Annotated in this window: 53 protein-coding genes and 1 pseudogene (1 of these 54 running past the window's edge); 20 read left to right on the forward strand and 34 right to left on the reverse strand. The window is 61.3% G+C overall.

The window, feature by feature from the left end; all coding sequences use genetic code 11:
• Positions 1 to 90: 90 nt before the first annotated feature.
• Entirely contained in the window at positions 91 to 936 is an 846-nt protein-coding gene (locus tag HNQ08_RS14785) for a PIG-L family deacetylase (RefSeq protein ID WP_184133654.1), read from the forward strand.
• Complete coding sequence (locus tag HNQ08_RS14790; protein WP_184133656.1) at positions 933 to 1838, forward strand: carbohydrate kinase family protein; 906 nt, start codon at positions 933 to 935, stop codon at positions 1836 to 1838. Before HNQ08_RS14785 ends, HNQ08_RS14790 begins: the two co-directional genes overlap by 4 nt.
• 328 nt (positions 1839 to 2166) lie before the next feature.
• Here the strand turns inward: HNQ08_RS14790 and HNQ08_RS14795 are convergent, their stop codons facing one another.
• Positions 2167 to 2829 carry a hypothetical protein gene (locus tag HNQ08_RS14795; protein ID WP_184133658.1) on the reverse strand — a complete coding sequence of 221 codons (663 nt, stop codon included), beginning with the start codon at positions 2827 to 2829 and terminating at the stop codon, positions 2167 to 2169.
• 605 nt (positions 2830 to 3434) lie between these two features.
• Here HNQ08_RS14795 and HNQ08_RS14800 point away from each other — a divergent pair.
• Positions 3435 to 4469, forward strand: a complete 1035-nt coding sequence (locus tag HNQ08_RS14800) for a chemotaxis protein CheB (RefSeq protein ID WP_184133660.1) — start codon at positions 3435 to 3437, stop codon at positions 4467 to 4469.
• A gap of 157 nt (positions 4470 to 4626) precedes the next feature.
• Here the strand turns inward: HNQ08_RS14800 and HNQ08_RS14805 are convergent, their stop codons facing one another.
• On the reverse strand, positions 4627 to 5196 hold the full coding sequence (locus HNQ08_RS14805; protein WP_184133662.1) for a dihydrofolate reductase family protein: 570 nt from the start codon (positions 5194 to 5196) through the stop codon (positions 4627 to 4629).
• A gap of 373 nt (positions 5197 to 5569) precedes the next feature.
• Positions 5570 to 5959 (reverse strand): DUF899 family protein, encoded by a 390-nt coding sequence (locus HNQ08_RS14810; RefSeq protein ID WP_268240018.1) that lies wholly within the window; start codon positions 5957 to 5959, stop codon positions 5570 to 5572.
• A 568-nt stretch (positions 5960 to 6527) separates the two neighbouring features.
• On the opposite strand from HNQ08_RS14810, the gene HNQ08_RS28265 reads away from it, so the two are divergent.
• The 5 genes from HNQ08_RS28265 to HNQ08_RS14835 all read left to right on the forward strand — a co-directional run bounded on the left by HNQ08_RS28265 (position 6528) and on the right by HNQ08_RS14835 (position 11873).
• Positions 6528 to 6800 carry a hypothetical protein gene (locus HNQ08_RS28265; protein WP_425321354.1) on the forward strand — a complete coding sequence of 91 codons (273 nt, stop codon included), beginning with the start codon at positions 6528 to 6530 and terminating at the stop codon, positions 6798 to 6800.
• A 497-nt stretch (positions 6801 to 7297) separates the two neighbouring features.
• Positions 7298 to 8002, forward strand: a complete 705-nt coding sequence (locus HNQ08_RS14820) for an N-acyl homoserine lactonase family protein (protein ID WP_184133667.1) — start codon at positions 7298 to 7300, stop codon at positions 8000 to 8002.
• Between the two features lie 1395 nt (positions 8003 to 9397).
• Entirely contained in the window at positions 9398 to 10363 is a 966-nt protein-coding gene (locus tag HNQ08_RS14825; RefSeq protein ID WP_184133669.1) for an ABC transporter substrate-binding protein, read from the forward strand.
• Positions 10364 to 10365: 2 nt separating this feature from the next.
• Complete coding sequence (locus tag HNQ08_RS14830) at positions 10366 to 11172, forward strand: ABC transporter permease (protein WP_184133671.1); 807 nt, start codon at positions 10366 to 10368, stop codon at positions 11170 to 11172.
• Positions 11169 to 11873: an ABC transporter ATP-binding protein gene (locus tag HNQ08_RS14835; protein ID WP_184133673.1), complete on the forward strand. Its 705-nt coding sequence runs from the start codon at positions 11169 to 11171 to the stop codon at positions 11871 to 11873. The genes HNQ08_RS14830 and HNQ08_RS14835 overlap by 4 nt, the downstream gene beginning before the upstream one ends.
• Positions 11874 to 12279: 406 nt before the next feature.
• Here HNQ08_RS14835 and HNQ08_RS14840 read toward each other — a convergent pair whose 3' ends face one another.
• The 8 genes and pseudogenes from HNQ08_RS14840 to HNQ08_RS14870 form a co-directional block, all read right to left on the reverse strand.
• A complete protein-coding gene (locus HNQ08_RS14840; protein WP_184133676.1) occupies positions 12280 to 13026 on the reverse strand; it encodes an alpha/beta fold hydrolase in 747 nt (248 codons plus the stop codon).
• 106 nt (positions 13027 to 13132) lie between these two features.
• Positions 13133 to 15928, reverse strand: coding sequence for a GAF domain-containing sensor histidine kinase (locus HNQ08_RS14845; protein ID WP_229790079.1), 2796 nt, complete (start codon positions 15926 to 15928; stop codon positions 13133 to 13135).
• Between the two features lie 220 nt (positions 15929 to 16148).
• Positions 16149 to 16931, reverse strand: a complete 783-nt coding sequence (locus tag HNQ08_RS14850) for an SDR family oxidoreductase (protein ID WP_184133678.1) — start codon at positions 16929 to 16931, stop codon at positions 16149 to 16151.
• A gap of 390 nt (positions 16932 to 17321) precedes the next feature.
• Positions 17322 to 17774, reverse strand: coding sequence for a hypothetical protein (locus tag HNQ08_RS14855; RefSeq protein WP_184133681.1), 453 nt, complete (start codon positions 17772 to 17774; stop codon positions 17322 to 17324).
• 200 nt (positions 17775 to 17974) lie between these two features.
• Complete coding sequence (locus HNQ08_RS14860; protein WP_229790078.1) at positions 17975 to 18469, reverse strand: hypothetical protein; 495 nt, start codon at positions 18467 to 18469, stop codon at positions 17975 to 17977.
• Positions 18424 to 18768, reverse strand: a complete 345-nt coding sequence (locus HNQ08_RS27460; RefSeq protein WP_229790077.1) for a hypothetical protein — start codon at positions 18766 to 18768, stop codon at positions 18424 to 18426. The genes HNQ08_RS14860 and HNQ08_RS27460 overlap by 46 nt, the downstream gene beginning before the upstream one ends.
• 41 nt (positions 18769 to 18809) lie before the next feature.
• Positions 18810 to 18989: pseudogene (locus HNQ08_RS28270) on the reverse strand (terminase small subunit); the annotation flags it as partial.
• Positions 18990 to 19171: 182 nt separating this feature from the next.
• A complete protein-coding gene (locus tag HNQ08_RS14870) occupies positions 19172 to 19711 on the reverse strand; it encodes a putative periplasmic lipoprotein (protein ID WP_184133687.1) in 540 nt (179 codons plus the stop codon).
• A 582-nt stretch (positions 19712 to 20293) separates the two neighbouring features.
• On the opposite strand from HNQ08_RS14870, the gene HNQ08_RS14875 reads away from it, so the two are divergent.
• Positions 20294 to 20671: a hypothetical protein gene (locus HNQ08_RS14875; protein WP_184133689.1), complete on the forward strand. Its 378-nt coding sequence runs from the start codon at positions 20294 to 20296 to the stop codon at positions 20669 to 20671.
• 303 nt (positions 20672 to 20974) lie between these two features.
• Here the strand turns inward: HNQ08_RS14875 and HNQ08_RS14880 are convergent, their stop codons facing one another.
• Complete coding sequence (locus tag HNQ08_RS14880) at positions 20975 to 21133, reverse strand: hypothetical protein (RefSeq protein ID WP_184133691.1); 159 nt, start codon at positions 21131 to 21133, stop codon at positions 20975 to 20977.
• Between the two features lie 142 nt (positions 21134 to 21275).
• Between HNQ08_RS14880 and HNQ08_RS14885 the strand changes: the two genes are divergently transcribed.
• Positions 21276 to 21509 carry a hypothetical protein gene (locus HNQ08_RS14885; protein WP_184133693.1) on the forward strand — a complete coding sequence of 78 codons (234 nt, stop codon included), beginning with the start codon at positions 21276 to 21278 and terminating at the stop codon, positions 21507 to 21509.
• Between the two features lie 74 nt (positions 21510 to 21583).
• Here the strand turns inward: HNQ08_RS14885 and HNQ08_RS14890 are convergent, their stop codons facing one another.
• Positions 21584 to 21862: a hypothetical protein gene (locus tag HNQ08_RS14890; protein WP_184133695.1), complete on the reverse strand. Its 279-nt coding sequence runs from the start codon at positions 21860 to 21862 to the stop codon at positions 21584 to 21586.
• On the opposite strand from HNQ08_RS14890, the gene HNQ08_RS14895 reads away from it, so the two are divergent.
• From HNQ08_RS14895 to HNQ08_RS14905, 3 genes are all read left to right on the forward strand, one after another.
• Positions 21843 to 22016, forward strand: a complete 174-nt coding sequence (locus HNQ08_RS14895; RefSeq protein WP_184133697.1) for a hypothetical protein — start codon at positions 21843 to 21845, stop codon at positions 22014 to 22016. The genes HNQ08_RS14890 and HNQ08_RS14895 overlap by 20 nt on opposite strands.
• Positions 22017 to 22637: 621 nt before the next feature.
• Positions 22638 to 23210, forward strand: a complete 573-nt coding sequence (locus tag HNQ08_RS14900) for a DUF2726 domain-containing protein (RefSeq protein ID WP_184133700.1) — start codon at positions 22638 to 22640, stop codon at positions 23208 to 23210.
• A 539-nt stretch (positions 23211 to 23749) separates the two neighbouring features.
• The gene (locus tag HNQ08_RS14905) at positions 23750 to 24298 is read left to right on the forward strand and encodes a hypothetical protein (protein WP_184133702.1); all 549 of its coding nucleotides are present in this window, start codon (positions 23750 to 23752) and stop codon (positions 24296 to 24298) included.
• On the opposite strand, the gene HNQ08_RS14910 is transcribed toward HNQ08_RS14905, so the two are convergent.
• The gene (locus HNQ08_RS14910) at positions 24295 to 24555 is read right to left on the reverse strand and encodes a hypothetical protein (protein WP_184133704.1); all 261 of its coding nucleotides are present in this window, start codon (positions 24553 to 24555) and stop codon (positions 24295 to 24297) included. The two genes, HNQ08_RS14905 and HNQ08_RS14910, sit on opposite strands and share 4 nt — an antisense overlap.
• A gap of 182 nt (positions 24556 to 24737) precedes the next feature.
• On the opposite strand from HNQ08_RS14910, the gene HNQ08_RS14915 reads away from it, so the two are divergent.
• Both HNQ08_RS14915 and HNQ08_RS14920 read left to right on the forward strand, forming a co-directional pair.
• Positions 24738 to 26147 (forward strand): alginate O-acetyltransferase AlgX-related protein, encoded by a 1410-nt coding sequence (locus HNQ08_RS14915; RefSeq protein ID WP_184133706.1) that lies wholly within the window; start codon positions 24738 to 24740, stop codon positions 26145 to 26147.
• Positions 26148 to 26325: 178 nt separating this feature from the next.
• Complete coding sequence (locus HNQ08_RS14920) at positions 26326 to 26586, forward strand: hypothetical protein (protein WP_184133708.1); 261 nt, start codon at positions 26326 to 26328, stop codon at positions 26584 to 26586.
• A 163-nt stretch (positions 26587 to 26749) separates the two neighbouring features.
• Here HNQ08_RS14920 and HNQ08_RS14925 read toward each other — a convergent pair whose 3' ends face one another.
• Complete coding sequence (locus HNQ08_RS14925; RefSeq protein ID WP_184133710.1) at positions 26750 to 27463, reverse strand: NHL repeat-containing protein; 714 nt, start codon at positions 27461 to 27463, stop codon at positions 26750 to 26752.
• A 298-nt stretch (positions 27464 to 27761) separates the two neighbouring features.
• Here HNQ08_RS14925 and HNQ08_RS14930 point away from each other — a divergent pair, with 298 nt between their 5' ends.
• A complete protein-coding gene (locus HNQ08_RS14930) occupies positions 27762 to 28766 on the forward strand; it encodes a DUF3103 family protein (RefSeq protein WP_184133712.1) in 1005 nt (334 codons plus the stop codon).
• A gap of 289 nt (positions 28767 to 29055) precedes the next feature.
• On the opposite strand, the gene HNQ08_RS14935 is transcribed toward HNQ08_RS14930, so the two are convergent.
• The 8 genes from HNQ08_RS14935 to HNQ08_RS14970 all read right to left on the reverse strand — a co-directional run bounded on the left by HNQ08_RS14935 (position 29056) and on the right by HNQ08_RS14970 (position 35531).
• Positions 29056 to 29421, reverse strand: a complete 366-nt coding sequence (locus HNQ08_RS14935) for a hypothetical protein (RefSeq protein ID WP_184133714.1) — start codon at positions 29419 to 29421, stop codon at positions 29056 to 29058.
• A 491-nt stretch (positions 29422 to 29912) separates the two neighbouring features.
• Positions 29913 to 30389: a hypothetical protein gene (locus tag HNQ08_RS14940; protein WP_184133717.1), complete on the reverse strand. Its 477-nt coding sequence runs from the start codon at positions 30387 to 30389 to the stop codon at positions 29913 to 29915.
• A 58-nt stretch (positions 30390 to 30447) separates the two neighbouring features.
• Positions 30448 to 31155, reverse strand: a complete 708-nt coding sequence (locus HNQ08_RS14945) for a M23 family metallopeptidase (protein WP_184133719.1) — start codon at positions 31153 to 31155, stop codon at positions 30448 to 30450.
• Positions 31152 to 31610 (reverse strand): hypothetical protein, encoded by a 459-nt coding sequence (locus tag HNQ08_RS14950; protein ID WP_184133720.1) that lies wholly within the window; start codon positions 31608 to 31610, stop codon positions 31152 to 31154. Before HNQ08_RS14950 ends, HNQ08_RS14945 begins: the two co-directional genes overlap by 4 nt.
• Positions 31597 to 32031: a hypothetical protein gene (locus HNQ08_RS14955; RefSeq protein WP_184133722.1), complete on the reverse strand. Its 435-nt coding sequence runs from the start codon at positions 32029 to 32031 to the stop codon at positions 31597 to 31599. The genes HNQ08_RS14950 and HNQ08_RS14955 overlap by 14 nt, the downstream gene beginning before the upstream one ends.
• A 12-nt stretch (positions 32032 to 32043) precedes the next feature.
• Complete coding sequence (locus tag HNQ08_RS14960; RefSeq protein WP_184133724.1) at positions 32044 to 32373, reverse strand: hypothetical protein; 330 nt, start codon at positions 32371 to 32373, stop codon at positions 32044 to 32046.
• Positions 32374 to 32408: 35 nt separating this feature from the next.
• Positions 32409 to 34472: an Ig-like domain-containing protein gene (locus tag HNQ08_RS14965; RefSeq protein WP_184133726.1), complete on the reverse strand. Its 2064-nt coding sequence runs from the start codon at positions 34470 to 34472 to the stop codon at positions 32409 to 32411.
• A gap of 312 nt (positions 34473 to 34784) precedes the next feature.
• A complete protein-coding gene (locus HNQ08_RS14970) occupies positions 34785 to 35531 on the reverse strand; it encodes a hypothetical protein (protein WP_184133728.1) in 747 nt (248 codons plus the stop codon).
• A 110-nt stretch (positions 35532 to 35641) separates the two neighbouring features.
• Here HNQ08_RS14970 and HNQ08_RS14975 point away from each other — a divergent pair, with 110 nt between their 5' ends.
• From HNQ08_RS14975 to HNQ08_RS14990, 4 genes are all read left to right on the forward strand, one after another.
• Positions 35642 to 35824 (forward strand): hypothetical protein, encoded by a 183-nt coding sequence (locus HNQ08_RS14975; protein WP_184133730.1) that lies wholly within the window; start codon positions 35642 to 35644, stop codon positions 35822 to 35824.
• A 128-nt stretch (positions 35825 to 35952) separates the two neighbouring features.
• Entirely contained in the window at positions 35953 to 36540 is a 588-nt protein-coding gene (locus tag HNQ08_RS14980) for an alginate O-acetyltransferase AlgF (protein ID WP_229790076.1), read from the forward strand.
• A 14-nt stretch (positions 36541 to 36554) separates the two neighbouring features.
• A complete protein-coding gene (locus tag HNQ08_RS14985; protein ID WP_184133732.1) occupies positions 36555 to 37976 on the forward strand; it encodes an MBOAT family O-acyltransferase in 1422 nt (473 codons plus the stop codon).
• An 11-nt stretch (positions 37977 to 37987) separates the two neighbouring features.
• Positions 37988 to 39097, forward strand: a complete 1110-nt coding sequence (locus HNQ08_RS14990) for an alginate O-acetyltransferase AlgX-related protein (RefSeq protein ID WP_184133734.1) — start codon at positions 37988 to 37990, stop codon at positions 39095 to 39097.
• A gap of 63 nt (positions 39098 to 39160) precedes the next feature.
• Here HNQ08_RS14990 and HNQ08_RS14995 read toward each other — a convergent pair whose 3' ends face one another.
• The 11 genes from HNQ08_RS14995 to HNQ08_RS15045 form a co-directional block, all read right to left on the reverse strand.
• Positions 39161 to 40276, reverse strand: coding sequence for a D-glucuronyl C5-epimerase family protein (locus HNQ08_RS14995; protein ID WP_184133736.1), 1116 nt, complete (start codon positions 40274 to 40276; stop codon positions 39161 to 39163).
• 179 nt (positions 40277 to 40455) lie between these two features.
• On the reverse strand, positions 40456 to 41778 hold the full coding sequence (locus HNQ08_RS15000) for an alginate O-acetyltransferase AlgX-related protein (protein ID WP_184133738.1): 1323 nt from the start codon (positions 41776 to 41778) through the stop codon (positions 40456 to 40458).
• 127 nt (positions 41779 to 41905) lie between these two features.
• Positions 41906 to 44428: a hypothetical protein gene (locus tag HNQ08_RS15005; RefSeq protein WP_184133740.1), complete on the reverse strand. Its 2523-nt coding sequence runs from the start codon at positions 44426 to 44428 to the stop codon at positions 41906 to 41908.
• Positions 44425 to 45177, reverse strand: coding sequence for a phage tail family protein (locus HNQ08_RS15010; protein ID WP_184133742.1), 753 nt, complete (start codon positions 45175 to 45177; stop codon positions 44425 to 44427). The genes HNQ08_RS15005 and HNQ08_RS15010 overlap by 4 nt, the downstream gene beginning before the upstream one ends.
• Positions 45174 to 47492 carry a hypothetical protein gene (locus HNQ08_RS15015; RefSeq protein ID WP_184133744.1) on the reverse strand — a complete coding sequence of 773 codons (2319 nt, stop codon included), beginning with the start codon at positions 47490 to 47492 and terminating at the stop codon, positions 45174 to 45176. The genes HNQ08_RS15010 and HNQ08_RS15015 overlap by 4 nt, the downstream gene beginning before the upstream one ends.
• Positions 47493 to 47902: 410 nt before the next feature.
• The gene (locus HNQ08_RS15020; protein WP_184133746.1) at positions 47903 to 48928 is read right to left on the reverse strand and encodes a hypothetical protein; all 1026 of its coding nucleotides are present in this window, start codon (positions 48926 to 48928) and stop codon (positions 47903 to 47905) included.
• Positions 48929 to 49059: 131 nt separating this feature from the next.
• A complete protein-coding gene (locus HNQ08_RS15025) occupies positions 49060 to 55311 on the reverse strand; it encodes a hypothetical protein (RefSeq protein ID WP_184133748.1) in 6252 nt (2083 codons plus the stop codon).
• 170 nt (positions 55312 to 55481) lie between these two features.
• Positions 55482 to 56006, reverse strand: a complete 525-nt coding sequence (locus HNQ08_RS15030; protein ID WP_184133751.1) for a hypothetical protein — start codon at positions 56004 to 56006, stop codon at positions 55482 to 55484.
• A gap of 77 nt (positions 56007 to 56083) precedes the next feature.
• Positions 56084 to 57049, reverse strand: a complete 966-nt coding sequence (locus HNQ08_RS15035) for a hypothetical protein (protein WP_184133753.1) — start codon at positions 57047 to 57049, stop codon at positions 56084 to 56086.
• Complete coding sequence (locus HNQ08_RS15040; protein WP_184133756.1) at positions 57049 to 57276, reverse strand: hypothetical protein; 228 nt, start codon at positions 57274 to 57276, stop codon at positions 57049 to 57051. Before HNQ08_RS15040 ends, HNQ08_RS15035 begins: the two co-directional genes overlap by 1 nt.
• Positions 57273 to 57671, reverse strand: the 3' portion of a protein-coding gene (locus tag HNQ08_RS15045) for a hypothetical protein (RefSeq protein ID WP_184133759.1). It continues 51 nt past the right edge of the window; 399 of the gene's 450 nt are visible here — the last part of the coding sequence; the start codon falls outside the window, past its right edge — the gene reads right to left on this strand; the stop codon is at positions 57273 to 57275. Before HNQ08_RS15045 ends, HNQ08_RS15040 begins: the two co-directional genes overlap by 4 nt.

Here is a 57671-nt window from a genome sequence, read left to right on the forward strand (position 1 = left end):
CAGCAGCCTGGCGGTGATTCCAGTGCTGATCGTCTTCGCCATCTTCCAGAAACAGATCATCGAGGGCATCGTCCTCACCGGAATGAAAGGATGAGCTCCCCTGCTGCCCTGCTCGCCGTTTTCGCCCATCCGGACGACGAGGCACTGCGCTGCGGCGGAACCCTGGCCCTGTACGCCGCTCGGGGAGCGCAGGTTCATCTGATCTGCCTGACGCGCGGCGAGGCTGGTCGCAACACAGATCCTGAGCTGGGGGACATTGACATGCCCACCCAGCGTGAACAGGAACTCAGGAACGCCTGCGCCGCACTGGGCATCCATCCACCGATTTTCCTCGATTACCATGACAGTGGGCGGGGTGACCGGCTGCGCCGCGACGATCCTCTGGCGACCATCAATGCTGACCCCGGACAGATGGAACGCCAGATTCTGGAGGTGATCGAGACCACCCGTCCCCAGATTATGGTGACTTTCGATCCACATGGCATCTATGGGCATCCAGACCACCTGACTGCCCACCGTGCCGCCACCGCCGCATATGCCAGCAGCGGCTTCCGGCAGGTGCGCGTTCAGCGGCTCTTCTATACCGTCCAGAGCCGCGAGGAGATGCTGCGCCTCCAGAGCGGACGCTCTCTAGGCGTGCTAAAAGGATTGGATCCGGAAACCTACGCAGTCTGCGACAGCACCATTGCTGCTCGTATCGATATCCGCGTCCACGCGGCACGGAAACGGGCCGCGCTGTTCTCTCACCGCACTCAGACCGGCCCACTCAGCACTCTGGGCACCCTGAGCAACGAGCAACTGTCCCCATTGATGGCCACCGAAACTTTCAGCCTGGGTGGAATTCGCTCACCCGTGCTCCAGTACCCCATGGACGATCTCTTCGCGGGCCTGGACGTCGAATTTAGTCCTCCCACCCTGCAGGAGCAGTCTGCGTGACGTCCCGCGACCTGACTATCCTGGGCAACGTCAACGTGGACCTGATCATCGGTCCCCTTGGCGACTGGCCCGAACGGGGTACCGAGGCCCTGGTCAATGAGATGCAGTGGCGCGTCGGCGGAAATGCTGGAAACGCCGCCGTTGCAAGCATGGCACTCGGTACAGACTGTGCCGTGGTCAGCACCATTGGCCATGATCTGGCTGGAGAATGGCTGCAGCAACAGCTTGCTGCTGAACAGGTCACGTGGCTGCCCCACGCCGGGCCAACTTCGGTTACGGTTGCCGTGAATCACTCGGACGGCGAACGCACCTTTCTGACCCATCTGGGGCATCTGGCGACCCTGGAGTGGGAGGACCTGAGTCCTCACATTCCGGCCAGCAGATTCGCCCTGCTGGCCGGAGCTTTCCTTACCCCGGCCCTGCGCCGCCAGTATCCTGAAGTGTTGACGTATTTCGAGCACCGTGGAACGCAGGTGGCCCTCGACATGGGCTGGCCCGACGGGGGGTACACCATCCCACTGCGGCAGGAGGTCATGGGCTGGCTGCCGCAGACGCGTCACCTGCTGATCAACGACCTGGAGGCGCGCGCACTCACCCTTGAGACCGATCTGCAGCGCGCCGCCGCCTGCCTGGCCGCCCACCTGCATCCGGAGGGCACCGTGGTGATCAAGTGCGGGGCCGACGGTGTTCTGCTCCGGCATGCCGGGCAGGCCAATACACACGCAGCCCCAACGGTCAAGATCAGCGACACCGTGGGTGCAGGGGATATCTGGAACGCCGCTTACCTGCACGCCCTCAGCTGCGGAAGAGAAATCAAGGCTGCCACCGAGTTCGCCGTGCAGGTGGCCTCACTGGCGGTATCCACCAATCCCAGGCGCTATCTCCCGACTCAATCCTTCTGACAGACGCCGGGCTGCGGTGTTGCACACATCAATGGTGATGGAAACGAAAAGATCGCGCCAAGCGGGTGCTCTACTGAATGGGGTCACCCTGCCACCGTGTTCCCGAGCTGAATTTCTGATTACCATCGCAACCCTGGAAGCTGGTGAAGCTCTTCTGCAGCAGAGCTGGCGCTACCAGAAGCCTTACCTGGACTAGGTTTGCTACGCGTAATACACAGAAAGATCGCTCAGAGAATTCCCCGAGCGATCTTCCATCTTATCCCGATTCTTGCCTGTGCTGTACGGCGTTATTCAGCGGGCCCTAATCCCGCACTAAGCACAGATTCAATTAGTGAAAGTCGCTCAGGGTGACGCTGGCATTGCCCAGGGTGAAGGAGAGGCGACAGCCAGCCAGGGCATCGTTATCGGCGCTGATCTGTGCGCTGGCGCTCGTGTCGTTCGGGCCCCCAGTGGTGAGGATGTTGATGGCCTTGTCGGTGGTGGCCTGGTCCGCATTGGCCACAACGATGTTGCTGGTGAGCTGATAGCTCGTGCCGGTGATGCCTGTTTGTGTTTTGGTGGCGTGAACGGTGAGCTTGGGTGAACTCTTCATGGTCACCGCACTGGCTTTGGCGGACGAGTCCCACAGGGCGATGCTGAAGGCGTCGATGGTGAGGTTAAAGGTGTCCGGAGCCAGGCAAGGTCCGGACACCGTGGCATCCGTGAAGCTCACTTTCACACTGGCCGCGTGAGGACGCATCCCGAAGGGGACGTCCGAGGGGTACTCGAAATCAGGGAACGACTTGGGTGGCAGGGACGCGCTGGTGTCGTACTGGACAGTCCCAACGACAGTCTGAATCTTCAGAGCGCTGGAGCTGGTGAGAACCGCGCCGTTCATGTTGGCCAGATTATTGATGGTCTGTGGGGGAACGAAGGCGCCGACAACGCTGCCACAACCGGCCAGCAGGGGCAGGCCGAGCCACAGCAGGGTGATTTTCTGGAACCGGATCATATTGTCTCCTCTGGCGGTCTTGTTAATGGCTCATGGAGCCCCAGGTGACCGGTGAATTAAAGGGGCAGGCCCACGAGTTTAGGCATTGCACGCCAACGCAAAAATCTGCTCTGACTTCGAGAAGCGTAAGGTCTCATTTCTGACAGCTATCTGACACGTGACGCTGATGGTCTTGAGCTATTTGGTCCTCGTCAATGTCGCCGTCCGGGAGGAAACGCGCAACTCGCCCATCAACCGGAGCAGCATGGGTTCAAGCGCAAGCGAATTAGGAAATCCAATTCACTGGGGTTAGCAGTCCTGAGTCATCGCCCGTTTCCACTGGCCTTCGGAGCTCACTTTAGCGGCGCTCCTACCACTTGATGGCCGTTTGATCGTCCAACAAATTCCCGTCAAAGACTGGTTTAGCTTTCAGATCCCTCTGTCGCCTGCAAGAGTGTGGAGTGGAAGAGTGCTTCCCTCCCCTCGGGTGGATTCACGGGCACCCAGCGTTAGTGCTGTGCCCGGCTGTAGCCTGGATGTCGCGTTGCAGGTTCCTTCCCCTAAAAATTGCGAAAGGGAAGATCTTCGCTTCCCCGTCCGGAATCGCCACGTAATACTGAGTCCTCATGCCTCAACTGCCACTTGTCGTGGTGGGAGCCTCTGCGGGTGGCATTCCGGTGCTCAAGACGCTGTTGAGTCGACTGCCCCGCGATTTCCCAGCCGCCGTCCTCATCGTCCTTCACGTCGCGCGTGACTTTCCCAGCCTGCTTCCTGACATCCTCGACGGAGTCGGTCCACTCCCCGTCCGTCATCCCCTGGACGGAGAGTCCATGCAGCCGGGTCAGGTCTATGTCGCTCCACCAGATCACCACCTGATCGTGGAGGATGACCATGTCGCCTTAACCAAAGGCCCCAAGGAGAATCACGCACGTCCCTCCATCAACGCGCTCTTCCGTTCTGCGGCCTACCTGTATGGCCCGTCAGTCATTGGGGTGGTGCTGTCAGGCATGCTGGACGACGGCGTCTCTGGCCTGTATGCCATCAAGCGTCGTGGCGGACAGGCAGTGGTTCAGTCGCCCCAGGACGCTGAATTCAATGCCATGCCCCTGAACGCCCTCCAAGAGGTAGAGGTGGACTACGTCGTCGCCGCGCAGGATATGGCTCCCCTGCTCACGGCACTGGTGCGCGAGATGCCCGGAGGACAGAACAGGATGGATGAGCGAGAGAACCAGCGGTTGGAGATCGAAGTGGGCATCGCCCGGGGCGAGAACGCACTTCAGCTTGGCGTCACAGAGCTCGGGGCACCGTCGCTGCTGACCTGCCCGGAGTGCCACGGTGCATTGGTGCAGTTCAAGGAGGCCGGAATATTGCGCTTCAGGTGCCACACCGGACACGGCTACAGCGGGAGCAGCCTGCTGTCGGAGATCACGCTGGAGCTGGAGAACAAGGCGTATGAGACACTGCGGGTGCTGGAGGAAAGCCTGATCCTGATGAAGCGCCTGGGCGAACTGTGCGAACAGCGCGGGGATCTAGTGGGCGCCGAAGCGTTCTACAACAAGATTCGGAAAGTTGGAGAGCGCACGGCAACGATCCAGGCGCTGGCCCAGGGCACCGAACGTTTAAGCGGACAGCAGGTGGAGATGCGAGCTTCGGACGACTAGAGGCCGTGCAAGAGTCTGTAGGGTTCCCAAGTAAGAGGGGTTAGACGAGCCTACACACGGGTCAGTCATTGGACAGCAGTTTCCCCATTGGAGCGGCTTGCCCCTTTATCAGCTTTTGGAGCCTCAACATAGCGTCAGGGCATACGGAGGACGGCGATCATCCTGGAACTGGTGTGCCCTGGTGTAGAGCGGCAGTATCGGGCGCGTAGGTTAGCAGGAGGATGCCTGAGCCTAGCTCCCGTGTCGAGACGAGAGTCATCGGAAGCCTATCTCCGCCGGAGAACAGGCGCTTGCCACTTCCAAGAACGAGTGGGAACACCATCAGGCGCAGTTCGTCCACGAGCTCGTGCCGCAGGAGCGTCTGGACGAAGGTGCCGCTACCGTAAACTAGGAGGGGCCCACCCTCCTGCCCCTTCAGCGCTTCCACCGCCGTCACCACATCACCTTCGAGCGCCGTGGCGTTCCATTCGAGGGACGTGAGGGTGGTGGTGGCGACGAACTTGGGCAAACTGTTCATCCGTTCGCCGAACTCCCCGGTACCCGAGGCAGTCGGCCAGTACCGGGCGAAGCCCTCGTAGGTCACCCGACCCAGCAGCAGGGCGCCGCTCTCGAAGAGCTCGTCGCGCTTGAACGAGCCATCGTTGGCGTTGTAGCCCGCGCGCCAGGGAGTAGCTTCTTCGTAGACCCCGTCGAGGGTCAGGAATTCGGTCACGATGATCTTGCGCATGCTTGCTCCTTTCACTCCCCATCGCCTCACCACTATCGACAGCCTCATCATGAGCGCTGGGACATAAAAGACGCTGTTATCCAGAATTCCTAATTGGCCCCTGGCAACAACTCGCGCCCAGTGGAGTGACGCTCTGGTATTCATCATGCCGTTTGATCTTTGTGAACATGTTGCCCTGGGGCCAGCCAGTCGGCACGTCCCGCCACGCTTCCTGCCAGCCGTAGGGTGGGAGATCAAGGTGACCTGCGATGCTCGACAGGGATGCAATGCCGCATCCACGCGTTTCATAGGTCAGATAGGGGACGCCGTTGACCTATAGATAGACGCTGAAGCCAGAAACCTCACCACCTTCCGAATCTGTCCAGCCCCAGTCCTAGTTGTACGTCGTATCATGAGTGGACACCCACGGGACAGTCCAGCCCATACGCGTGGAGTAGGCCTGAAGTTTCTCAATAGGCGCGCGGGAGATACGCACGAAGCTGATGTCATCGGGTCTGAGGTGTGCCAGATGGAGAATGGCATTGTCGGCGGCGTCCGAGCAACATGGGCAGCCCTGATCCCAGGCCGGACTGAACATGAAGTGGTGCACGATCAGTTGCGAGCGCCCGGCAAACAGGTCAATGAGCTTTACAGGGCCGCTATCGCCCATGAACGTGTCATTTTCGACCGGTGTCATCGGCAGGCGCCGACGTTCGGCAGCCACCACGCCACGCAAGCGCGTTGCAATTTTTTCCATAGGCAGAAGTGCCTTGCCTGGGTCCACGCGGCTCGGTCGACGATCGTCGACCGAGCCGCGTTGGTCTTGATCATGGATGTTCTCCAGCTGTCAACAGTGAAATCAGTCGGAGACCTTCGTCCATAGCAGTTTCGTTGCCCTTTGTCGGGGCGCCTGATGGGGTGGAGATCGGGCGCAGCCTCTCGCCAGGGCATGCTCCGGCAGCACTCCAATCGCGAGGCGCTGGTGGGCCAACCGTTGCTGGCGTGGGTGATCCCCGCATGCACTTTGGGACGGACGATCGAGAATGGCCCACAGTATAAACTGGGACGCGGTGGGACATATGGTCCCAGCGCGGCGTCGCAGAAGGAGCATCGGCAGCGGGTGTCTCATTCTTCGGGGTACACTCCTTTCCGAGCTCTGTACATCTATGTGGACGCCGTACACATTACTATGCTGTCGGCAGAATATAAAGAGGCGATATCCCTGTATCGTAATTTCACTCCAATACGATGAACCCTAGACCTATCGCCATGGTGACCTGCGCAATGCACTGGTCGGCGTTGGCCTGGATCTGGTGCGCGGTGGCGGGCTGGACGCCCTGAGTCTGCGGGAGGTGACACGGCGGGCTGGGGTGGCGCCAAACGCGGCGTACCGGCACTTCGAAGACCGGGCTGCGCTACTGGCCACCGTCTGTGCGGCTGCCCAGGCGGAGGTAGCCCTCAACATTGAGGCGCAACTGGCGCAGCTAGAGGTCACTGCGGATCAGTCGCCCATGCCTGAGCCCGCTTCAGGGCAGTCGGTCTGGGTTACCTACCTTGTGCCCAGACTGAACCCGGCGTGTTTCGCGTCGCATTTAGCCTGTCTGGCAACCCGGACGGGGCCTTGAGTCAAGCCAGACGAGGCGCCAGCGCCCTGACCCCCTTTCAACTTCTTGGCCAGACACTTGATGAACTGGTCAGTTCAGGAGTGTTGCCCGAAAAGCGCCGGCCTCCTGCGGAATCCCTGGCGTAGTCGGCGGTGCATGGCCTGGCGACCTTGTTGATTGATGGCCCGTCGCGCGCTATGTCTCACAAGGCGGTGCGCGCTCTGGAGCTTCAATTGATTCGGATGATCGAACGTGGCCTCTAAATAGGGCGTGTAAATGCTCTCACGTTTCGTTACCACCCTACGCTCAGTAGCGTTGCTAACTTCCGGCCCGGCAACCCGGTCGGAGTTCAGCCATCGAATGGTTGCCGTCAGTTACCCAGTGTGGGCTGAATGGCGACTACGCCGCCAGGTAACAGTGGAGAAGGCATATTGTCGAACTGACCATGTCCTTCGTGCGTCCCTACTTGCTCGGCGCACTATGGTTATGAACAGAGTTTCACTTTCAGGGAGGAAGCGATGAGCCAGACCGCCATGAAGCGTCTCTATCTGATGCAGGTTGGGTCCATGCCGGACTACCAGATTCCGATTGTTTGCGCCCTGATACAGACCGATGACGGCAGAAATATCCTGATTGACAGCGGCCTCCCGGAGACCCTGCCAGAAGAAGCATCAGAGTTCGAGAATGGCAGGGACGTGCTCGAACAGTTGGCAAGCATTGGCCTACACTCGGAGGATATCCATACCGTCATTTCGACGCATTACGACATTGACCACGCCGGGCGACACGGAGCTTTTACCAGGGCGCAATATGTCGTTCAGCGGGAGCATCACATAGACGCGGCAACCAACCCACGCTTCGCGGCCACCCGCCCCCAATGGGATCAACCCATCGAGCGCATTCGGCTGGTGAACGGAGATACGGAACTGCTGTCCGGACTGGAATTGATCGAGACGAGCGGGCATGTACCGGGACATCAATCGGTGCTGCTGCGGCTGCCCGAAACGGGGACGATCTTATTGACAGTAGATGCTGTCCCCTTCGGCGAGGGGTTCACCCGCGAACACCAGGGTGACGGGCGTAATCCGGAAGCCGAAGCAATGCGCGTCAGCACCAACAAACTGCTTGATCTGGTGGAACACGAGCAGATCGCGATGGTGATCTTTGGGCATGACCAGGCACAGTGGGAAGGGCTGAAAAAGCTGCCGGAGTTCTATGCGTAAGGAGGAGAGCAAGCTTTTCTGCCAGCGTCTTTCTATTCAGAGTTGGTATAGAGCCATGAGAAAGGGGGCGATGACGAGAAGCCCTGTGAGCCCTCTTTTTTGTTTCTGGAAAGCATAGTTCGCAAGCTTTGCCAACGGTTTCACAGAACTCTGTCAGCCTTTGCGCGCTCCAAATTGGTTTGCGCGCTTTCATTTCAATTAAGCTTATTACCATTACATTAGTGTGCTCAACAAATCGTCAGTGATATTGCACAGCATTTGAGGCTCTGGAAATATTGCGGTGGCAAGGATCTCCCGCACAATGGTAGGGCGCTCACCTCGTTGAGATCAAAGAAAAGACGCCCTGCAGGACGGACATCAGAATCTACACAAGTGATGGACAGCTATAGATCAGCGCCAAGCGCACGGAGCAAGTCATCCATATCCACTGTAGTAGAACGCCGTTGGAGCTCACGGCGTCTTGGAGGAAGTGATCTCTCCGCCACCAGCGGAACAGCCACTGGCACAGCAGGGACCGTGGGGGGCCGGGGCGTAAGCACCTTCCAGACTGACCAGTTAAGCAACATGTTTTAGTGTGATCTTTTCCACAACCAATTACAACTGTCGTTCTTCCAATTCGCCACCTTACGATCTGATGATGCGGCGGTCCTGACCTGTTCTCCCTGACTGGAAGGGCCATTCCGATGAATAGGATGCGTTTGTCGATCTATGGGTGGCGGGTGTCAGACCAACGCCTCGCTGGCCATGCATAACGGTATTCCGGTGGAAGAGGTCAGCAAACGATTGCGGCATGCTTCCTCTGCTTCACCCTGAACCAATACCGGACTGTGTTCACAGTAAGCGGGAGAAGTGGGCCTTGAATCTGAGTCGATTGATCGGGGCGGATTGGGCAGTTACGGATACGACACTTTAGACCCTCTGGTCAAAGTGGAAAAACGCGATGGACGGGTCTTTTGTTGGTGGGTGATATAGGATTTGAACCTACGCCCACTCGCTTGTAAGGTACTCCAAGCCCCATTTCGCTTGCTCACCTCCCCTGTCGCCAGTTGGACGGAACCCGGCCACAGCGCGGTTTTGGGCGGTTTTGGGAGGCTAAAACCGGGTAGGGGTCATTCAGGGGTGCGAAATCGCCTGGATTGTCCGGCGATTTCTACACATCAGCCAAGCAAAAATGCCCTCACCTGCAGTTGCGAAGGACAGGGCAGTGGCCGGTCACCCAAGGCACCGGAATCAGGCGAGGGACGCACCGGAGCACCGCTCACCCTCTCTTTGAGGAGCGCCCCCTACCACCGCTTCGGATTAGTTGATAAAGTTGGTCAACCATTTTAGAGGTTGATCCATTCGTCTATCAAAGCCGGTCAACATGCAGCAGTCCACAGATTCCAAGGAGCCGTTATGACCCAACAAGCACGCCGATCTCCCCTCTTGATCAGCCTAGCCCTTGGCCTGACCTTGAGCTCGGCTCACGCCCAGCCCGTCCAGACCGTCAGGCTGGGCTTTTTCCCCAATCTCACGCACGCGCCCGCCCTGATCGGCCTGGAACGCGGCCTTTTCCAGAAGGCGGTTGGAGCAGCCAAACTCGAAGCCAAAGCATTCGTCTCCGGCACCAGCCTCAGTGAAGCCTTCGCCGGCGGTCAAATTGACGTTGCGTACATCGGGCCCGGTCCGGCCATCAATGCCGCCACCAGGGGAATGCCCATTCAAATCGTCGCTGGAGCCAGCGAAGCAGGGGCAGTGCTGATCGCCCGCAAGGACAGCGGCATCCGAACGTACAAGGAACTGGCGGGGAAAGTCGTGGCGGTACCCAGTGCCGGGAACACGCAGGATATCAGCCTGCGGCACATCCTTAAGGAACAGGGGCTGAAATCCAAGGCCGATGGCGGCACAGTCACCATCGTCCCCATCCCGCCTGCAGATACCATCGCGGCGTTCGCCGCCAAACGCGCCGACGCCACCCTGGTGCCCGAACCGTGGGGCGCGGCCCTGCAAGCCCAGGGGCACGTCTTGATCGGGGATGAGAAGACCGTCTGGCGCGGTGGGAAATACCCCACCACCATCATGATCGTCAACGCCCGCTTCGCCCAGGCAAATCCAGCGCTGGTCGAGGGTTTTCTGAAGGCCAACACCGAAGCGGTGGCGTTCCTCACCAGGAGTCCAGCGGCGGCGCAGGCTGCCGTGAACCATCAACTGCTCAAATTGACCGGCGTGAAACTCGACCCTCGCGTCCTGCAACGGGCCTTCGCCCGTACCAGATTTACCACCAGCCTCGATTTGGAGGCCCTGAAAGAGTACGCGGCGCTGAACGTGGAAGCCGGGTACGCCCGTAGCGTTCCAGACCTTTCCTCGTTTATCAGGAGGTAAGGGTGGACACCCGCAGGAGCGGGGCCAGGTGGCGCACGGCCACCTGGCAGGCGCTGGGGCTTGTGCTCATCCTAGCCGTCTGGTGGCTGGTGACGGACGGCTTGAAACTCTATCCACCGTATGTGTTTCCCAGCGCGCGGGCGGTGTGGACCGAAATTTCATATGGGCTGTGGGGCACCGGGCCACAAGATGGGAAACTCCTGGCCGCCATCGCAGGCAGCCTGAGGCGGGTGCTGACGGGGTACTTGGCGGCCGTGGCGCTCGGCACATGTATAGGCCTATTGATGGGGCTCTGGTCACCCATTCGCAGCACGCTGGGCGCCTACCTCACGGGCGTCCAGAGCATCCCCAGCATTGCTTTCGTTCCGTTCGCCATCCTGTTCTTTGGGCTCAACGAACGAGCGGTGCTGTTCGTGGTGATCCTGGAAGGATTTATTCCCATTGCGCTGTCAGTTTCGGGCGCGCTCCTGAATGTCCCGCCCACACTGCGGGTGGCCGGCCGTACCCTGGGGGCCAGCGGGTTGAGTCTGCTGCTCCGGGTGCTGCTTCCGGCAGTTCTGCCCAATGTCCTGACGGGCTTAAGGACCGCCTGGAGCTTCGCGTGGCGGGCACTGGTCGGCGCGGAACTGCTGATCGCGGGCTCAAAAAGCCTGGGAGAACAACTGGAAATCGGGCGAAATACGGCCAATGTCGCGTTGGTCCTGGCGACCATCATCATTATCGGCGTCATTGGCGGGCTCTTCGACGCTCTCCTTCGCACCGTGGAAAGCCGGGTTCGGCGGGATTACGGCCTGGAGGCGGGAGAATGAGTCATCACTTGGACAGGACATCCCTGACCCTGGCCGGGGTCACATACCGATATAAAGGCCGGGCCGGGATTGGGTCGCTGGACATTCAGGTGAAGTCCGGAGAATTCCTGAGCATCGTCGGCCCGTCGGGCAGCGGGAAGAGCACGCTGCTGAACCTGTTGGCTGGATTCCTCCAGCCACAGAGCGGCCAGATCATGGTTGGCGGGGACGTGATTTCCGGCCCACACCCCCGACTGACCCTGGTCCAGCAGGAACCTGCGCTTTTTCCATGGCTGACCGTAGCGGGCAACGTGGCCTTCGGGCTGAGCAAGTTGTCCCGCCTGGAGCGGACCAAGCGTGTAGAAGATGCCCTTAAGCTTGTCAGTCTGGATGGGTACAGCTCGCGCCGGGTGCATGAACTCAGCGGAGGCCAGCGGCAGCGCGTCAGTCTCGCCCGTGCCCTGGCCGTGCAGCCAGACTTGCTGCTGCTGGATGAACCTTTCAGTGCGCTGGACATACAGACCCGCGCACAACTCTCCAGAGAACTCATGGAGATCTGGCGGCAGGCAGGGGTGACCTTTGTGTTTGTCACCCACCACCTGGAGGAAGCCATGCTGCTCGGTCAGCGGATCATCGTCCTACGCGAAGGACTGGTGGCGCTGGACAGGCAAACCAGTCAGACAGATGTGGCGCAACTGGAAACGCTGATGGGCGAGGCATAGGAAACAGTTTCCAGCCGTTTGCCGGATGGAACTGGTACATCCCCCCACGGTAGGTTGGAGGCCTGTCTTTACGAGCGTGTCCTTGCCATTTCTCTCCTCTATTACGGGATTCAGGCCGATGTGATCCTGCCCAACCTCAACGTCTCCAACACAAGCAGCTTCAGGCGTTGAAGCAGACGCACGCCTGGTGCGTAGCCCAGGAGGGATTGTGTCCAAGTTCAGGAGCTATCCAGTTTTACCCTGAACTTAAGAGGCGCGATCCCTACACCGCCCTATCCGCCTGCACATGCCTGGTTGCCGCCTGCCATATCCGCTGGAGCGACACACAGACCCGTGCATTCTCCGCTGAAACGTCTTTTCCAGACGGGCCAGAACCAACTTGAGCGATCGGGACGAACGGCAGGTGTTACTGCTCAACCTGACCGCGTAGGTTCAGCAGTGCCTCCACAACACGGGCGGGTGCGGAGACTGGTGCGAAATGGTTTGCTTCCAATTCCTGATACTGCACCTGGGGGTCAGCCTGCGCGCGTTGCGCCATCCGCCCGTACAGGCCTGAACGCATCCCCAGCACATCCTGCCTGCAGCCCAGAAACGTGCGCGGCAGGACCCGGCCCGCCGGATTCAGCGCCCGGACTGGCTGCCGCAGCGTCCCAATGGGCTGCCCTTGCCCCTGCGACCGCTCCAGATACCAGCGTCTCACCGTTGAATCGGGAATGGCGTCGGTCAACAACGCTTCGGGCAGGTCCAGATTCACCCGCCATCCATCGCCCTCCTGCGCGCGTTCCTCCCACCAGGTGCGCTCCTCGGGCTGCAAATCGAAGCGCGATTCCCCAGGTTCGGGCAGGTCGGCGTCGAGATACACCAGGCGGGTCAGCCGCTCAGGCACGCTGTCTGCCACACCCGTAATCACCATGCCAGCGTAGCTGTGACCCACCAGGGTGACCTCCCATAAATCTTCGTAAGACAAGTGGTGGACAATATCCTGGATGTGGGTTTCAAGGTTGACGCCTGCATGCCCAAGGTGGGCCCGTTCCCCCATGCCAGTCAGTGTCGGAGTCAGCACGGGAAATCCGGCCTGGCGCAGGGCCCGGGTAACGTCACGCCAGTACCAGCCTCCACCCCACGCGCCGTGGATCAGGACAAAGGGCTTCATTGGCAGACAGTATGACCCACGGAAGAAAGTGCAGGTCACAAAGTGCAGAATGCGGCGTCAAGGGCAAACAGTCGTCGCAGGCTGAGCCCCCGTCCGCGCAGCTTGGTCAGGGTGGTTTCGGCAGCGTGAAGCTGAACGTCGCACCCTCACCCGACACGCCGCGCGCCGAAACCGTGCCGCCGTGCCGCTGCACGATCCGCCGGACGTTGGCGAGGCCCACGCCGGTTCCCTCGAAATCCTCAGCGCGGTGCAGCCGCTGAAACACCCCGAACAGCCTGGTCGCGTACCGGGGGTCGAAGCCGGCGCCGTTGTCCCGCACCAGGATCTCCACTTCGTGAGGCCGGTCCTCCGCCCACACCTCAATGATCGTCTGCTCACGCCCGCGGGTGTACTTTACGGCGTTCCCCAGCAGGTTGACCAGCACTTGCCGCAGCAAATTGTGATCGCCCTGCGTCAGTGGCAAGGCCGCGACTCGCCACCCGATGTCACGGCCCGCCGCGTCCGCGTCCAGTTCCAGCCGCACCGACTGCACCAGCGCTTCCAGATCCACCACCCCCAGCCGCAGCGGCAATCGCGAAGTGCGGGACAGGTCGAGCATCGCGTCGATCAGGAGGTTCATCCGCTGCGCGGCCTCATTGATCACCGTCAGGTACCGCGTGGTTTTGGGATCCAATCCAGTGCCCAGTTGCTTCCGAAGCAAGTCATTGAAACTGACGATGTGACGCACGGGGGTGCGCAGGTCGTGCGAGACCGAGTATGCGAACGCCTCCAGCTCCTCGTTCGCATCGGTCAGGGCCGCGGTGTGCACCGCGAGCGCGCTCCGTTCGAGCGCGAGTTCAGCGGCCTTGTCCGCCCGGTCGAGGGCCAGCTCCAGGCTGTTGCCCACCGCCTCGATAATGCTGCGTTCGGTGGGGGACCAGCTGCCCTGCTCGAAGCGGGCCAGCCCGAAAATCCCGCGAATCCCTGCCGAACTTCTCAGCGGCAGCATGGCCGTCGTGCGTACGTGTGCCATGGCTTCACCCAAACCGTCCACGTTCACGTCGTACGGTTCGAGGTACGTGACCTCACCGGTTTCGAACGGCACCCGCAGGTTCCCGGTCGACTCGTGCGGCAGGCCGGCCTCGTGCGCCCGGCGCAGGCTGTCACTGCCGTACTCGCCCAGCATGCTACGCACCCACCAGCGGTCTCCTTCGCGTTCGTAGTACACCGTGGCCTGCACGGGCACCAGTTCATACAGCAGCGCCTGCGCCCGGCGGATCAGCTCGTTGGCGTCGGCAGCGTCGGCGAGGTCGCGCGTCCATGCCTCGAACGAGGACAGGACCCGGTTGCGTGCCTCCACCTCCGCACGTTGCTCGGTCAACTGTCGGGCCTGCTCTGCGCGTTCCAGCGCGAAACCAAGGCTGCGCACCACGGTCTCCAGCACCACGCGGTCCTCGCGGGACCACGCCCGGTGCTCGAACAGCACCGCGATGAACACACCGACCGGATCACCGGCGCGCATCACCGGCAAGGACGCCGCGGCACTCACGTGCTCCACCATCCCTTGCGGGGTGTCGCTGCCCCGCGCGTACTCGTCTTGGTAGAGCGCCTGCCGGGTGGTCCACGGGACATCCACACTGGGCGTGGCGCCCACCGGGGGACCGGCGTTGATGAACGCCTGAAGCTCCGCGTTGCGGACGTCACCGACCTGCACGCGGTTGCACCAGTGCTGACCTTCACGTTCGTAGTACAGCGCGTACCCAGCAGACAGCAGCGACAGCACGACCTCCTGTGCGCGCCGGATCAGTTCGTATACGTCGGCCTGAACGCCCAGTTCGTGCGTCAGCGCGGCGAAGCCTTCCAGGGCGCGGGTGCGCGCGTCGAGTTCCAGGTTCTGCGCTTTGAGCTGCCGCGCGGTGTGCGCCCGGTCGATCGCGAGGCCGAGTGCCCGGCTGACCGAGTGGATGACCACCTTCTCCCGTTCGCTCCACGCGCGCGCGTCCCGCGTGCCCACCCCGAGCAAGCCGCGTGCCTCACCTTCGGAGAACAGCGGGACGAACGCCGCCGCCCCGTACCCCCGGGCGGTGGTCATGCCGTCCGCAGCCGCGTCCCAGCCGTCGGCGAACACGGCGACGCTGCGCTTGACGGCTTCTGCAAGGTTCGGCGCGTCCACCGGCACACCCCGAACGAGTTGCGCGGTCACGCCAGGATCGATGTCCTCGGTCCACACCCGGGCCTTCCACAGGTCGCCGTCGCGCTCGTAATACACGACGCTAACGTGCGTCAGGTTGTCGCGCACCACCCGGGCGGCTTCGCGGGCCAGGGTCAGCACGTCCGTTTCGCTGCCCACCTGCTCCGTGAACACCGCGAACGCTTCGAGCGCCGTGCGTTCCTCGCGCAGCCGCCGCGCCTGCTCGGTGCGCTCGACGGCCAGGGTGAGGCTGCGGCCCAGCGCGCGCATCAGGGCCCGGTCGCGAGGCCGCCAGATGGGCCCGTCGTGCAGGCCGACCGAGAAGACGCCATGCACTTCACCCAGGACGACCAGCGGGTAGACGCACACCGGGCTGTTCTCGATGCCCTCACCCTCAGGGTTCCAGCCGTCGATGAACACCGGTGCTTTCGTTTCGATCGCCCGCGCGAACGAGGGCACGTCAAGCGGCAGGCCCGAGCGAATCCTGTTCACCTGGTCGTCGGTCACCTCACCCGTCCACGTCAGCGCTTGCCACAGGCCGCCGCGCACCTCGAAGTAAGCGGCGGCGTACTTGGTGAAATGGGCGTTCATCACGTCGTACGCCTTGCGGGTCAGGGCGAGCACGTCGGTTGCACTGGCGGCGAGTTCGGTGAACGCCGTGAAGACCTCCAGCGCGGCCGCCAAATCCGGCGCTTCGGCGACGCTGCTGTGGTGAGGAAGGCCGTCAGGCATAACGTTCACCATAGCGCGGGGCCGGGTGATGCGCTGAGCGATTCGCTACCGCGCAGCATCACGCCGCCTTCATGCTCACCCGCTGCCTGCTGGGACGGGAAGGGGGCGCGCTGCCCCGGTTGCACGGGCTGGAGCTCGCGGGGCGCCCCCAGCTCCGGCGGCTGTGATGTCCAGCCGCCCGGCGAGGACAGTTGGCGTGAGCCGGAAAGCCTGCCGCACTTCATCTCGCCCTTGCCCTGGCTGACTGGAGTGCCAGCCAGGAAACCCAGTCCAGGCCCACTGGAAGCGCACTGTCCTCCACAGCCGCCCTGTGTTGCCATGCCTGGAACAAAGGCACCGGAAGGGGCAGCCGCAGCACTGTGGGACGGTGACCTTGATGAATCTGCCAGAACCGGGCCAACTGATCCAGCGTGAACGGTTGAGGGCCAGTAAGGTCCTGGACGCGGCGCGCGGGTTGCTCCAGCGTCAGACGTGTCAGTTGCCGCGCCACGGCGTTCGCCTCCACGGGTTGCAGCGTCACCCCCGTGGGCACCAGGGAAATGCGCCCAAAGGACATTCGCTGCACGAGTTGGGCCACGAACTCGTGAAACTGGGTCGAGCGCTGGATGGTGAAGGGCAGACCGCTGTCCTCGATGCGCCGCTCGATCTCTAGCTTCTCCCGATAGTACGCCGCCCCCTGCATCCGCTCCAGCCCCGTAATGCTCATGTAGACCACATGCCGGATTTCACTATCCCGAATGGCCTTGAGAAGGCCCTGCGCCACGTCCAGATCAGCGGTGGCATGAAGGGGCTGGGTGGCCAGGTGCAGCAGGGTCTCCGCTCCGGAAAGCGCCCGCTTGACGGCAGAGGGGTCACGCAGGTCGCCCGGAATCCAGGTCAGGCGCGGCGCCTCAAGGCCCGGCCGGCGGGCGATGGCCTGGACAGCGGCTCCTTGGGCCAGCAGGTGTGGAATGACCTGCTGGCCCAAGGAGCCTGTTCCCCCGGTGATCAGCACGGTCTTCACAGGGCTACCTCTCCTGCGCACGGGCCATCCGCAGCCGCCCCACCGTGATGCGCCCTGGTGAGCTGGTTCAGCCATGGTGGCAAACAATCGGTCGGGAGGTGGAGGCTTACACCGGAAGGCGAAGGTGTCATTGGCATCGGTTGCTCCTGTGGCTCTGGCTGTTTCGTTCAGCCAGGTCAGTGCGCTGGGCAGGCTCTCCCAGAGGCCCTGATCGACTTTGTACCTGCATGGGAGCTGATCGGGGCGAGCTCGGCAGGTGTGAAGTCAGCGGGACACATGGGGTGAGGAGAGCGGTGGTTGTGATTTGAGCTTCAGTCGGCAGCGCCCGGTGATCCGCACGCTCGCCAGGAGACCGCAGATCTGGGCTGACATCACGAATGAACGTCATGCTCAATGGGGGGCCACTTCGTGAGCGGCCTGCCACGCCTGCACCAACGCTCCATAGACCACCGTGATGGGAATGGACATCATGCCTTCAAAGGCCTCCAGGTTCTTCACCTTGCCCGTGGTCTTGGTCGACCAGATAACCTGCTGACTGCGGAGCAGCTCAAGCTGGACCACATACACCATGCCCCTCTTGGCTGGATCAAGGCTCATGGTGAGCTGACTCTGAACAGAGCACGCCGGGCCGTAGAAATGGACGTCGTCGAGGTACTCGGTCGAGACCCCATCAAGGGTTTCCGATGCACCAAGCAAAAAAAGATTGGACACATCTTCAGGGGCAGACATAGAGATCCGTCCCGTCACGCAGACGTCCTGTGGGGTCAAGGCGGTCAAGGGCGACGTGGCGGCCCAGGTGTGACTCGGCCCCAGGAGGGCCAGACCCAGAAAAAGTCGCTTCATGATTCCAGTATGCGAAAAGGGCCGTGGCGTAGAGGTGACGTGGGCAGAGAGCACGTAGAGGAGCGATAGAGTGGAGGGTGGCTTTGATGCGAAGCCACACCGTGATCAATAAACAAAAACCCCACCCGCCCACGCCGAAGCGCAGGGAGGGGGGCTTTCTGGGTATGGGTGTGACCTATCGGCTTGCTGCCGCTCCAGGTTTAAGCCCAGCAACCGGGCCCGTAGTGGGTCACGATGTTGGCGTAACTTGTCGCGCCTTCCGAACTGGGTTCACTGTCGTTGTTGACCTCGTGCACCACAAAGCCATCCGGGAACAGCTTTCGCAGCCCTAGATCCTCTTTCAACCCGTCCACGATTCCGCCGCCATACCGGCCGCCAGCATCCGCGTGGACGGTGGCGGCCGTCGCGCCATTCGCGTGATCGGTCAGCAGGGCCTGCCGCCTAGCCACCAGACAGCGGCGCGTGACGGTCACGCCATTCACTTCGCCACCCTGGATGGTGGCCCGCAGGTTCAGCTCGCAGCGGTGCAGGGCGTACACCTTGCCCGCCTCGTCTCCGAAGCGTCCGCAGTCCACCCCGATCTGGATGGTGCGAATGCTCTCAGGCGTGACCATTACGTCGCGCTCTAGAGCCGCGTCCACCCGCCCGGTCAGCACGAACGTGTCGCCGCTGCCCGCTTGAGGTGGAATGCCCATGACGCCGTACAGGAAGCCGCGCAGGGGCCGGAAGATGGTGCCAAGCAGCCTCCCCTTGATGACCACAGGCCAGGACAACTCGAAGGTATGGAAGGAACGCGGTCATAGTCGAACTTGGAGATCTCGCGGGCGATCTGGCGTAGCTCGTCCGGGGTGACGTACCGGGCGATTACCGCCAGCGCCTGCTTGAGCCAGTCGCGGCTGTACTCAGTGACCTTGACGACCACCTTCGTCGGGGCGTACAGGCCGTTGAGCTTGGCCAGTTCCTGCGCGGCTTTGGTGCGCTCGGTCGCCGGCATGGGCGTTTGATGTAGTCCAGATCCTTGCCGCTGGTGGCTACGTCTCCGATCTCGTCACGCAGTACCGAGGTCAGGTAGGCGCGGACTTCAGTACCATCGGTCACGGCGGCGGTGGTGCTGGCGTCGCGTCGAGAGGCCAAGTACGCCCGGACCTGAGGTTTGTCTAGCGGCTGGTTGGCTTCCCGGTCGGCATAACTCTCGCTGTAGCCCGCCTTTTCCATCGCCTCTATAGACGCTGCCGGTCATTCAGTTTGGGGACCCAGTGCGCGTGTCTTCTTGACCCGCTTCTGCGCGAGCTTCCTACCGGGTGGCTAGTCGGGCATCGGCGGGGGCGGCGGGGGCCCCACCTCCAGGCAATGAGAAACCCCGCTGAACGCGGGGCAGGGTGTGAAAGGACGAGCCTTCAGTTGGCGAGCGTCTTGAGGTCCAGGTACTTGTGCAGGACTGCCGAACCATTCGCGGCGGACGACGGCATCACGCGCTCCTGCGTTGCCGCCTTGGGGATGGACAGGGCTACGCCGGCGCTGGTGCGGGTGCCCGTCATCTCGTAACAATCCGAGATGGTGCTGTTCGTCATGTTAATCTGGTAGTAGCAGCCCTTGGCGGACGTCTCACTGGCCATGTCAAACACGAAGAACCGGTCAAAGCCAGCTTCCCGGTCGAGCAGGTTGAAGTTCTTGTCCTTGCTGTCGTACCCGGCCACGACAACGTTGTTCTGCTCATCGGTGCCGGCCAGGTAGTACTCGCCCGGGGTCTTGGAGGCGTTCAAGTTGGTCAGGGCGTAGACGTTCGAGAAGCTGTCGCCGCCAATGGTGTAGTTGAACTTCCAGGTTCCATACAGCCGTTCGGTCTGCTGCTTGTTGACATCAGTGGTGGGTGTGCTGGGACCGCCACAAGCGGCTAGGAAGAGGGGAACGGTGCAGAGCAGCAGAATTCGTTTCATCGCCGGAAGTCTGGCACCCGGGCACCTGGGGCGTGAACGCATTTGCCGCACCCCCACCGGGGGCTTGACGGTGGTGAGGTGACCTATCGACAGTGCTTTGACTGCAGGGGATGAACGGAGTTCTGAAGTACTTCGCCGGGTGATTGCTGGCAGCTCGCCCCACGCTGGGCAATCGCCGAAGCACTCGTGGGTCAGGCCCAGCTCGTAGAGGTAGAACGGCTCTTTGACATGTAGACGGGGCAGCGTAGGTAACGCATTGACGGGCCTGTTCTGGTGCCTTGCTACATTCCCCAAGCGGAAGGCGTCGCTGTGTCGGCAGCTGGTCGGGTGCTGGCTCGAGAGGTGGGGTATTGGGAGGCTCAGGCTGCTGCAGGGCTTCCTGGGCCTTCCCAGCAGGAGCAGCGGCAATCAGGTCAGCCATCTTGAAACGTCCAGCCATCATTTGGTCTCCTTCGGTACGGCCAGTTCAGCGGCCAGAGCCTCAGCGGACGTGAGGGCGTTCTTGCGGTTGGCGCCCAGGCAAGACTGGGGATTGGTTCATGCTTGGATCCCCATTGAAGATGCGACGGTAATCTCGCGGCTATGACCCCAGCGATCTCTTCCATTTCCAGCACCACTCTTCCCAGAGCTGGGGTCATTGACGTGCCCTGCTACGCAGCACAGTCGTTCAACGGCAAGACGGCCCTGCTCCACGCTGAGGGCCGAACCGTGCCGTTCGACTTTGCCAGCCTGTCCGACAAGGACTTCGATCTGGCACGCAGCGAGCGGGCGGAGGAGTGGACCATTCAAGGATTGATCGCGGTCGACGTGGACTGGCTGATCGGGGTGATGGAGGCCACATCCACGAGTCAGAAGACGCTTGGGGCTGAGATTGAGGCCGTCTGGTACTACATCTCTCCGATCAACACGGTGCCCACCGTTGTGGCCGGGCGTTACGTGGTGCTCGGCCTTTACAGGTAGGCCCCACTTCACCGCAGCCACGTCGTACCGTCCCGCGCTTGCTCGTGGTTATGAATGACGACGAGCGTGTCATTTCGTGACATCAGTTCCTCCTCATGCCAGCCTCGCCTTCAGGACACCCACGATCCGCTGCGCTTCGGTCACCAGCGCCAGCGCCTACATCGGCTCGCACAGGACGTGGATGTCGTACAGGTCTTTCAGTTCAACATGCTTGGCGGCCTGGGAGTCGCGCAGCTTGCCGATCAGGGTCTTGGTCTCCATCAGCGCGGCCAGGCATAACGAAGTGCTGGGCAGGGCGAGCAGCTAGGTCATGTCCGGAAAGCCCTGGGGAATTTGATGGCAAGGAAGGCGGCCCCAGCCACGAACGACCAGGGCGGCGTCCGTCTTGACCAGATACCAATGGTGGCGGGTCAAGATGTTGCTGATCTGCGCCTCGGTCTCGGCTTCGGTGAGAGCTGGCATCAGGCCGCCGCCTCGACGTGCCGGCCTTGAACCCACTTAAACCTCCTGCGCGTAGCCTGGGCCGCATAACACCATCGGTCTACCCCATCACCTCGAAGACGTTCCCCGTGCCGGCATCCTTGAGATTCCCTGCTTAAGCGCCGTGTCCTATGACGGACACACGGCGCTGCTACACCCCAAGGGAGTGACCGTGCCGTTTGACGTCTCGAAACTGACGCAGGATGAATTCGAGGGTGCGGTTCATGAGCAGGGGCGTGATGTGCGGCTGCGTGCCCTCGCCGCCCTAGAGACTCACTGGCTGCTCGAGCTGCCGGAGGTTACCTTCCGTCCCCCGTACCGCAAGCCGCTGGGGGTACGGGTGGAGGAGATCTGGTAGTACGCCTGGCCTCTGCGGTGGGACGGGACGCCTGGCGTGGGGGCACACACCGTGGTAAGCCTGTCGAACTAATGTCACCGCCACCACCCCCGCGAGTGGGTGGGGTGTTTAACCCTCACAGCCCCGCCCCATCCGCCCTTCAGTGCGTGCCCACCTGCCAGCCGCGACGCCAGTGGATCCGCCGCCAGCAGGTTGCTCTCAGGGGTCAGCACGCGCGCCGCACCACTGACGTCCAGCTGAGCGGTGAAGACTGTGACCTTCCCGCGCGCCCAGCGGTCCTCTATTAACACATAGAACATCTCGTATACGTACGGCGTGGGCTTGAGTTTATCGATGTCGTCCAGCACTAGCACGCCCAGTGCCCCAGTTCCGGGCGAAGCTGTCGCGCAGGACTGCGAACAGCGACGCCATGCCCCAGAAGCGGGCGGTGCGGCCCTGCGCGGCCAAGTGGGCGGCGGTCACGGCGAGGTGGATCTTCCCTACCCCAGCCGCGCCGAACAGGTATAGATGCCGGTCAACCCAGCCCGCACAGCTCGCAGGGCAGCGTGAGTGTCGGTCTCGCTCAGCCCCTTCAGGGTGTAGGGACGGTAGCGCTCGGGGAAGGTGGCCAGGAAATGAGGCAGCGCGTGGGCCTGCGGCCATAGGCGGCGCAGTCGCGCCAGATCAGTACCTCACGTTTCAATAGGCCATGGCGACACCCCTATCACCCTCGACATCTACATCCAAGCCCAAGAGGGATTGAAGAAGCGCGCAGTCCTGGCCGCGGCTAGCATCGCTGAGCCGGACAGTGCGTAGGGGTTAAAGAGTAAGCCCCTTCGTGAAAGGGGACTTTTTATTGGTGGGCGGTATAGGATTTGAACCTACGACCACTCGCTTGTAAGTTGGACTCACCACCATAGGAAGGGCCAAGAACCGGAAGGACGAAAATCGCTTTTTTTCATCTCAGACGCTCTCTATCGGGCCACCTCTCCCCTCTTACTTCCGAACGAGGGAGAGGCCATCCAAGCCCCTTTTACGCACGCGTTACGCACGAGCGCATTACACCTGATGCTCTGAGCAGCGGTGGCGACAGTACGAAAACCTTTATCGAGAGAGCCCTGTCAGATGGTTTCTAGCATGCTATTTGCCATGCTCCTGCTGCTGATCGTTCTTGTCGTCGCGCTCCTCGCTGCCGTCCTAATCATCATAAAGCGCGCTCCAGCCCAGAACGGTCAGGTTCAAGCTCACAACGATCAAGGCGCTGCCCCGGGAGGCCGTTCCACTTCGGCGGTCCCCGACCACCTGGACGTGGTCGTCAAAGGTTTCTTCTTCAGTCGCAGCGAAGGCCACTTCTTCCACATGCTGGAGCAGGCCCTCCCGCCCGGCTACCGCGTGTTCCCGAATGTGCGGCTGAACGACCTGTTCCTGATCACCGCCCCGCCTCAGCAACGACAGGCAACGTATGCCCGGCTGCGCGACAAGCACGTTGATTTCCTGATTGTTTCCCTGCCAGATCACCGCCCCGTGGCCGCGATTGAACTGGACGGCAAGAGCCATGACAACAGCAAGCAGCAGTACCGCGATGCGGTTAAGGACACCGCGTTCAGAAGCGCTGGGCTGCCGTTGCTACGCCTGCGGACTGAGGAGACGCACACGCCGGGCTCCCTGACAGCGCTCTTGAGGCAACACCTGCAGCCCGCGGAACGGCGGACGGTGGCTTAAGCGGGCCGCATCTCTGGGCAGGGCTCAATGCGCTCCACGTCGAGCCAATGAGAGCCAGGAGGGATGCCCAGATGAACCCATTCCTCTGTTGTGCCCATACCCGATAGGACACTGTTTTTGCTGCACCTGATGCTCCGGGCGGGTGTAGCGCCGAGGAGACATCCTCCGAAATAGCTCTGTCAGAGGTGTTCTGAAATGCTTCCTGTCATGATCATGCTGCTGGTGATGACTGTGTTTCTGGTTGTTTGCATTGCCCTTCTCAGCCTGGCGACACACTTTTCACCGCAGCGGCGGAAGGTGGCCTAAGCTGGGCGGCCTCCTCGGCAGGGCTCGATGAATTCCACGTCGAGCCAGTAGCCAGTATTGGGCGGCGTCCCAGTCCAGCGGGTTCAGGCGCACCGAGTTGCGCCCGACGAATCAGCTCCGCTCCGTGCTGCGCGCTCCCAGGGGGTTTGGCGCTCTGTACGGACGCTGGGGCGCGCGCTCCTGAACCAGCGCTGCCACACCGGCCGTATAGAGGGAAACACGGGAGTACGGGCGTGTCGCATCACACCACACCCCCTGCACACCTGCGTCACTGCGTCACCCCGCTCGAATTGATGGGTACAGTTCTGGGCGCGCAGATACACCATGTACGCCATTTCTTCAGCAATTTTGGCGGTGGGGCCCACGCCAGTGAAGAACGGGTGGTGGCGCTCGTCGGCCCACTTTGTCCCTTTGAGGTAGAACGTCATCATGCACTCCGTGATGGCGTGAATTTCCACGCCCGTGGTGACCAGACGGGTGTGGCTGCTCACCTTCCGACTCACGTTCTTCCATTGCATGAGTCATCTAATCACGCTGGCTTAAGGCAGGTCTCACGTTTTCTTCACATCTTTGAAAGCAATGTGACAGGACGAAACCCTTCATTGAAATGTTTCTGTCAGAAATTCTCTGGGATGCTCTGTGTCATGATCCTGTTGCTGATCATTCTGGACCTTGCTCTCCTTGCGGCCTTCCTGATCATGGTGAAGCGCTTTCCGGCGCAGAACTGGCTGGTGGATCAACTCGAGATTGATCAAGTCGTGGCACGGCAGACAGCGTCCTAAACAGGGTGGCCCTCTGGGCAGGGCTCGATGAATTCCACGTCCAGCCAGTATTGGGTGGCGTCCCAGTCCGCTGGGTTCAGTTCGGCAGACCACACAGCCCAGGCCTCTGCCCTGATCTCCTCGTGGCAGCCCAGGTAGTCCGCCAGGGCGGTGCGCTCCTCTATGCTGGGCAGGTCATCTGAGTCGCCCTGATCGGCCTCGTACATGCGGGCCAGCTGATCGGCGATCTCGGCAGGCGTGAGGTCGGCGGGACGCATGATGTGAGGATAACTTGCAGTGGAACGCCTGAGGAATACTGCTGAATGCCTCACAGAAAGGTAAGGGGCCCGTCATGCCCATGCGTGAGTACCTGACTGGCCAGGATCGCTAGAACAATTCCCGCAGGCTGTGGACTGGGAAATTCCAGAGCTGTTCTGACGGATAGGTTACGAGGAAAAAGATGAAGCGTTTGATGATGCTCAGCACGTTATTGCTTGGAATGGCTGGAGCGCAGGATCTGCCCAGAGTCGTTAAGGGGAAAAGCGGATGGCTTTTTACAAACGAAGAATTGCAGAAGTTTCCTGCCACTGAAAATGTTTATCTTGAGCAGATGGGAGCAATCGCTCAAGTTGTGCGTCTGCTACGTGAACAAGGTATTGAAGTAGCAATCTTAGTGGCTCCAACCAAGGCGAGTATCTACCCCGAATTCTTGCCCGAAAATCTGAAGAGCAATCTGGACTATAAAGGCAATTACGAAAAAATTTTGGACGATTTCAAGAGAATGGGCGTGTCCAGCGTAAACCTCAAGTCTCCCTTGATCGCTCAAAAAAGTGAAGGCCTGCTTTATCTCAAGACAGATACCCACTGGTCCCCATTTGGCATGAAAGTCGCCTCAGAAGCAGTGGCGAAAGCGATGAAAGATCAGTTAAAAAAATTCCCTGAAGTCGATTTCTCAGCAGAGTACCTTCCACCAATTTTACCCACGTCTACGGATCTCCTAGCGCAACTGCCTGAGAATCAACAGGTTGACTTTGAAAAAGACCCGATTAGTGGCCTGAGAATCACAAGTAGCGAGGTTAATCTGCTCGACGAAACGCCACCGTCCGCGATAACGCTGCTTGGCACCAGCTATTCCACGGCTTTTGATGGACGTGGACTTCCAGCCGCTTATGAAAAAATATTCGGTAAAACTCTAGCAATCGCAGCAAAACGGGATGTACTGAACTATGCTGTTGGCGCAAAGGGGTTTTGGCAGCCGGTTGTTGACTATGTGCGATCCGAAGAATATCAGCTTCGGCCCCCCAAATTGATACTTTGGGAAATTCCAGAACGGTATCTGTCTTTTGAGGCTCCACCTCAGTGGGCGATTCCTTCGTTTCCTTGGCTAGAGAATGAGATCACTGGTGGTAAAAACGATTGTTTGCGTAATTTCGCAAATTGCAACAAAACTTCTAGCACGATGAAATACGTGATGGGCTGGAGGGTTTTAGATATCGTCGGCGGCGTGAATATCTATCGAGCGACAACAGAAGGTTTCTTTGATCGAGAAGGCCCAATCAGACACGGTGGACCTGAACGCAGTGCCGTATCATTCTGGCTGCCCACCTCACAGACTGTGAAGCTCGACTTAGCCCTGACCTCGCCAGTAGAGCAGCAGCGTGTGCAAGTCTTTTTAAATGACAAGCTGATAAATACTACGTCACAAAAATTGAATGACCAGTATGAATACCATTTATCACTTCCTGCCTCGGCAGGCCAGAATCTCTTGGAGTTCCGATACAGTAATTGGAACGGGAAGACGGCGTTATTCCCATCAGGTGAAATGCGCAAGATTGCCGTAACGTTTTTTCAACTAAAACTAACGCGATAGATGTTTAACGACGGTTTTCAATCAAAATATTGACCATATAAGTTAAAATATTAGTATAACGTGTCAAAGATTCTAAAGACTCATCGGTAACAGCCCCCACCCACCCATTGCAGGGAAGTGGGGGCTGTTACCGATGTCTGTGTCGTGCGTCAGCCCGTCGCAGCAGGTAGCGTAAAGCATGCGAGCAGTCCAGGAACGGTGCGGTGTGGACCTCAACGAACAGGGGAAGCCGATTTCACTGCACTGGCGCAACCGAACCTACCGGGTGACGCGCGAGCACGATGCGTTCCGAGCGGGGGGCCGCTGGTGGCTCGGTGAGCCGTCCCGCGATTGCTGGGTACTGGAGTGTGGGACACTAGTGGTAGAAGTCCACCGCTTCGACGAGACGGATCCACCGCAGGAGATCAGCGGGTGGTGGGTGGCTAGAGTGCAGGACTAAAAAGCCCTACCCGGCTACGCCTTAGGAAGACGTGGTTGGACGTACCCCAGCATGAGGCCCACGCGGCCGCCAGCTCCTGAGGGCAGCCGCCCATCCTGACTGCCGTCATCCCCGTCGATTGAGTGGTGTGCTATCAGGCTTCGGATACCAGGATCAGCACCTGTTATTGCAGGCCGGTAAAGCTCAGGCCAGTCTCGCGCACTACCGTCGCGGCCCCCGTGGAGGTGTTGAGCGTCAGCACCTGCCCCCTGCCCGTCAGCCCATACAGGACGCTGCCCCGGAACTTCAGGGCGAATACGTCGGTCTTGCCCGTCCCGCCGATCGCGGTGGCCTTGCCTGTGGTTGGGTCGATGCGGGCCAGCGAGTCGGAAGTCGCCAGATTGGGGCGGACTGTGCCGTAGAGCTGCCCGGCGTCGTTGAACGCCAGATCTCCGCTGGAGAGAAGTCCCATCGGCCCAACGAGGGTGGCCCGCCCCGTGGAACTGTTGACCGTGTAGAACTGACCGCCCGTGGACGCGCCGTAGAGGTTGCCTGCGCCATCGGCAGCTAAGGCGTTGATGTTGTCGTTTGCGCCCAGTGCACCGACGGTACTGACCGCTCCATCGGTCAGGCTGATCCGGACCAGACTGCTGGAGGTCAAACCGTACAGTTCGGTCCCGGCCAGGGCCACATCGGTCAGGGAGCCGCTGAGATTCAGATCAAACTTTTTCTCGTCTTGACCATTCCCGATCAGGACAATGCTGTACAGCGCGTTGCCGGTCACGGCGTAAGCCCGGGCATCCGGGTGGTTATCGTCTGCTATCGGCGGCGGGGTTCCACCCCCACAGGCAGACAGGATGAGGGTGGCGGTGACGGACAGCAAAGCAATTTTCTTCAAGGTAATCCTCCACCGTCCGTATAGCATCTCGATTCCGGATGCTCAGACAGATTTGCCAGACTCCAATGCCTCAGCAACGCAGGGCACGCATTCGGATAAGGTGCGCTAGTTCGCCGCCGAGCGAGCGAGGCAAACAAAGAAGCCCCACCCGCCCACGCCAAAGCGCAGGGAGGTGGGGGCTTTCAGATCGAGCGGGCTGTGACTATTTACACCTCCCTCCATCCAGCCGGTGCGTATAGTGACCGCGTCGGCAAAATGTACGTTCGCTTCCTATCCTGTGATTCACCCAGGGGGTCTTATGTCGTTGTCCCGTACCCTGCCCGTCACCCTGACGCTCAGCCTTCTGCTCGCCGCCTGCGGTCAGCAGACCACGACTGTTGATTCCGTCGTGGCTGCCCCCAGCAACCAGGCCCCCACCAGTGCCCAGGCGCAGACGAACGCCGCACTGGACACGTTTGCACGCCAGCTCGCCGTGTCCCTCACGGAACCGGGCGTGCGTTCCCTGATCGCAGAGCAGACGGCCCTGGCGTTCGATGGGGACACCGAAGCCCTATACACCTCGCTGGCCTCACAGTCCACTGGCACCAAGACGTTCGCGCAGGCGCTGTCGTCCGGGCTGAGCGCGCAAAGCCTGAACACCCTGGCAGCACAGGTCCCGAAGTTGAACATCGCGGTGCGCGGCGGCAAGTGGGATCACGCGGGCGTGACTCCATGGGTGGCCGTCTCACCTGAAGGGGGCGATGAATTTGCTCCGGTGGTGGCGTACGACGCCCAGGGCCGGGCGCATCAGCTCGACAGCCGTAAGGCACCAGCGATGCCAGTGGTGGTGGTGGGCGTGAACGAGCGGGTGGACGACACGGGCGCGCTGTTGCCGGAGTCTCTCCCTATCCCGGTGCAAAGGACCGGCAACCTCACAGCCCAGGGCTGTTACTCGGTGAAACTGGTGCGGGTTGATCTCTACGACGATAAGGAACCCTGGACGAGAGGGAAGGCTGAAATCTATGTGGCCGTCAGTGGCCCAGGCATCGGGTGGCGCGGCCACATGCGGATGATCACCGAACCAGGGGATTACCTCGATGCCATTCAGGCGTTTGGCTGTACAGACGGTGACGTTCGCTTTTACTGGTATGAGGCCGACGGCGGCAGTGAGAACCATGCGATTTCGGTGGGTCCGTGGTCTTTTGGGATCAGCAACGATTCGAGCGATGATTTCCTGGGCAGTACCACGATGCGTAAATCCTTGTTCGAAGGCACGTCCGTTGATGCGACACCTCTTGGAGACCTGAAGCAGTACACCCACTGACCGAGGGGGACCATTCCATCAGACAACAAGCCCCCACCCGCAGCCGAAGGGCCGGGTGGGGGCTTTGGACTCAAGAGGAGACTAGGCAGCAAGCCAAAAGTGAGCCACAGCCTAAAACCTGGGCCGTGGCTCACTCAATTCAAGAGCGTGAATTAGGGCTGGGCCTTCGCAGGAGATCAGCGGGTGGTGGGTGGCACGGGTGCAGGACTGAATGAAAAAGCCCCACCTGCCTACGCCGGGGGGCATATAGCGAGGCAGAGACCACCTGACGTCCACCGGGCACCAGATCCTATTTCTTTTCCCTAAATTGACTTGCGATGAAGCTTCTAGCTTGTTTTGGCCCCACCACTGCGCATGTTGCAACCATGATTTTCCGATTGGCAGGATTGAAGACTTCGTAGTCTAAAGACCATGGGGGCTCAAGGCGTTCTAATGCCGAGGTCATTTGCTCCATGGTAAATACATCCATGCTGCCAGGAATTTGATCCTTAAGAAGATCCCTTTTGTAGAGAACACTCTGGCACTCCTTGACAAATTCCTCGCCTCTATCTCCGAATTGCGAGAATATGAATACTACGAATATGACCGCAACAATAAATATCATGATCGGGTGATTCTCGGCCTGATCAACCTCGGGCTGGTTTACCTTCTCCATAAGACGACACCAGCTTGGCACGCATGTCATTACGGTTTCCCTCCAGAACAGCGGATGACCAACGAACAGCACTGAGACAAGGAAAGCCCCACGCGGCGGTGGGGCGGTCAAGCCTGTCTTCACCCGGACAGACCCTGGTTGTGGGGTACGACAAGCGTAAGCCTGCGTACTGTTAAAAGGCTATGACGTTTGCCCCTGATACAAAAAAGCCCCACACAGTGTTGGGGCCAATTCCCGCCTCACATCGGCAGGGCCTGCTTATGGATAGAGGGTAATTCGCCAAATGTCACAAGAGCATGAACGTCTTTCCTGGCGACTCAACATAAAAGCCGCCCGGTGAAGGGCGGCATGCAAGTAAGGGCAGGATGGCGGCCTCGGTTTGGCAAAAGGTTGGCCCGCAACCCCACGACGAGCACGGGCCTCAGCAATCCTACATTAGACCACTTGCAACGGACGCCTGCAGACCATCTACCAATCGCCTGTGCTGTCCGTTACTTGGCCATCGACGGGGCAAAGTCCGCGTCAGTCGCGGGCCGTCCCAGCGTGTCGTCATCCAGCGGAATCACCGGCGCAGCAGGCGCGGGCACCTTATCTGGCCCGAACACTTTCAGGAACGCACTTTCGATCAGGGCTTTCACCCCATCTCCGGACAGCAGGGGGATGATCCAGGGTTCCACCATGTCTGGCAGCGCCGCCTTGGCCGCAACCACTAGGACTACTTGGGCGATTGCCGCTCGGTCCTGCCCGGCAACGATGCCCTTCAGCTCCTGGGCGGCCTTGACGGTCTCCCCTGCCAGGTCAAAGACGGCGGTGATGTTGAAGCCGCCGCTCAGCAGGCCCTTGGCCGACTCGATTAGCGGCGGCATGTACTTGTCGGTCCAGGACTGTAGGGCGCTCTGGGTGGTGGTGTCAGAAGCCGACAGCGAGAGGGCGGTGGTCAGCATGGCGAGGGTGTTGAACTTGTTCACGGTGGTGCTCCTACGGGCGCGAGAGCGAATTGTCAGCGCTCGAAAGCGCGGCAGACCGTCAGTTGAGGAGCGGCAATGCCGGGATGTTGCCCGGTACCAGCCCGTTGATGTAGATCTCGGTCTTGGCGGTACGGGCGTCCACCGTGATGCCCTGGGCGGGAAACTGGACGATTCGTCCAGTGACGTCCTGACCGTTGACGAGAGTGCGGGTAGGGTTGCCGCGGAGCGCTTGCAGATCCTCGATTCGCCGCTTCGCCCCGCGTGCTTTCAGCCACTCTTCAGGGTGGTGGTAGTGCTCGGTCACAAAGGCTTCACAGACGCGTCGGTCCTTGTAATGCGTGCTCGGCCAGTAACTGATCGGCAACGACACACCTGAGCGTTTGACGTAGAAGTGCAGGTGGGCCTTCATGCCGCTACGTGGCCCGCCCTTCCCGATCTGCCCGATCAGGTCGCCGCCCTGAACCGCCTCCCCGCGCTTTACGTGGATGTCGCGGCAGTGCCAGTAGCCGCTGATCGAGCCGTCGCCGTGCTCGATTTCGATCATGCCGCCGATGTAGCTGTCCCAGCCGATGTTGACCACGATGCCGGTGTCGGTCGCGTGAACTGGGTCACCCAGATCGGTGTCGCCGCCCGTAACGGCGTTGAAGTCACAGGCCGGATGGACGCTGCCTTCGGAGGCGTAGTACAGGGGGTCCATGAAGCCGCACTTTGCCTGCACGGTGTAGGCGGTGGTGGGCGTATTCAGGACTGGGTAGAAGCTGGTCATCGTGTCTCCAGTTCGCGCACCTGCGCTTCGAGCATCCGAATCCGGTCCTGGTCATTCGGGCGCACGATGATGCGCAGCGGCAGCGCCACCAGCGCCAGCAACAACAGTGAGAATCCAACCGTCAACGGCTCCCCCGTGATCTGTCCCACCCCGATCCGCAGGCACAGCCCCACGATGGTCAGCGACAGCCCCACCGCGACAATCCAGTGGTAAGAGCGCACGAAGAACAGCGCGTATCCGCACAGGAAGATCACGGTCAGCCGCGCGAGCACGAAGGCCTGCCAGCCGCCCACCGTGGTCCGTGAGAGGTCCGCCAGTGGGCCAGGAGCAGCAACGGCAATCCAGGCCAGCAAGACCACCAGCCCCAGCCCCACCACATGCCGGGCAGTCATAGGCGGGTGCTGTAGAGGGTTCTGGGCCGCCAGAATTCGGCGGGTCCGTTCACGCCGGGTCATCGTCTTTGCCTCCATCATTGGCTGCCGCCTTTTTGCGCCCCGCCACCGCTTTCGAGAGTCGTCCGGCCCCAGAGCCCAGGTAGTCCAGCAGCGTGTCCAGGCCGTTGACGCTGATCCAGTCGGTCACGCGCGGCCCGAGGATGCCGCCCAACCCGGCCAGCACGAACGTCCCCACAAAGGTCTTGAGGGGCTTGATGTACTCGGGAATCGCCACCGCGAAAGCCGCGCCGATGATGCCCCCCAGCAGCGTGTCCGGAATCAGACTCATCCACGAGCTGAGCGGCACACCGGCCTCGTGTTGCAGCCGCCGGGCGCGCAGGGTGGTCAGCAGGCTCATGATGGCCGCCATGCCCGCCGCATACGCCAGCACCTGCCAGTCCACCCCGGCCAGGATGCTGTCGGTGGGTTTGATGTTTGCCATGTTCAGGCCACCTCATGGCCACATCCAGGGGGCGCGCAGGCCCGGAATCTTGAAGGTGTAGATCTTGCCGGACTCGGCCACCCACTGACCGCGCCAGTACCACGGCACTCCGCGCCAGGTGAACGGCCTGCCAGGACTCAGGACTTCCCAGGGGTACTCGCGCCCCGAGGCCAGCCGCACGACGGCGTATCCGTCCTCGGGGCATTCGGGCACGGTGCGGATGGTGACGTTGTAGATGCCAGGGACGCGGGTGGGTGTGGCGCTGCGGTCCACCCGGCACAGCGTCAGGGCACCCGCGCTGGGGAGCAGCAGGGCGAGAAGAAGCGGAAGGGCGCGGCGCATGAACCCACTGTCGGGGCGAGGGTGACACCCCGCATTCATGCCGACAGTCGCCCGATGGTCAGGTTGGCCGCCACCACACTGTCGAGCCAAGCCTGACGCGCCGCATCCAGCATGGCCTGCGTGATCGGGCCGTCGGGCATCTTGGTGTTCGTGCCCAGCGTGCCCTGCAACACGCCGTTGATGTTCTGCACACTGATGTCGTAGCGAGCGTTGGGATTGGTGGCCGTGGGGATGCTCCAGCCCACAAGGTTGCCATCGGCCAACACTGTTGCGGGGTCACGCGGCGTGCCAGTGACGTAATCGCGCAGGTAGATGCCTGCGTCGCTGTCCGCGTCCAGAAGCGTCCCATCAGCCAGCCTGCCGGTCCCCAGGATGATGTTGTTCAGGATCGACATGTCATTGCCGTCCGCAACCGCGATGCCGTAGTTGCTGGTTTCCAGGATGGTGTTGTTGCGGGCTTCCTGATATCGCCCGCCACCGTCACCCAGCACGATGCCGCCGCCGGAGTAGCTGGCTGCCGGATTCCAGGCATAGGCCCCTTCGAACAGGTTGTCCTGCACGATGATCCGGTCGGTGTTGGACTTGCCGGTGCTGTCGCTGAGGTTGACGGTGTCCTCGATGTGGGACTCGCGGGGCTTATTCAGCGTCCGGTTGCGTTCGATCCGTGCGCCTGGAATGCCGTTGACGTGGTTGAACTGGCAGAATTGGAGGCGGTAGAAGTCCGCCTGGCCAGTCATGTACCCGCCGTTACCGTCCGAGAGGCGCCCGTTGATGTTGCGCCCGAAGTTCAGACGCACGATGAACGTCTCGGTGGTGCCGTTGCCGACGTACCCGTTGAAGTAGATGCCGCCCGTGCCGTCGAATTCGCAGTTCTCCACCAGCGCGGAAACGAGACCTTGCAGGTCTGCAAATCGTCCCTGGGGCTTGCCCGCCACGTTGGGGTTGAGCCCTTCACCGGCCATATTGCGGATCGTCACCCGTGCGCCAGTCTTGCGAGCGCGGATCAAGTCTCCCCGTCCGCGGACGTGCCCGGTATGGATGGTGACGGGGTCAGTGGTGGTGATGTTGACGGCTGGGATAGTCCGGTCATCCACACTCTGCCAGTTGCCGGAATACACACCGCCAGCACTGATGGTGATCGGTGGAGCGTAGGTGATGCCGATCACGGGCGTGCTGATGACAATGTTCGCAGAGGCGGCAGCCGCACCACCACGCAACACCTTGACGGTGTAAGGCCCGCTAGCGCTGTAGCTGTGCGTCAGGCTGGTCTGCGCCGCCACCACGGTTCCGTCGCCCCAATCCAGCTGATCGTCCACCTGCAAGCGCCCCAGCGTGGCCGTGATGGTGGCTCCTGTGACGGCGCTGGCTTTGTCGAGAGCTAGCGTGGGCAACTGGACGGCGGGCGCGATGTTCACCGTCACTTGCTGGCTGGCCTGCGCGGTCTGAGGCACTGGGCTGGATAGATCGGTCACCACCGCATAGACGGTGTTGGTGCCGTTGTCCGCCGCCGTGATCGGCCTGCTGGCGGCGTAAGGGCTTTCGTCATCAACCTGGATGACGTTGCCGAGGGCAGGATCGCCCCAGTAGAAGGTGACGTTCTTGATCCCACGCGGGCTGGAGGCGGAAGCGGTCATGATGAGCGTCCCTGCCGCCGTAAAGTTCATCGAGTCGACGCCCAGGCTGATGGTGGGGAGCACCGGCGTCAGTTCCACGTTTACGGTGGTCTCGTGGAACGCCAGTACGGCCCCAGCCGCGTCCAGCCCTTCCAGGCGGTAGGTGTAGGCCTTGTCCGCGGTGCCTGCCTCGATCTGCCGGATGACTTGGCCAGCGCTCAGGGGTTCGGTCTGCTCAACCCCATCGATCAGCAGACGCAGGCGGGTGACGTTGGTCGCACTGAGGGTCAGGGTCAGCGGGCCAGGGCTGGTGATGGTGCCGGGCGTGGCGCTGATCTGCACACTGGGCAGGCCTGCTGGCGTGAGGACGGGCGGGGCGGTGCCTGCCCGGAGGGCGCTCAGCAGCCCAGCAAGGCAGCCCTGACGTTCCTGTTGGGCCGCCACGGCAGCCTGCGCCTTCTGGATGGGTGTGGGGTCCGAGGGCATGGTTCAAGCATCGGGGGGAGGATGACACCCGACAGACAATGCCCCGCGAGACACGAGGACAAGGGGTTGCGGTTTCAGGAGATTGGGACGTCAGAGCCCTGAAAGAGCTGTACTGCAAAAATGGGCCATGAGGCGCAAATTACGCAGATTTAGAATGATGCCAGTGTATGACTGGATGTGGCTCCTGGCGCTCGCTGCTGTCGTTCTTGTGCTTGCCTATGGGTTACTGAGGGGCTGAAGCTCTCCATTGTTGTAAACGACAAACCCCCGCGCTGGCGGGGGTTCTTTGTTGGCCAGTTCTGTGCGGCGTCGCTACCTGACCTGGATGTCTTCAAGGATCAGGTTGCGGTCCTCGATCAGTCGGTAAGCCGGATTGCTGATCGTCAGGGTGGTCTCCCCCTTGAGCGTGAGTCGGTGGTCCTCGTCAGCAGCCTTGATGGGCAAGCTCTCGGGCGTGGCTCCCGTAATCTTCAGGACTGGGAAGGTGCCGTCTACCGCCGTGCTGACCGTATGGAAAAGCAACTGGCCAGAGCCACAGGGCCGGATTGTCATCTGCCTGGTGCCGGAGAGAAAGGCGGTCCCAAAAGGGTCCCGCCAATCAGTTGAAGGGCTGACCTTGCCAGACAACCCAATGCAGTTCCCCGAGAAAACAATGTTCGCGAAAAAGACGCTGCGTTGTTCGGCTTTCAGATAATCATTCAGGTACGAGAGATACACGCGCCCCTGTTCGGGAATGGGGATGTTCAGCGTTTGTGTCCCCGTGATGACCTGGCTCAGCAGATCCTGTTCACCCATGCTGACCAGCAGGCGTGGGCCGCTGCCGCCAGCGGCTTCGCCGGTGGCCTTCATCGTAAGCGTGCCGGGTTTGCAGACTTGCAGCTCAAGGACAGCGTTGCCGTTCAACCGGAAGCCCGCTGGTGTGGGCATGACGCTGCTGGTGTCGTAAGCGTAGATGGGGCTCGGGGTAGGGACAGGGGTGCAGGCGGTGGGATTGGGATGGACGGGCGTGAGTTCGGCAGTCTGCGGCGCTCCCAGCGCCATCAGAGCAGCAACGGCCATGGCTGGCAGCCCGATGGCAACCACCAACCCACGGATCACGCTCAGGTCATCCCCTTCATCAGTCGCTGCTGAGCATTCTCAGGCGTTCGGCGATCTCGTCTTCCCGGCCCTTGACCGCTTTGTTGAGATCTCCCAGCACCAGGGCGACGCATGTCGAAGAGAGCGCGAATTTCCGCGTGATCGGCCGGCACGCCGTGAATATAACGGCTGTGGGGCGCGTGCCGGAGAATTGGCAAAAACTGCTGGACCCTCTCGACCAAGAACTGATCGCCATTCCCGAGGAGCAGAAATGATCCGGTCAATGACGAGCCCCTGCATTTGGCGGGGACTTGTGCTTAAGAAGCCTTGCTCGCTGGGTGCAGCATCCAATAGGGGGACATTTTTATCAGACCTTAATCAGGCAGGCGAGTAAACTGCCCAAGTGAAAAAAGTTCTGCTGTCAGCCCTCCTGCTGGGGTCCATCGCCTCCGCACAAGAAAACCTCTATGACCCCGCCCCACCCGCCAACAGCGCCTTCGTGCGGGTACTGAATGCGCCGACGGCCACCCTGGGCGGCAAAGCCGTCACCGCCGAGAAAGGCGCAGCCAGCCCCTACGTTGTGATTCCCCAGGGCGAGTTCGCGGCCAAGCTGGGCACGATTACCAGCAAGCTCAAGGTGGAGGCAGGCAACTTCTATAGCGTCGTTGCCAACGGAAACAAGCTGGTGTTGCTGACTGATCAGGCCGCTGAGAACCGCGCCAAAGCCCTGCTCACGATCTACAACCTGAGCAAGACGGCCAGCGTGGACCTCAAGACCGCTGACGGCAAGACCGCGGTAGTGTCCAGCGTCAAATCCGGCGAGAGCGGCAGCCGCGCCGTCAACGGCATCACCGTGGACCTCAGCGCCTTCGACGGCACCAAAGCCCTGGGCACCCTCAAGGGCGTGAAGCTCGAACGCGGCAACGCCTACGCCCTGGTGCTGACCGACGCAGGGCTGACGTTGACGCCCAGCACCACCAAAACCAAGTAAGGCGGGCCTGAGGCGTGGTCTTCAGCAGCAACGTCTTTCTGTTCCTCTTCCTTCCGCTTTTCCTGATCATCTATTACCTGCTGCCCTTCAAGTGGCGGTCCGCGTGGATCCTGCTGGGCAGCTATGCGCTGTACTCATGGTGGCGGGTGGACTTCCTGTGGCTGCTGATCGCCATCACTGTGGTGTCGTACTGGTTCGGTTTGGTCTTGGGGCGACAACCGGATGGTCAGAGGCGGCGCTGGACCCTGGTGACGGCCGTTGTGCTGAATCTCGCGGCGCTGGGCTACTTCAAGTACGCCAACTTCGGCATCGAGAGCTTCAACGCCATCACGCAGAGCTTGGGTTTCCAGCCGTTCGCTTTCACCCCGATCCTGCTGCCCATCGGTCTGAGCTTTTTCATCTTCCACGCGATCAGCTACATCGTGGACGTGTACCGCCGCGAGGAGCCACCCACTCATAAGCTGCTGGACTTCGCTGCCTTCATCGCGCTGTTCCCACACCTGATCGCCGGCCCAGTATTGAAATACAACCTGCTGGCCGATCAGTTCCGGACCCGCACCCACACCCTGGAGAAGTTCAGTTATGGAGCCACGCGCTTCATGACCGGCTTCGCCAAGAAGGTGCTAATCGCCGACACCATCGCGCCGCTGGTGACTGCTGCGTTCAATCAGCCGAATCCAACGATGGCCGACGCCTGGCTGGGCGCGTTGGCCTACACCCTGCAGCTGTATTTCGACTTCAGCGGTTACTCGGACATGGCCATTGGACTGGCCGCGATGATGGGCTTCAAGTTCCCCGAGAACTTCAACCATCCCTACATCTCCCGCAGCATCACCGAGTTCTGGCGCCGCTGGCACATGAGCCTGTCGAGCTGGCTGCGCGAGTACCTGTACATCAGCCTGGGTGGGAACCGGAAAGGCCGGGCCAGAACCTACCTGAACCTGTGGCTGACCATGGTGCTGGGCGGACTGTGGCACGGGGCCAACTGGACCTTCGTGCTGTGGGGCGTGTGGCACGGCAGCATCCTGGCCGTCGAGCGCCGTATGAAGGAGGCCAGCCTCTGGAAACCCTCTCCAGCGTGGCTGACCATCCCTGGCACCATGATCTTGGTGATGCTGGGCTGGGTGATGTTCCGTGCCGACAACGTGCCGGACGCCTTTCGGATGTATGGCGGCATGCTCGGCCTGAACGGTGTAGGCCTGAGCGACACCCTGGCGTGGCAGGTCAAGGGCAGCGTCCTGCTGACCATGCTGCTGGCCGCTGTGCTGGTCTATGTCGCTCCTTTGTGGGGCCAGCGCGTTGGGGATGTGGGCAGTCGGTTGCTGAAGCCCGCCCTGGCGGTGGGAGCCACGGTGACGTTGTTGCCGCTGTTCGTGTTGGCGGTCATGAAGCTGTCGGCTCAAAGCTACACTCCGTTCTTGTACTTCCAGTTCTGAGGTGAATGGATATGACTGAATTTGCCCAGGACACGGTGAAACCCAATGCCGACAATCCAACCGCGCCGCGCATCCTTCACTGGCTGCCCGCTGCCTTCTTGCTGACCGTAGTGGCCGTCGGTGCCATTGCCACTCTGACCAGCCCTGGCTTCCGTGAAGCGCAGCCGGACAAGACGGTAATCAACGGCGAGTGGATGCTGTCGTGGGAGAAGAACCTCGATAGCAAGGTGCCATGGCGCACGCCCAGCGTGAACCTGTGGGGTGGCCTGAACTACCGCCTGTTCGGCGAGGCCCAGGACGGTGCACTGATCGGCCAGTACGGCTGGCTGTTTACGAACGAGGAGTTCCAGACGGCCAGCACCGATGCCGCCGAGTTCCAGAGCAAGATAGCCTACGTCAAACAGGTCCGAGACCAGCTGGCGAAGGACGGCGCGAAGCTGGTGGTGGCGTTGATCCCGGCCAAGGTGCGCATCTATCCGCAGGAGGTGGGGCGGGCAGGGGTGCCGGCCAGCCACGACACCTTATATGCCGATTTCAGAGATCGGCTGGAAGATGCCGACATTGCTGCGCCAGATCTGGCTGCGGCGTTGAAGGCAGCCAGATCCCAGGGCAACGTGTTCCTTCGCACGGACACCCACTGGACGCCACTGGGCGCCGAGATCGCAGCCCGCGCTGTGGCGGAGACGGTGCAAGAATTGAACCTGGAGCTACCCCCCGCCGACTACAGCCTGACGCACAAGCCTGATGTTGCGCGCGCCGGCGATCTCCTGCGCTACGTTCCCGTGCCGGAGGATGTGGGCCCTGAGCTGGATCGGGTGAGCGAACCTGAGTACACCCGCACTGACGAGGGCGGGGGTGGCCTGCTGGGCGACGAGAGCATTGCGGTCACGCTCGTGGGCACGAGTTATAGCGCAGACAGCAAGGACAACGTCTGGCACTTTGACGACGCTCTGGCTGCAGCGCTGGGCACCGAGGTGCTGAATGCTGCGCAGGAAGGTAAGGGGCCGATTGTGCCGATGCGCGAATACCTGAAGAGCCAGGACCGCAAAGACAACCCCCCGCAGGTTGTCGTCTGGGAGATCCCGGAGCGTTTCCTGCGGGTTGTTTATGACGCTGAGTGAACTTTCGTCATTCAGGCGAAAGCCCCCGCAATCTGCGGGGGCTTTCTATGGCCGAGCGTTGGATTATTTCGCCGGAATACTTACATCGCCCTGACCAAGATCATGGCTAAAACGGTTGGCCCAGTCCAAGTATGTCTGTTTATTGGTGATGGAGTACATCGCAAGCAACTGATAAATATGGACTGTTTGGTACGGATACTGGATCAGTTGGATGCGTGGTGCAACGATGCCATCCACTAGGTGGCCCAGATCGTACGCAGAGTAGCCGCCAAGCTCGAAATACGGCAGGGCACTCTCTAACGAATATGCCCCGCACTGGAATAGCCTTGATGCTTCTAAGCCAGCCCTGGTTTTATCCACCTTACTCCAGTCGTACAGGCCCAGCAAAGCGAAGACACCACCGTTAAATACATGACTGGCCGATGATTTGGCGTCTTGTGGGTACTCCTCGAACCAGACATACCTCGCCAGTGAAGGGTCAATGTTCCCAAGGTTACTTACAGTGCCTCCCCGTTCGACAGGCACATGGAGGAAATCGAGTGCTTTCCGGCCGGCGACCAAGTATTTTTGGTCCTGCGTTAGGTTATATGCTCTAGCGAACACACTCAGAGCCTGCCCCTGGGACATGGCTGAAACCCAGTTCGCTGGGTATTCCCCCATATTGCGTGCGGCTTTGTAAGGGTAAGGCATGAGCAATGCCCCACGTCCGTCCTGCCCCTTAATCAGAGCCTCGGCGTGCTTAAGGAATGTCGCCTTATCTTCTGGTTTCTGGTTTGCCAGAAAACGGCCATAATATTTAAAGGCGTTTTGTGCAATCGTATTGGGATTCCGATAGTACTTCCCTTGGTACTTTACGACTGGAATATCTTCGTCGTCCAGGCTGATGAGGTCCCAGCGCTGTACGACCTCTTGGTTACCGTAGCCCAAGTAATCCCCGTTCCATGTATGTCCGCCGGGAGTAACGTAAGTGGCCCACTGACTAGGAGCTTTCTTAAACCGCTCCAACGCCTGCGCCACCGGTAACGCATACTTGTCTCCAGGTTTCCACTCTGGCCAGGCGTCAGCTGCAGACGGGACAGTAGCGCAGGTGAGGGGCGTAGCGGTCTGAGCCGTACCGGTGGACAGGGCCAGTAGGCCAGAGATGATCAGTGCAGGAAAGCCGAGTTTTTTAATTATCATAGAACTCCTCAAACTAGATTATAAGGGGCGAGCGGTATTGGTCTCTCCTGCTAACGAGGAGTTCAGCTTGTACTATCCGGTGATAGACCACCATGTGAGAGGCAGATTTCGTCTTAGATCGGCCAAGTACACGCAGAGGTAGGCCGTCATCCTGTGGATTGTGCGTTTATAAAATTTTTCTAGTATTTATAGACAGCGATTTTCGCTGATCCCGAAGCTGTATCCGGAAAGCTTACGGTTATATTTTTCAGTTCGATAGAATTATCTAGCTCGATAGTAAACTCCTTAGCCGCCCTCCCTCTCTCTTTCGCCAGACGAACTTTTTGCATCTCTTTCCCGTCGCTGAGTACTATATCCATCGCCCTAGATTCGTAATTTCCAAGCGAAATCTTTATAAAATAGGATGAGCCGCGAAGCGACGGTGATGTGAAATCGATTGTGGAGCTACCACCTAGTTTTGGGATGCTGTGTTCCTCAAGAAGGACTGGATTTTCAGCTAAGAGGGGAAGAATTTGCCTTAAAGTAATTGGGCTGAACGAATTTGTAGAAATGTAGTCAATATATTGAGTAGGTATTTCCCAAATAATCAGTTTGGGCTCGATATCCTTGGGGTTATGGAAAGTATAATAGTCCAATATAGAGCTCATGGCTTCACCGCCATTGATTGCTATATTGGTTACAGATGCTCCAAGTGAGAGTTCGAGATATTGAGCGAGCCCCATTTTATAGCTATCTGCCGAGTAGCTACTCCCTGCAAGTAGCACAGGAAAATTATCATCCTCAAGCAAGCTTCCACCCGAAGTAATTTCAGTAGCCACTGTTGGGTAAGTTTCTATTAGTGGCTTCCAGTCAGTTTTGGGGCAATCCAATTTCACTCTCACATCCCAACCGAAACCATCACGACTCACGCTAGGCAGAGGTAGGAGCTTGAATGTCTTTGTTGATATTAGTTTGGTTAGCTCGGGCTTTTGCTCTTTTAGAATTTTCCCAACTGCATTTGCCGCTACTTTAGCCCCTTCTGGGCGCCAGTGACCATCTTGAAGGAAAAACAATCGGACGCCTGGATTCAAAGCCAACTCAGCATTGGCGGCTTCCATAAAGTTCACAGTTGTAACGCCATAGTTTTTCAAATCATCTACAGTAGCTTGATAGGCATTGAGCGTTTGGGCTTTAAAGTCGCCAGCATTAGCCTTGGAAAATATATTCCCATTGACTTCACCAGGATCTAAGGTGCCCGCTAGGGTAAATCCCGATCGTGGCACCGGAATGACCACTACTTCTGTACCCCTGGCCTTCAACATTTGAATAAGACGCTTAAAATATTCACTTGACGCCTTGGGCACAGTGTGCTTCCCCGTCTCAATTTGAACGGCACTCAGAATCTGACCATTGCTCCCAAAGTAGTACTGATTACGATCTGTAAAAGGTGCACACTCGGGACGCGCGGCACTGGCCATTGCACTCGTGGCAACGGCGAGTACCGTTAAATATTTGGTATACATCACGCAGATTATATCTGGACCGGACCTTCACATTTGGACGATAGCGCGAATAGGGGCTGGCCCAAGCGGCAAAGCCGGTCTGGTTGTCCATCGCCATCCAAGCTGGCCGATTCTGTGTGGGGTCAGGTCACAGCAATCCATGCCAGCGCATGATGCCCACGGCGTAACGCCGAGTCAGGAAGCCCGTCGCATACCACTCGCGGAGTTGCTGCGCTAGCCGTGCGTCAAACTGTGCAGGCCAGGACAGGTCTGGGGCAAAGGGCGGGACTTTGTGGTCTACCGCCGTTAGCCCTTTATTCCAGCCCTGCTCTAGCGTGGGCAAATAGAAGGAGCGCATAAAACGCGGTGTGGACCAATAGATGCTCATGATTGTGCGGGACATACCCGCCACTTCATCTCGAGTGAACACGCTGCCCGCCGTCTCCACGCACTCTTTAATGCCGCGCAATGTTCCCGAGACATGCCCGAAATCCTCTCCATATCCGATCAGGTTGGCGCTATTGCTCGTATACCCCGTCCATCCGCTCGTATACGGGTTGACCACTGGTGTGGTGGTGGTCCAGGCGAGATTCTGCCAGGTGCCTCGGCGCGTGTAGTGCCAAACGTGCACCCCGTCCATCACGTATAAATCCCGCTTGATCCGCCGCATGATGCCCAGCGCCTTGGTCATGAACCCAGTGGCCTCTGGCGTGGGACTAATGCCAAACCCCCGCGTTAGGCGGTAGGCCACGAACAGCGCGGCTGCCACGGTGGCGTCCATGTTGATCGGGCACTCGATCCCGCCCGGAATGTAGCTGTAGCCGTCGCGCATTCCACCTGTCGCCGCCGTGTTGAAGCGCATGAAGTAGCGCCCCTCACCTGCGAGCAGGCTGTTGTCGGTGTTGGTCGCATGCGTGCTGTCAGCGTATAGGTCATCCAGCGCGTGCAGAGATTCGAGGGCCAGGGTCTTGTAACTGGCGGCTTTGGCCGTCAGATCGGTGGGCGTGAACTGGCTCTGTTCCACCGCTTCCACCCACAGGAGGATCGGGTAGATCAGCAGCGCCTGGTGCAACGGATAATGGACCAGTACGCCGGGATGCGGGGGGCTGGCCAGCACGCGGGCGCTGTACATGTTGCCGTCCACCGAGGGTTGAAACGAGTCCGTTCCCCAGAGGGGCCGCGTGACCCCCATGAAGTCGGGGGTGACCGGGGAACGCCGATCATCGCGCAGCGCCAGCGCGGCATCAATCAGCGGAATGCTCCGGCGCAGCATGTCGAAATCGGTTGTGACCTTGAAGGCGTACACGTCGGACTGCACGTTCACCACGCCGAGGTCAAATACCCATTCATAGAGCCGCTGTGAGGCCGTGGGCAGCACATAGGGCTGCGTGGCGTACAGTTCGCGCCGCACGTCCTCTTCCCCGTAGCCCGCCCGCTGGCCCCGTGACACGGGATTGATCACCGAGGGATCGGCGGGAACAGACGCGGCAGGGAAGATCAGAACGCCGCCGACTTCGCTCTGTCCAGCAGCCTTCGTGAAGTTCAGGTTGAGCTGTATGCCAAAGGCCACGGCGTCTGCAGGCCAGGTGGCCTTGCTGGTGATCTCATAGATGCCGTAACCATCGCTGGTGGTCCCGACTTTGGGGGTGGTCGAGGACAGGCTGGCGATGGTTGCGCCTTCAGCGGAGCTGAGCAGCTCCTGACCTGCGCTGTTGATGACCGTGATGTAGATGTTATTCGAGTGCCCCGCCAGAAACTTGGCATACACCCAAACCTTCACCGGGCCTCGGTTGGCCGGAAGGGAGATGGGGTCGCGTAGGGTGTTCAGGGCGAGCCAGCCCCCGGGGGTGTTCAGGATGCTCTTGCCGCCCAGGGGGCCGGGGGTCCCTTGCACGGGCGGAGTCCAGTTTGCTCCTACATTGAATTTCAGGCCCGCCCCAAATAGGCCGAGATTCCCGCCGTCAGGGAGCATGTTCTCAGTGGCGAGTCTGCCAGCATAGGCAGGCGTGACTAGGGTGGTGACTGCCGTGCCCCAGTTGCTCGCGCCGCTGTTCTTGATGTAGATGTTGCCTGTGGCGGTATCGAAGCCCGTCTGTCCCACGGTGGCCGCCGCGAACTTGGCGTCCAGCAGTGTTTTGCTCGTGGCACTGACGCCTGTGGCCGAGAGAATCGCCAGAGCGTTGTAGGCGGCCTGCACATCAGCCTGAGCCTGCTCAAGATCGTCCAGCCCTAACTGAATCGCCGTCAACGTCTGCCCGTAGGTGTCATTCTGGTTGGCCAGCTCTTCCGCCACCGCAGCGAGGCTCAGCAGCTGCTCTGGTGTGGCCGCTACCGCCCGGCCCTGTGACAGCAACGTATTGATGTCCACGATGCCAGTAGAGGTTTCTATCGGAACGAAGGATAGCGAGGAAATTGGAGTCGAGCCCCGGTAAACGGTCAGGCGGTGCTCTGGCGGAATGAACCCCTCACCGGGCGCCGTCCCTGCTGCGCTGTAGGCCGTCCCGTCTGCCGCCTTCAGCTCCCCAGCGAGATTGATGATCCCGTCTGCGAAGCCGTTCCCCTGCCCCAGCCCGGCGGCTCCAGCAGCGCCGTATGGCGCCGTACTCTCAATGTGGACCCGGAGTGCCCCGGTGTAGCCAGCACGGTCATGCCGAAATTGATAGATGCTCACAAGTTCCCCTCCTGCCAGGTCATAGAAATCAGACTGCCCGGCGCGCTGACAGTCAGCAGCCGGTCCCCCGTCAGTAGGTACGGTTGCGGCCCAGAGAGCAGCCGGGAAATGTCCACCCCGTTCAGGGTCACGGCCCACTGACCGGGCCGGGCGTCCAGCACGAGGGTTTGACCCGCTGCAATGGTGCTCAGCACCGTGGTCAGTCCGGCGTCACTCAGGATGCTGGGGCTGACCACCGCACTGTTTCCTGCCTTGATCTCGATGCGCGGATAGACCGTCATCTGCCCGCTGATGCCGATGGGAACCGGAACGCCCGGCGTGACCGTCATGAAGCGCTCTGGAGCCAGCCAGAAGGGCACGCGGGCCGCGAACTGAGCTTCCACCTGCCCGCCGTTCTGCGCGCTGCCCCGAATGGTGCGCTTGACCCGCAGCGGGTGAACCAGCAGGGTTTCGAGGTTGCGCCGGATGAAGCGGGTCCGCAGGGCCGCGTACATCACCGTCCGCTGCAGGTCAAAGAGCGGCGCGTGGTCCTTGCCCAGTGTGCCCAGGGTCAGGCTGTACTCCCCACCGCGCAGCGCGTCCCCACCGACATAGATCCGGACCCCGGTTGCCCCCACGTCCTCAATGACCCCCACCGGCGTCACTTCGGGCAAGCCTTCCTCTTTGACGTACAGGGCCTGCTCGTCAGTGTTGCGCCAGCACACCAACAGGGGGCGCTGATCGGCGTCCAGCAGCGTACGCTCGATCATGGCTGCCCCGAACGGCGCACGGTGCGCTGAATGTCCTTGATGGCCCCGGCGATGGCTGAATCCGTTGTGCTGGGCAGCGGTGAGCCGCACACCACATCGATGCTGTCGTTGTCCAGGTTGACTTTCAGGCGTTGCACGTCCAGCAGCACATCCGGCCCGGTCAGGCCTTCAAAAGCCACCTTGCCCGCGGCGGGCAGGCGTTGCAGGGACCGTAGGTGCCCAGTCCATTCCCGCACAGGCTCAGCCCGGTAGCGCAGGAGTTCCGCGCCGTACACTTCCAGGTTGCCCAGTTGGGGCGTCTTGATTCGTAGATCCATGATGTTCTGCACCCCCAGCAAGAGCAATGTGTGTCCGGTCAGGTCCGGCGATGAGCCTGTGCCGTCCCAGCCCGCAGGCCCGCGCACGGCAAAGCGTTTCCAACCGTCTGCCGTGTCGTCGGCAGCCGTCAGGGCCGTGAAGGTGACGAAGGTGGTGGACCGTGCGCGCGCTTCCGTCGCCAGCCCCAGCGGCACGTTGTACTGGGCCGCATATGCCTGATCCAGCGCCAGTGCCCCAGAGCCGCCCGGCAGCACCCACGCGCCAGCCACCGCACCGCCTCCGGGCTTCGGTTTGACCTCGATACTGCTGCCATACGGCAGGGTCAGCAGGGTGTCGAATTCCAGACGCACGTTCCCGGTCTGCGCCATCTGATCTCGCAGGATGGTTAGCGGCGAGACTGCACCGATTGCCGTGCCACTCGTCAGGGGGTAGGGCAAGGTGGCCTGCGTGCTCCTCCCCGTGACGCCGCCCACCTTCGACGCCACCGTAATTTCGAGGCTGGGCTGATAATCGCCGCTGGGCAGCAGTTCCAGGTTGAAGCTGCGCAGGGTACTTCCTGGCGCGTCTCCTGACTCCAGATCGGCCTTCAGGCGCCCGCCCGGCAAGACCTCGATCACGCCCACCTTGATCCCGGCGTCCTTACGGTTGTTGAGGTAGCTGTTCTTGTATTGCAGGCGGGAAAGTCCTTCAGCTACGTCAATCGGCACGGTCAACAGGAAGCCCGCGCTGCCCTCCACAGGCGTCCAGGCGTCCCAGCCGGGCAGCCGCGGAGCGTCGGGGCCGCCGTAGTAATCCAGCACGTCCCCGGCTTCGTTCTTCCAGATGAAGGTCAGGGTTTCCCAGGGAGGAATGGACGGCTCAAAAGTCCCCGTGACAATCAGGGTCACGCGGCCCCGGTTGTCCACGATCTCCACCGCCTCGCTGCGCTGGAGCGGCTGGTCCGGGTAGAACTGGATGCGCTGCACCGCCGCGTCCCGGATGCCGGCCAGGTGCAGCGTTGGCACAGAGGCCGAACCCAGCCCGTAGAGGCCCACGAAGTCAATGGGCAAGGTGTTCAGGGCGCGGCTGGGGGCGTACACCACGTCAGGCCGTGCGGCGGCCTCGTTGCCCAGCAGGTCCAGCACATTGCCCGTCTGGGTCACGTCCACCGGCGCCAGGGCCTGACTGGGGATGGAGAAGGTCCGGGTCAGGCTGCCTGTGGACGCCGCATAAGGCTGATTGGCCCGGCCCAGCTCGCGCGCCGTGACCTGCGTGACGTGCCAGACCTCCGCCCCCATGCGGGTCACTTCCGGCTCGTTGCGCCCCTCGAAGTAGCCGGTATCTCCTGACGGATACTCGAAGCTGAAGCGGACGCAGTTCGCGTAGTTCTCGGTCCCGCCCGCTGGCATCTCAGCAGCGCCCCAGGGAAAGCGGTGGATCACGCCTATTTCCGGATCCACGCAGACGATAGCCCCACTGTGGTCCACCCCGATCAGGCGGCCCCCTAGCGCGGGCGTGATGGCCTGGATGGTGTCGCCCAGGAGTTCAAATGCGACGTCAGCCTCGAACACGGCGCCGGGCACCGCGGGGAGGGTGCTGATCCCGATCCCGGCAGGCAACACGGTCTTGCCCAGCACCGCGCCGAAGAAGGTGGGGAAGTCGCCGCTGGCCTTCCCGATCCAGCGGCAGGCTCTGACCTTCTCGTCCAGGCCGCGCGTCTGGATGACCCCCGCGCCCTCGCGCCAGGGTTCGCCCAGCACCTCCCCGGCATAGTCGGGCAACAGGCCAGGAATCAGGTGATCACCGGGCAGGCTCCAGTACAGACGCAGCCAGTCACCGTGCTGGAAAGCGGGTGGCAGATTCACGCGGAAGGAACCGCGCCCGGAGAACCCCCCGCGCTCGATCTCGTAGTTGCTGCCCGAGAGCATCACGGTCACGCTTTCCTGAACTGCCGTCTGTGGCCGGTGGATGACCGCGTAAGGCTCTGCCGCCCCGGGCCTGCTCAGGGTGAGTCTCACAGGGGCGTGCCCTGATCGTTAGTTCGGGTGGCAGCCTTTCCCACGAACTCAGGATCGGGTCGAGGGTGACACCCAAGAGGGACACACCGACCATGGTTTTAATCGACTGTTCGGGCGGGTGATCCTGGCCTGGGTCAGTTGCCTTCGGGTAGGTGTGCGGCTCCACGCACAGGTGCCTGTCAATGTGAAAGCTCATGGCCGAACGGCCATGAGCTTTGTGCGTTACGGTGCGGAACGACTCTGCAATGCCCTGCGCTGGAGGCTGACCGAGTTACCCTGCCTGATCAAGCTGCTGAAGACTCCATCTCGCGTACCAGATCCAACTTGAAGGAAAGATGTCCGGTACAGAGCTGTCATCTCACTTTGCCGACCTCGAATGTTTTGAGTCGCTTGAACAGCACGGTGGGACTTTAGAAGAACATCCCCTTGGTGTGGGTCTTGAGGACATCCATCGGCGGTGCGCTTCCGCCCCAACTGCCGCCGACGGCATACATCCCACTGGGCCGCAACCGGACGGTATTGGGCATGGGGACGCTGCGCATGATCGCCGTGGGATTGACCTGCTGGCGCGGCTCAATGACCTCAACGAGATTCCAGCCTTTCTTGAAGTCCAGGTCGTAGAGCGCACGAAATTCAAAACTCTGGGTCTCGCTGATCTGAACGGTACAGACCACATCCGTTTTCAACGTTCCAGCACGGTCTGCATAGGCGAATTTTAGCGGCCGATCCGGCTGGTCGAGGGTCACAACGGCCAAATTGATGTGTCCCGAAATGGTGTCACCGTCGATCTCCGTCTCTGTTTCAAGGAGCAAGCGGACTTCAGGATCAGACATGATTGAGGTGCCCTTGCAGGAGTCAGGCAGAGCTGCCACGTCGCCCAGGCGTTGGAGCAGCGGGGACAGGGACAGCTTGGCCGCATCCACCTCTGGAAAGGTAAAACTCAGGTTTGGTGCCACCGTGGTTTGTGCCAGCAGGGTGTACTTCGCCACCTGGTTTTCCACATGCCGGCCGATCAAATCCAGTTTCTGTCCTGCGGCATCTTGGTCCGCAAAAATATACTGACCCACCCCCTGAGAGAGTCGGATGTCACCCTTAGGAAGCTTGGCACTGGGCACCGGTGAATAGCTGAGTGTCACTGTTTTGTCCGCGTCCAGCTGGATGGTTTGGGGAGCAGGCGTGACAAAGCTGTTGACAGCAGCACCCTCGACTTTGAGCACCGTGTCTTTGGGGAGAGCCGCAAAGGTTTTGCTTCCACCGAGTGCTCCAGTGAATTCAACTTTGTTCGTGGTGGTGTTGGTCACCGTGACGGGAGCGCTGACCGCTCCAGTGACGGTGACCGTCAGTGAAAAGGTGGGGGCAGGAACAACGGGCGTGGGAACCGAATCGGTACACGCCGTCAAAAGAAGACCAAACGGCAAAAGGGCATAGAGCTTCATACAGAGCTTAAGATACTCATTCTCTGACGACCGCGGTTGTAAAAATGCGCACTCCCGACAGCTGTTGGCGTGCTTGCCCATGGTTCAACCGCAAGGAGCGTGAATCAGAGTGACCTCTGCGCCCATCTGCCTCACAGGCCCGCCAGTTGCTGCCGCACGGTGCTGTTGGGGCGCACGTCCGCGTAGGAGACGGCGTAGGTGGTCTGGAACTGGGATTCACGCAGCGCTGCCGTATTGCCGTTCAGCGCAGCGGTGTTGGCATTCAGGGCGTTGGGCAGATAGGTGTTCAGTGCGGCCACCAGCGGCCCCAATTCCAGTTGCAACTGGGCCGAGATGCCCGGCAGTTGCGCCCCGATCTGCGCGATGGCCTGCGTGGGGTCCATCCCGGCGTCCAGCTTGGCTTTCAGGGCGTCCAGGAAGGGTTGCAGCTTGTCCAGCGCTGCCTGCACGAAAAACCCGTTGATGACGGCAGATTCGATCTTGCCCCGCACATCGTCATACAGGGCCTGTAAGGGACTCTGACCACTGAGCAGCGCCCTAACGCCAGAGCGGATGCTGTCAGAGAAGGTAGAGGAGAACGATTCCCCCGCATCGCCCAGCTCGTCGCTGAGGATTTTCCCAGCTTCCACCAAGCCGTCCATCTCACTCTTCAGACCACGCACACCCTCGCGGAAGTCGGCCACAGCGGCGCGGATGTTCTCAGTGTTCCCAGTGCGGAAGGCGGCGATCAAGTTCTGAACCAACGGCCCGATCACGCCCGCGACAGTGGCACTGCTGAGGAACGCTTCGGTGAGCCCCTGTAGGGCAGCGTTTTTCAAGTTGGTCAGGATGGACTTCTCCAGAATGGAGCTATCGTTCTTGGCCACCGCTTCCGCCAACCCGCTGCCCACACCATTCACAACGGCGTTCTCGAAGCTGAGGGCCATCTGCTTGCCCACCTCATCGATCTGCTCGGTGACCACCGTCTTCTGCCAGAACAGGAAGCCCGTGGTAGTGGACGTGGTTTTGCGGGTACCGTAGCCGTCCCCGTTATCGAAGCGGAACTGCTTGCTGTAGTCCATCGTCTTCTTCAGCTCGGCACGGGCTTCCTCGGCCTGGCGGGTAAAGAAGGTGAAGATGCTGGTCAGCGCCTGGATCGCGGCCCCGATGTAATCCCCCCTGGCAATGGCGGTGGCAAAGCTCACCACGTCGTTGACCATGCGGCCCAGCGAATCGCCCCAGGCGTCTGCCACTTCACCCGACATCCCACCGAGCGCCTGGAAAGCAGAGGTCACGAGGGGAATGGCACGCCGGGCATAGTCGGCGAATTCGTTGATTTTCGCCGTCATCTTCTCGATGCCCTGCTCTTTGGCGGCCACCCCATTGAGCTTTTGCAGGCTGGCAATCAGCGCATCGATCTCCACCACCGCTGCGCCCGGCTCGGTTCGCATCTGCTGGAGCTTGCGGATCAGCCCGTCATACGGCAGCTCAGCCTCTTTGCGGACCTTGGCCAGGGCCGCCGTCACGTCTGCGGAGACGCTGCCCAGGCTGTCGAATCCCCGAATCGCGTCGTCGATCACGGCGATCAGGTTCTGTGCCGCCTCGCCGCCGATTCCTTCCAGCTGGGCACGCAGGAGCGCGAAATCCTGCCGGGCCTCTCCCGCCGTGCTGGCCCCACTCTGGAGGCGGTCAAACACGCTCTGGAGGTTGACCGCGATGGGGTCCAGCTGCTCGTCCAGAGTGGCGATGTTCGCGCTCTCCAGCGTGCCGTGCAGGTCTTCCCAGGCGGCCGTGACCTTCTTGATCTGGTCCGGCAGCAGATCCGTCTTGGCCAGCAAGGCGTCCATTTCCTCGCGGCTGAGGGTCATGACCGTCTCGATCACCGCTTCCAGGTCAATGAAAGCGTCCTGGGCATTCTCGGAACGCTGGCCGATCCCGCGCACCTCGTCATCGGTGAGAAACGTCTGCTCGCCGGTGTTCACGTCCACACCCACGCCGCCGAACTCGCGCAGGCTGGCGTCAATCGCTTCGGCGCTGCTCTGGATCTGGCCTCGGATCAGGCGGGCGAGGTCTGATTCTCCAAAGCCACGGGCTACCAGATCGGCCAGGATGCCGCCCAGCTCTTTCGGGTCAATCCCCACCATGGCCTCAAGCAGTCTGTCCGCCTCGCCAGGGGCCAGCGTGCCCTGAGAGGCATCGTCGGGGCGGGCATTGTTGAGCAGGCCCTTCCCTGGCCCGCTGGTGGCGTCAGAGCCCCCCGCACCCTTCTCAAATTCCCCGTAGACGGCAGCCCAAGCGGTGTAGAGTCGTTCGGCTTCATCTGCCCCCAGACCGGTCTGAGAGATCAACTTGTCCAACTCGGAGAGGGAGAACTGCCCGATGTCCTGGATGACGCTTTCCAGGTTCAGATACGCCTCGGTAGCGTTCTCGGCAGGCACGCCAATCCCCCGCACTTCGTTGTCCGTCTGGAACCGTGGCCCGTTGGCATCTGTGACCATCTGTGCCAGATCGTCGAAGTTCATCGTGACGATCTGCCCGCGAATGAGCTGCGCCAGGTCAGACTCGCCGAATCCCTTGGCCACCAGTCCGGCAAGGATGCCGCCCAATTCCTCGGGGTCCATGCCGATCATGGCCGCCGCCAGGCGTTCAGCCTCACCCTGGGCAAGAGTGCCCTGTGAGGCGTCATTGGTGGCCGCTTCCCGCACCACACCCCGGCCCTGCAGGTTGTCGCCCACCTGCACGTCTCGCGCACCGCTCAGGTCCTTGACGATGTTCAGCAGCGTCTGCACCTGAACAGCGCTGAGCTGCCCAGCCGTGCCCATTTCCTGAATGCTCTGGGTCCAGGCATCCACCACACTGGGGTCAGTCAGCTCATCTCTCAGCGCCACGATCCGGGCAAAAAGCGTGTCGTACTGGGCGCGGGTGTCGGGTAGCTTCTGAGCCGTGTTCACCAGATCCCGCCCGCCGAGGTTCAGCTTCTCCAGGCTGTCCAGCGCGGCGTTCCCGGCCCGAGTTCCCTCATCCAGGCTCTTGGTTACAGCATCCTGAGCGGTTTTGACCTGCCCCAGACGAGTGATGCGCGCCTGCTCGACAGTGGCGCGGTAGTCCGCCTGGGCCTTGTCGCGCAGGGCTTGCTCGTTCGGCTTGCCGGCGGCGTCTTCGTAGGCCAGCCTGCGGGTGGCCTGGGCGATCTGCTGGGCGCGGTCAAACTCGGCCTGAGACGATTTCCTGACCAGTTCCAGTTGCCGCTGGGCATCCCCCTCCGCGTTGCGGAATTCCTCATCGGCCAGGAGCTTCAAGCGTCCGGCAGTCGCCTTGGCTGAATCGATCTTCAGGCCGGCCAGCTCTGCCGCCAGCTGCTTCTGTTCCTCAGCAGCCGTCTTGCTCGCACCCCGTTCAGCACGTCGCTGCTCGCCCCGGGCCACGGTGCCCGCTTCCTTCTCGACACGATAAGCCTCGGCGACAGCAGCCCGGCGGGCCTTCTCGATCTCGGCGCCATTGGCCCCTTCCACCTTCAAGCGTTCGGCAGCGGCATCATTCGCAGCCCGGACGGCCTGTTCGCGCACCCGGCGGGCAATCAGGGCCTCGGCAGCCAGGATCTGCGGTCCACTGGAGTCAATGACCTGCGCCCGCTTCCCAGCATCGTCCTCTGCCAGGTCAAGTGCCTCTGCCTGCGCACGCTTGAGAGAATCCAGACCGCGCCGTGCCTCAGCCTCGCGCCCTGCAGCGGCATCACGGGCAATCCCGGCCATGACCTGCGCGCGGGCCACCTCATCCTGTTTCTCTTTTTCGGAGAGCTGCTGCCTGGACTGATAGGCGGCGCGCTCAGCGTCCAGCACAGCCGCCTGGGCCTTGCCCTGCTCAGCAAAGGCCAGCACCCTGCCACGCACCGCCTCACGCTCGGCAGCGGTACCGCTCTTGTTGACGCGCTCCTGTTCCTTGATGAGCAGCAGGGCTTCCCGGCTGTAGTTGTTGAAGTCGGCTTGCGTGGCAATGTAGGCGTCGGTGGTCTTTTTCGCGCCGCTCATGGCCGTCTGGGCAGCTTTCACGGCGTCTGCCGCACTCAGGCTGCTCTTGGCAAACTTCTCGGAGGCCGCCTGGGCAGCGATCAGGCTGTTGGCAAGGGCAACATTGTCTTTGTCGGACTGCAAAGCCTTCTGAGCCGTCTCAATCGCCTTGAGCCGCTTCAGCGCCTCGGCATACTGCTGGGCAGTGAAGGGGCCGCCCTGATCGGTGGTGTCGGCAGGCGAGGCGGGTGGCTTGACGGTAGGCACGTTGGCTGGCGTCCCTGCCTTGGGCTGCCCAGTGACGGGCGTGTTCCCGTTCAGGTAGGCCAGCAGCTCTGTGGCTGCCACGTAGCCCGTGACCTTGCCCAGCCGGTTGATGTCCACCGTCCCTACCGGGTCCTTGCCGCCAGACTCCTGATAGCTCACCCGATTGTTGCCGCGCACCTGCCCATTGCCGATGTACGTCCCGACATGGTTCTGCCCGCCATCCACGTAGAACACGGTGTCGCCGACCTTCAAGTCCGCGAAGGTCTTGTAATCGCGCGTCAGCCCAGCCGCCTGGAAGTTGCCGTAAGCAGACCGGGCCGTGGGGGTCTTGCTGGTCTTGCCGTTGGCGTCAGTGTAAATCTCCGGATTGCTCTGGAACAGCTTGTTCAACTGGTTGCGGAACTCCGGGGCGGCATCCCCCAGTTCATCCCGCACCCAGCGCAGGCAGTAATCCACGAAGTTGTCGGCCAACTTGTCGCCGCGTTGCTTGAACGCCTGTTCGAAGATGGAAGCGCTGAACTCATTCAGGGTGCTGGGGTCAATCGTTGGGGCACGGCCAGCGATGCCGGCGCGGGCGTCTGCTGCGCGCTGACCTGCCGCGTCCGCATTGCCTTCCAGCGTCTCCACCACAGCCGTGATCCCAAAACGGTCCTTGAACCACTGGGGCAGCTTGGCGGTCATCTTCTCGATGGCGTCGGTCATTCTGTCGGTGAGCTGTTCGGCCAGCCCGGCCACGCCAGCCACGATGGAATCCCGCAGGTTTTCACCGAAGACGCGGCCCCGTTCCTTGGCGGTGTCTGCCAGCTTGAACAGCGCCGTGCGGATGGAAGTGCCCAGCCCTTCCAGAATCTCATTGATCCTGTCCCAGGCCTTGCTGACGGTCTCGCTAAAGGTGCCCCACGCGCCGCGCCAGTCGCCATGGATCAGCGCGCGGATGCTGGTGAAGATCCCGCTGATGAAGTCGAAGCCCTCTTTCAGGAAGCTCAGGGCGCCTGTGACGGCGTACTCCACCACCGGGGCCAGAGCGTCCCAGACAGGCTTGAGGACGTTCTGCCACAGGTCAGCGATCAGCTTGAACGTTTCTCCGATCAACCGGCCCGCGGACTCGATCAGCGGCGGGATGTAGCGCCAGACCCGCTCGGCAACCGGACGAATCTGCTCGAAGGCGGGCAGGAGCACCCGCTCGGCGAAGTCGGTGATGCCGCCCCAGGCATCCAGCAGACCGCGCTTCATTTCTTCTGCAACAGGCTTCAGCTGGGACAGGCCGCGGCCAAGCTGCGGGTACTTGTCGGTCAGCACCTTGAGGGCGTCCCCGCCCTGCTGGTAGGCGCGAATGCCCTCGATCACGGTGTTGGTCAGGTCTGCCGTTGCCTGCTTGTAGCGAATGACGATAGGCATCGTGATCTCGCCCAGGGCACGGCTGAGGTTGTCGCTGGCGAGCTTGGAGGCCTGCTGGGACTTGACGTAATCGTTCTGGATCTCGCCCAGGGCTTCCACCTCGACGCCGGTGGCCTTCGTCACCAGATTGGCCAGGGCCTGTGCGCGCTCCACATCGGTCAGGGCGTCGGCAGTCTTATCCAGGCTGGCCGCGTACTTGTCCAGTGCTGGCCCCAGGTTTTCAGCGATGCCGATGCTGTTAAGGGCGGCTGAGAGGCCCGTCACCGCCGCGTCCCCAATCCGGTCAAAGCCCTCGGAAGCCGTGCGCCCAAAGGCCACCGCAGACGCCGCAGCCCCAGTCATGACCTGTTCGAGCTGGCCCATGTCGCGGAAGCCCGCCCGGATCAGGGTGGTCATGCTGCCCTGGACTTCCTGCACGGAGAGGCCGAACTTATCTGCCAGGCGCTGGGCCGCCCCTCCGGCCTCGTCCACGCTCACGCCGAACCGGGCCAGGGTCAGCTGGAAGACACGGGTGTCGGTGGCAGCCTTGTTGGCGGCGTCGGCCCAGTCCTCGAGCTGGTTCACCATGCCGTTCACGGCGCTGGTCACCTGTTGAACGATCTGCAGGCCCTGGTTCAGGCCGAGCAGCTTGTTTGTCAGTCCGCTGATACCACCAGTCAGGCCAGCGATCCCGGCGGCACCGGAGACGCTGGCCTGGATGTTCAGGAGGATCGTTTCGACAATGCCGGCCACGAGTCAAGAATCGGGGGGAGGGTGACACCCCAGCCCACGCCTACCTCTTCGACTCCGCCATCTTCCGCGCGTGCAGGGTGTCCAGCACCGCGTCTGCCCCAGCCCACAGCATCACGGCCTGATCGAACACCACGCAGTCCAGCGGCAGTGCCCGCCTCAGTTCGACGTACTCACTTGGCCTTCCCCCGTACTTTTCCGCCAGAGCGCTCAGCGGACCCGCGTTCAGATACAGGAAACGTCCGGGCAGCGTCCTTCTCGGCCTCACCCGCCTGCGGGCTGCTGAAGGTATCGATCTGCCCCGCGAGGTACGAGTAATCCGGCCCCAGACCCAGGTCCGGTGCTTCCAGGCTGCCGCCGTACAGGGCAACCAGGGTATCCAAGTCAGGACGGATCAGGGCCGTGCGGATCAGGGCGCGCTTCATCTCGCGCTCAATGTCCAGCATCACTTCCGGCGGCAGTTCGCCGCGGTTGCGGGCCGGACCGTCCCCCTTCTGCATCTCGCCTGCTGCGATCTGGGCGAAGGACTGCGAGACCTCACGCAGGGCGGGCAGGCTCAGGGCCGTTCGCATGCCATCGTTGCGAATGGCTTCCACGTCCAGCTTACGGATGATCACCTCCAGCCCAGTCATGGGCAGGGTGACGGCGAGGGTGGCGCCAGGGAAGGACTCCAGGGGGTGCGGCTTCGTTTGATCCATGTTGAAAGTGTCGGGTGGGCAGTGACACCCAAGAAAAAGCCCCGCACATGGCGGGGTCTGTAAGGGAAGGATGCGGGTTAGGGCGCGACAACAGGCACGTTCACCGTCACGGGCGCGGTGCCGAGGTTCTTGCTCATGGCGTCGAAGTCCACCGTGATCCGTCCCAGGCCAGTGGGCGGGTTGTCTGCCGTGATCTCGCTGTTCGGGAAGGTGAACTTGATCTCGTCCGTGCCCAGTGTGAACCCTGCTTCAACCGTCTGCGTGGGGCGCAGGCCCGTGCTGGCGTCCGGTGTGGCCAGGGAGATCAGGCCCAGCAGGGTCTGCGTGCTCACGCCCGCGCCGCTCTCCGACAGGGTAAAGCGCAGTCGGGCGGTCAGCTGGCCGTCCAGCTCCCAGCCCAGGATATTCATCTTCTTGTCGTCATCCTTGCCCTGCGCACCGTCCGCCGCCACCATGCCCTGCGTGATCTCGATGCTGCCCGATTCAGGCGCAACCTTGACCCCACCGATGGTCACCCAGAAGTGCAGGAACTGCAGGATGCCCGTCGCGGCCAGGGGTGGGAAGGTGGGTGGCGTACCCATCGGGGCTACCCACGCCGTGTTCAGCGTCACCGACACGTCTGCGTTCTGACGGTTCGGGATGTTGATGGTCAGCGCCGAGACCTGGGCGGCCTGAAACACGCTGTTCTTCAGCGGGTGCTTCTGCCAGACCATCAGGGGCTGTCCAGGGGCCAGCGCCGCATAGCTGTTGGCGCGCGGCGTGATCAGGCCCGCGCCGTCCGGTGCGGCCAGCAGCGTGGTCAGCAGCAGCGGCAGATCGCGCAGGGTGGCGGTGGCCTGAATGGTCTTGTTGCCAGATTCGATGCCCTGGATGAACTTCTGCGTGCCGAAGCGGGTGCCAGTGGCCACCTGATCTTCAGTCTCGGTGTACTTCGGGAAGGGATCGGCGAACTGGGTGACGCGCAGCGCAATGGTGGGCGCGGCGGGCACCGTCGTGTTGTCGGTCATCAGCGCGAGGCCAATAATGCCCTGGTTTCCTTGCATTACTTGCCATCCTTCCCGGTCTTAGCGGGCTTTTGCACGGTGCTCTCGGCTTCGGAGGCGCTGGCTTCGTCCTCTTTGGGCGCGTGGTAGATCTTGAACCGCTTGTCGTCGGCGAACGCCTTTTCCTGATCCTCGCTATAGGCGGTCAGGGGCTTCCCAGCCTCAGCCAGCCCCAGGCCTGGGTAGATGCCGGGTTCCTCGCCGTCTTTGAGTACAAACTGTTTCATTCCGGTTCTCCTGTGCTCTGCAAGTCGTATTCGACGATCAATTCCACGATGGCGACGTAATACTCCTCGATGAGGTTCGGCTGCTCCTGCTCCAGATAGACGGCCGTGTTCCCAGCCCCGGCGCCCGCCACGCAGTAAGTGAACACCGCGCGCTGACACGCCTGCATCATGCTCAGCCGACGCCGGAGCACCTTGCGGGCATCGGCCTCGGTCCTGGGGAACTGCATCACGCAGCTGACCAGCACCGGCACGCGGATGACGGTGGACCGGGACAGGTCCGCCACCCCTTCCGGCGACTCGATGCCCTCAGTGGTGATGAAGATCTGCTTCCCGCTGACGTCCGCCTTCAGCTCTCCCTCAATGGGTTCGCGGGCCTCGACGGTATAGCCGGTCAG

Source organism: Deinococcus humi (assembly GCF_014201875.1).
Classification (GTDB): domain Bacteria; phylum Deinococcota; class Deinococci; order Deinococcales; family Deinococcaceae; genus Deinococcus; species Deinococcus humi.

Bases quoted from the DNA above. Each gene is read 5' to 3' on its own strand.
- HNQ08_RS14950 (WP_184133720.1), bottom strand. From the start codon at position 31,610: ATGACCCGGCGTGAACGGACCCGCCGAATTCTGGCGGCCCAGAACCCT.
- HNQ08_RS14875 (WP_184133689.1), top strand. From the start codon at position 20,294: ATGACCCCAGCGATCTCTTCCATTTCCAGCACCACTCTTCCCAGAGCT.
- HNQ08_RS14845 (WP_229790079.1), bottom strand. From the start codon at position 15,928: ATGCCTGACGGCCTTCCTCACCACAGCAGCGTCGCCGAAGCGCCGGAT.
- HNQ08_RS14840 (WP_184133676.1), bottom strand. From the start codon at position 13,026: ATGAAGCCCTTTGTCCTGATCCACGGCGCGTGGGGTGGAGGCTGGTAC.
- HNQ08_RS14935 (WP_184133714.1), bottom strand. From the start codon at position 29,421: ATGGAGAAGGTAAACCAGCCCGAGGTTGATCAGGCCGAGAATCACCCG.
- HNQ08_RS14915 (WP_184133706.1), top strand. From the start codon at position 24,738: ATGAAGCGTTTGATGATGCTCAGCACGTTATTGCTTGGAATGGCTGGA.
- HNQ08_RS14995 (WP_184133736.1), bottom strand. From the start codon at position 40,276: ATGATAATTAAAAAACTCGGCTTTCCTGCACTGATCATCTCTGGCCTA.
- HNQ08_RS14930 (WP_184133712.1), top strand. From the start codon at position 27,762: ATGTCGTTGTCCCGTACCCTGCCCGTCACCCTGACGCTCAGCCTTCTG.
- HNQ08_RS15040 (WP_184133756.1), bottom strand. From the start codon at position 57,276: ATGAAACAGTTTGTACTCAAAGACGGCGAGGAACCCGGCATCTACCCA.
- HNQ08_RS27460 (WP_229790077.1), bottom strand. From the start codon at position 18,768: ATGCCGGCGACCGAGCGCACCAAAGCCGCGCAGGAACTGGCCAAGCTC.
- HNQ08_RS14945 (WP_184133719.1), bottom strand. From the start codon at position 31,155: ATGACCAGCTTCTACCCAGTCCTGAATACGCCCACCACCGCCTACACC.
- HNQ08_RS15000 (WP_184133738.1), bottom strand. From the start codon at position 41,778: ATGTATACCAAATATTTAACGGTACTCGCCGTTGCCACGAGTGCAATG.
- HNQ08_RS14900 (WP_184133700.1), top strand. From the start codon at position 22,638: ATGCTCCTGCTGCTGATCGTTCTTGTCGTCGCGCTCCTCGCTGCCGTC.
- HNQ08_RS14785 (WP_184133654.1), top strand. From the start codon at position 91: ATGAGCTCCCCTGCTGCCCTGCTCGCCGTTTTCGCCCATCCGGACGAC.
- HNQ08_RS14910 (WP_184133704.1), bottom strand. From the start codon at position 24,555: ATGCGTCCCGCCGACCTCACGCCTGCCGAGATCGCCGATCAGCTGGCC.
- HNQ08_RS14820 (WP_184133667.1), top strand. From the start codon at position 7,298: ATGAGCCAGACCGCCATGAAGCGTCTCTATCTGATGCAGGTTGGGTCC.
- HNQ08_RS14835 (WP_184133673.1), top strand. From the start codon at position 11,169: ATGAGTCATCACTTGGACAGGACATCCCTGACCCTGGCCGGGGTCACA.
- HNQ08_RS14920 (WP_184133708.1), top strand. From the start codon at position 26,326: ATGCGAGCAGTCCAGGAACGGTGCGGTGTGGACCTCAACGAACAGGGG.
- HNQ08_RS15035 (WP_184133753.1), bottom strand. From the start codon at position 57,049: ATGCAAGGAAACCAGGGCATTATTGGCCTCGCGCTGATGACCGACAAC.
- HNQ08_RS14955 (WP_184133722.1), bottom strand. From the start codon at position 32,031: ATGGCAAACATCAAACCCACCGACAGCATCCTGGCCGGGGTGGACTGG.
- HNQ08_RS15020 (WP_184133746.1), bottom strand. From the start codon at position 48,928: ATGAAGCTCTATGCCCTTTTGCCGTTTGGTCTTCTTTTGACGGCGTGT.
- HNQ08_RS15010 (WP_184133742.1), bottom strand. From the start codon at position 45,177: ATGATCGAGCGTACGCTGCTGGACGCCGATCAGCGCCCCCTGTTGGTG.
- HNQ08_RS15030 (WP_184133751.1), bottom strand. From the start codon at position 56,006: ATGGATCAAACGAAGCCGCACCCCCTGGAGTCCTTCCCTGGCGCCACC.
- HNQ08_RS14860 (WP_229790078.1), bottom strand. From the start codon at position 18,469: ATGGGCATTCCACCTCAAGCGGGCAGCGGCGACACGTTCGTGCTGACC.
- HNQ08_RS14855 (WP_184133681.1), bottom strand. From the start codon at position 17,774: ATGAAGCGACTTTTTCTGGGTCTGGCCCTCCTGGGGCCGAGTCACACC.
- HNQ08_RS14870 (WP_184133687.1), bottom strand. From the start codon at position 19,711: ATGAAACGAATTCTGCTGCTCTGCACCGTTCCCCTCTTCCTAGCCGCT.
- HNQ08_RS14800 (WP_184133660.1), top strand. From the start codon at position 3,435: ATGCCTCAACTGCCACTTGTCGTGGTGGGAGCCTCTGCGGGTGGCATT.
- HNQ08_RS14825 (WP_184133669.1), top strand. From the start codon at position 9,398: ATGACCCAACAAGCACGCCGATCTCCCCTCTTGATCAGCCTAGCCCTT.
- HNQ08_RS14970 (WP_184133728.1), bottom strand. From the start codon at position 35,531: ATGGCCGTTGCTGCTCTGATGGCGCTGGGAGCGCCGCAGACTGCCGAA.
- HNQ08_RS14795 (WP_184133658.1), bottom strand. From the start codon at position 2,829: ATGATCCGGTTCCAGAAAATCACCCTGCTGTGGCTCGGCCTGCCCCTG.
- HNQ08_RS14960 (WP_184133724.1), bottom strand. From the start codon at position 32,373: ATGCGCCGCGCCCTTCCGCTTCTTCTCGCCCTGCTGCTCCCCAGCGCG.
- HNQ08_RS14990 (WP_184133734.1), top strand. From the start codon at position 37,988: ATGACTGAATTTGCCCAGGACACGGTGAAACCCAATGCCGACAATCCA.
- HNQ08_RS14880 (WP_184133691.1), bottom strand. From the start codon at position 21,133: ATGCCAGCTCTCACCGAAGCCGAGACCGAGGCGCAGATCAGCAACATC.
- HNQ08_RS14805 (WP_184133662.1), bottom strand. From the start codon at position 5,196: ATGCGCAAGATCATCGTGACCGAATTCCTGACCCTCGACGGGGTCTAC.
- HNQ08_RS14895 (WP_184133697.1), top strand. From the start codon at position 21,843: ATGTCGTCCAGCACTAGCACGCCCAGTGCCCCAGTTCCGGGCGAAGCT.
- HNQ08_RS14965 (WP_184133726.1), bottom strand. From the start codon at position 34,472: ATGCCCTCGGACCCCACACCCATCCAGAAGGCGCAGGCTGCCGTGGCG.